This is a genomic window from Streptomyces sp. NPDC127092, assembly GCF_042722475.1.
Classification (GTDB): Bacteria; Actinomycetota; Actinomycetes; order Streptomycetales; family Streptomycetaceae; genus Streptomyces.
In genome coordinates, this window is the sequence record NZ_JBHXFE010000003.1 from 165,926 (window position 1) to 222,376 (window position 56,451).

The following is a 56,451-nucleotide window of genomic DNA, read 5'->3' on the forward strand; positions in this document are numbered from 1 at the left end:
AAGTCCCGGCGGTACGCCTTGTTCCACGCGACCTGGAGCAGGTTGAGCAGCTCCGGCTGGTCCTTCAGCGCGAAGACGCCCTCCTTCGCGGCCTTGGCCAGCACGTCGGCGCGGGCGTTCGGCGTGATCCGGCCGTCCCAGTGGGTGCGCGAGTAGTCGAAGACGACCAGGTCGGGGTTCTCGGCCTCCTCGATGCGGCGGGCGATGGCCTGGAGCGAGCCGGGCAGCATCGTGTCGTCGCTGTCGAGGAAGAGCAGGTACCTGCCCTTGGCGCGGGCCATGCCCGCGTTGCGCGCCCGGCCGAGACCGACGTTCTGCTCCAGGTGCATCGCCACGACGCGCGGGTCGGCCTTGGCGTAGTCGTCGATGATCTCGCCGCAACCGTCCGGCGAGCAGTCGTTGACGACCAGGAGTTCGTAGTCCCCGAACGACTGCTCAAGCACCGAGTCCAGACAGTCCCTCAGGAACGCCTGCACCTTGAAGGTGGGAACGATGATGCTGAACAGGGGGACTTCGGAACCGGAGGAGGAGTGCGTCTGTGTCATCTCAATACCGTGGAATCTGACGTGGGAGACAGGGGCGTGACCGCCGGGTCAGCGCTGGCTCGTGGACAGGGCGTAGCCGAGGAGCGTGCGTATGGTCTTCGACTGTCCGTGGCGCAGCGCCCCGGGAACCATTGTCAGCGCGTGCAGTCGCATGGACAGGTGCCGACGCGCGGCGCGCGCGGCCTTCGGCCAGCCGTGCGCGTCGAGGTCGTCGGCCACCTCGTGGAAGAAGCGCACGGCCTCGCCGAAGCGGGCGCCGGACACGGCCTCCGCCGAGGAGAGGCTGCCGGAGTGCCGGCGGTAGCGGAACGCGGTGGTCGGATCGACGACCAGCTTTCCGCCGCGCCGGATCAGCTCGATGATCAGCGCCAGGTCCTGGATGACCGAGAGGTCCTCCCGGAAGCTGACCTCCTTGACGGCGTCGGCACGCCAGACGATGGAGGGGAAGTAGAGCCAGTTGCCGCCGAGCAGGTTGGCGGCGAGCGACTCGCCGGAGAGCACCAGGCGCCGCCCGGTGTCCTTCGGCGCGTACAGCCGCTTCTTGACCTCGTCGCCGAGGGTCGTCGAGGGGTTGCCGTGCTCGTCGATGACCTCGACGCCCGGCTGGTAGATCGTCGCGTCGGGGAAGGCCGCGATGGCGGCGCGCATGGTCGCGACGTAGCCCGGCAGCAGCAGGTCGTCGCTGCCGAGCATGCTGAAGTGGCGGGACTCGACGAGGTCGACGCACTTGCGGAAGTTCCGGGTGATGCCCAGGTTCTGCTCGTTGCGCAGGTAGCGGACCCGGCTGTCGCCGAGGGAGGCGAACCACTCGGGTACGCCGGGCTCCTTGCCGTCGTCGACGACGGTCAGGCGCCAGTTCCCGTCGGTCTGCTCCAGCACGCTGCGCACGGCGGCCTGCATCAGGCCGGTGTCGCCGTAGTGCGGCAGCATGATGTCGAGCGGCTCGCCGTCCGCCGCGCCGTCCCTGCGGTCGGCGCCGTCCTGGTTCCGCACCGCCGTCACTTGCCCTTCCCCTTGGGGCCCAGAGCCGAACGGCGGCTGAGCGCGAGCAGCAGGATCATGCCGATCCGGCCCAGGTAGAGCGTGGCCTTCCACGGCGACTGGCTGGGCGTGCCGGTGGCGCGCGGGCGCATGGCGACGGGCACCTGCTCGACGCGGTAGCCGGCCCGGACGACGGCGATGGTGGACTCCACCGTGTCGCCCAGGTACTCCACGGGGTACCAGTGCGCGAAGACGTCGATCAGGTCGCGGTTGGAGGCGCGGAAGCCGGAGGTGACGTCGGTCAGCTTGGTCTTCGCCATCTTCGACAGCCAGAAGGCGAGCACGACCATGGCCCACTTGCGCGGACCGCGGGTCTCGTAGTCGCCCGTGCCGGCGAAGCGCGCGCCCATGCAGAGGTCGGCGCCCTTGTCCAGGCGCGCGATCAGCTCGGGCACGTTGCGCGGGTCGTGCTGGCCGTCGGCGTCGACCTGGATGGCGATGTCGTAGCCGCGGTCGTACGCGTAGCGGTAGCCGGCGCGCATCGCGCCGCCCACGCCGAGGTTGTACGGGAGCGTCATCACGGTCGCGCCCGCGGCGCGGGCCACCCGGCTGGTGTCGTCGGCCGAGCCGTCGTCGACGACGAGGACGTCGACTCCGGGAAGCGTCGCGTAGACCTCCTTGATGACGTCGGCGACGCCCTCGGCCTCGTTCCACGCGGGCATGATGATGAGTACGCGCTTGCCGTCGATCACTTGAGGCCCCCCTGCCCGGCCCGGTCGGCCGCGTCCCCGGACGCCGCGTGCTCCGCGACCTGCTTCTGCAGTTCCTGTACGTCGATGCGGAGCAGCGCGACTTCCTCCGAAAGGGTGCGGCCCTCCTCCTCGAGATGGCCCACCTCCCAGCTCAGCTGGAGGCAGACGATGAAGAGGAACGCGACACTGAGGAAGAGGAGCAGGCTCACACCCGAGCGGACGCCGACGGCGCGGGCGACCGAGTCGAGGCCGCTCGGGAAGAAGCCGAGCGGGATGATCACCAGTCCGGTGAGCACCCAGAGGAAGGCGTACTTCTCCTTGAGCTTGCGGCGGCGCAGCAGCTCGACGATGCACGCGACGAGAAAGACTCCGGTGACCGAAGTCAGCATCCACAACTTCACGCGGGGCTCCGGTCTATCGGACGACTCATGGAAACGGCCTGTCTACTTTTTCCGGGGGGAAAGGGGCGAAGGACGGCCGCGATACCGCAGCACACTGTCCGTCGCGTTGGTCACGGAGAGTGAGGGAATGGTGATCATTCCTATGAGTGCACCGAACGGTAGCGTACACGAGGGCGAAGAAGGAGCGTCATGCAGGTGACCACCGCCAGCGACCCCACGGCGTAGGCCACCTCGACCCTGGTGCGCAGCTCCAGGGGACTCAGTGTGACCGCCAGAAGAACGGCCGTTCCCACGATCCACGACACCAGCTGCTGCCGTGCCGCACCACTCGTGAGCAGCGCCTGGCCGAGCACCATCGCCATCATGTAGAGCGTCGTGCCGACCGAGAGCCACAGGAAGTCCACCGGCCCCAGGACGTCCGGCGAACCGAACAGCACCGGCAGCAGGAACGGGCCGAGCGCCACCGCGCCGACGCCGAACACCACGCCCATGCCCCCCGTGATCGCGCACGCCCGCAGCAGCAGCCGGCGGTAGCCCTGGGCGTCGCCCTCGGCCTGCGCCGTCGACAGGCCCGCGAGCAGCGAGGCCTGGAAGGCGCCGAACGCGAACAGCGGCACCCGCGCCAGCACCAGCGCCGACAACAGCGCCGCGACCAGCGCGCTGTCGTCCGTCGAGATCAGCTTGGTGCTGATCACCGCGATGTTGACGAGCACCTGAGCGAGCAGCGTCGAGCCGACGAGCAGCCCGAGGTGCTCGATGAGCTCGGGCCAGTGCGCGGTCGAACCCGGCCGCGCCCCGCGCAGCACCGGCGGCAGCGTCACGAGCACCGAGACCAGCGGCGCGACCGTCATCACCGCGGCGAACGCCACCACGGACGAGACCCCGGCCAGCGCCAGCGCCACCGAGAACACGATCCGCAGCAGCCCGTCGAGCCCCAGCTGGAGCCCGTACGACTCGAAGCGGCCCAGCCCCGCGAGCACCCCGCGGGTCACATGGGCGCAGGCCAGCGCCGCGAAGGCACCGCCGAGCGCGACCACCAGACCCCGGTCGCCGTGGAAGAAGAGGTCCGCGACCGGGCCCGCCCACACCGCCAGCGGCAGCAGCACCGCCGCGAGCAGTCCGAACGAGAGCACCGCCCCGCGCCGCAGCACGGGCAGCGCGCCGTCGCCGGCCACCACCCGGGCGGCCACCACGCGGGTGACCTCCTGCTCGACCGGGAAGAACAGACCCAGACCTATGGAGGCCACCACGGTCCACAGGACCGAGAAGCTCGCCATGTCGTCGACGGAGAGCGAGTGGCCCGCCGCCGCGAGATGGACGTAGTTCGCCCCGCCGAGCAGCGCCGTGCCGATGCCGACGAACGCGGTACCGCGCGGCAGGGCCGTGGTGATGCGGTCGAGCACCGTCACGCGCCCGACCGTCCGCCCGCAGCCGGAGCCGGGCCCGCGCCCGGAGCCATGACCTTCAGCGCCTCGGTCAGCTGCTCACGCCAGTGCGGCTGCACCGCCACGCCCGCCTCGGCCCAGCGCTCGTGCGCGAGGACGCTGAACGAGGGACGCCGGGCCGGCCGGACGAACTTCTCCGAGGTGGTCGGCCGCACCCGCTCCGGGTCCAGGCCGGTCAGCTCGAAGGCCGCCCGCGCCAGGTCGAACCAGGTCGCCGTCTCGGACGCCGTGCCGTGGTAGACGCCCGCCGGGGCCTCGCCCCGCACGGCCGCCCGGCCCAGGTCCCGCAGCTGGCGCGCGAGCGCCCGGGTCCAGGTCGGCTGGCCGCGCTGGTCGTCGACCACGTCGAGGGTCTCGCGCTGCGCCGCCAGGCCCAGCATCGTCGCCACGAAGTTCCGGCCGTGCGCCCCGTACAGCCACGCCGTACGCACCACGTAGCCGCGCTCGGGCAGCAGCTCCAGGACCGCCTCCTCGCCCGCGAGCTTGCTGCGGCCGTAGGCGTTCACCGGAGAGGTCGGGGCGTCGTGCGGGTACGGCTCGGTGGCGTCGCCCGGGAACACGTAGTCGGTCGAGACCTGGAGCAGCACCGCGCCGGTCGCGGCGCAGGCCGCGGCGAGGGCGCGCGGGCCGTCCCCGTTGATCCGGGTGGCCGCGGCCTCCTCGGTCTCGGCGCCGTCGACGTCGGTCCAGGCGGCGGCGTTGACGACCACGTCATGGCCGTCGACCGCCGCGCGGACCGCGTCGGCGTCGGTGATGTCGAGGTCGGCGCGGGTCAGCGCGGTGACCTCGGCGCCGGCCTCGGCCAGGACCTCGGCGAGGTCACGGCCGAGCATCCCGGCGGCACCGGTGATCAGCCAGCGGGTGGGGGCCTCGGCCCCGGGGGCGTCGGCGCTCATCAGGCCAGCGCCGCCTTCGCCTTCAGCGGCTCCCACCAGGCGCGGTTGTCGCGGTACCACTGGACGGTGTCGGCGAGGCCCTGCTCGAAGGTGACCTGCGGCGTGTAGCCGAGCTCCTCCTGGATCTTGGCGATCGACAGGGAGTAGCGCAGGTCGTGGCCCTTGCGGTCCTCGACGTGCTCGACCATGTCCCAGCCGGCGCCGCAGGCGTCGAGCAGCAGACCGGTGAGCTCCTTGTTGGTGACCTCGGTGCCGCCGCCGATGTGGTAGACCTCACCGGCGCGGCCGCCGCGCAGCACCATCTCGATGCCACGGCAGTGGTCCGAGACGTGCAGCCAGTCGCGGATGTTCAGGCCCTCGCCGTACAGCGGCACCTTCTTCCCGTCCAGCAGGTTCGTGGTGAACAGCGGGATCATCTTCTCGGGGAAGTGGTACTGCCCGTAGTTGTTGGAGCAGCGGGTCACCACGACGTCCATGCCGTGCGTGCGGTGGTACGACAGCGCGAGCAGGTCCGAGCCGGCCTTCGACGCCGAGTACGGGGAGTTCGGCGCGAGCGGCCAGTCCTCGGTCCAGGAACCCTCGGAGATCGAGCCGTACACCTCGTCCGTGGAGACGTGCACGAACCGGCCGACGCCGTGCCGCTTGGCCGCGTCGAGCAGCACCTGGGTGCCCAGCACGTTCGTGGTGACGAACGGCGAGGAGTCCAGGATCGAGCGGTCCACGTGGGACTCGGCGGCGAAGTGCACCACCGCGTCCTGGCCGCGCATCACGTCGTCGACCGTCGCGTAGTCGCGGATGTCGCCCTGGACGAAGGTGTAGCCGGGCTTGTCCGCCACAGGGGCGAGATTGGCCTCGTTACCCGAATAGGTGAGGTTGTCCAGGACGGTGACCTGGGCGCCCTCGCTTGAGGGCAGCTCTCCGGAGAGCAGTGCCCGCACGAACTGTGAACCGATGAACCCGGCGCCGCCGGTGACCAGAATCCTCATAAGGGCCACCATTCTATGGGCTCCGTTGCCGACACCAGTTCGCCCGGCGTTCCGTGGCCGTTCTCACGTAGGGGGTAGGGCGGCCGTGGCGGTCGGGCCCCCGGCGCTGCCGTAGGCTGCGTGCCCATGCGTGGAATTTTGCTTGCCGGTGGTACCGGCTCCCGACTGTGGCCGATCACCCGAGCCGTGTCGAAGCAGCTGATGCCGGTCTTCGACAAGCCGATGATCTATTACCCCCTCTCGACCCTCGTGATGGCCGGGATCAAGGAGATTCTGATCATCACCGGGCCGGAGGAGCGCCCGCAGTTCGAGCGCCTTCTGGGCGACGGGTCCGATTTCGGACTGGACATCCAGTTCGCGACCCAGGAGAAGCCGAACGGAATTGCCGAGGCGTTCGTCATCGGCGAGGAATTCATCGGTGACGAGCCCGTCGCCCTGATCCTCGGCGACAACATCTTCCACGGCGTCGGCCTCGGCCGTCAGCTGGCCAAGTACAGCGCGCCCGAGGGCGGTGTGGTCTTCGCCCACGCCGTCTCCGACCCCACCGCCTACGGTGTCGTCGACTTCGACGAGAACGGCGTCGCCCGCTCCATCGAGGAGAAGCCGAAGAACCCGAAGTCCCGCTACGCGGTGCCGGGCCTCTACTTCTACGACAGCCGGGTCGTCGAGATCGCCAAGGGCCTGAAGCCCAGCGACCGCGGCGAGCTGGAGATCACCGACGTCAACAAGCACTACCTCGACCGCGGCGAGCTCCAGGTCTCCGTCCTGGACCGCGGCACCGTCTGGCTGGACACCGGCACCTTCCAGTCCCTCGTGCAGGCCTCCGAGTACGTCCGCGTGGTCGAGGAGCGCCAGGGCATGAAGATCGGCTGCCTCGAAGAGGCCGCCTGGCGCGCCGGTTTCATCGACGACGCCCACCTGCGCACCCTCGCCGAGCCGCTGACCAAGAGCGGCTACGGCGACTACCTGCTCGACCTGCTGGCGTACGAAGCCGAGCAGGCCTGAGGCCCGAGAGAGGAAACGGCTCTTTCCATGAAGGTCAACCCCCTTGGTATCGAGGGCGCGTGGGAGTTCGTCCCGCAGCAGCACGGTGACGCCCGCGGCCTCTTCCTGGAGTGGTACAAGGCGGAGCGCATGGCCGAGGCGGTCGGCCACCCGCTGAACCTGAAGCAGGGCAACCTCTCGGTGTCCGCCGCCGGCGTCGTGCGCGGCATCCACTTCGCCGACGTGCCGCCCGGCCAGGCCAAGTACGTGACGTGCGTGCGCGGCGCGGTCCTCGACATCATCGTCGACGTCCGGGTCGGCTCGCCGACCTTCGGCCGCTGGGAGGCCGTGCGCCTCGACGACAAGGACCGCAAGGCCGTCTACCTCTCCGAGGGCCTCGGCCACGGCTTCTGCGCGCTGACGGACGACGCGACCGTGACGTACCTCTGCTCCGAGGGATACGCGCCGGAGCGCGAGCGCACCGTCTACCCGCTGGACCCGGAGATCGGCATCGAGTGGCCGGTCGACGGGGTGCCCGAGCTGTCCGCCAAGGACGCCGAGGGCCCGACCCTCGCGCAGGCGCGCGAGGCCGGCATCCTGCCGGTCTACGAGGAGTGCGTGGCGTTCCGCGCCTCGCTGGCGGAGCGCGGCTGACCCCGGCCGTCCCGGCCCGACTCCGACGGGCGTCTGGCGGCCCGGCTTCGACGGGCGTGCGGCGGCCCGGCGGCTCCCTCGGGGGAGCGGCCGGGCCGCCGTCCCTTTCGGGTTAGGCTGCCCGGATGACGTGGCTCATCACCGGCGGCGCCGGCTACATCGGCTCCCATGTCGTCAAGTCCATGACCGAGGCCGGTGAGCGGGTGGCCGTCCTGGACGACCTCTCCAACGGCGACCCGGCCCGCCTGCCCGCGGCCGTGCCGCTGGAGCGCGGCAGCGTCCTCGACCGGGCTTTCGTCGACCGGGTGCTGCGCGAGCACGCGGTCACCGGGATCGTCCACCTCGCCGCCAAGAAGGCCGTCGGCGAGTCCGTCGAACGCCCGCTCCTCTACTACCGCGAGAACGTCACCGGCCTCCAGGTCCTCCTCGAAGCCGCCGCCGAGGCCGGCGTCCGGTCCTTCCTCTTCTCCTCCTCCGCCTCCGTGTACGGCATGCCCGACACCGACCTGGTGACCGAGGACACCCCGTGCGCCCCGCTCAGCCCGTACGGCGAGACCAAGGTCACGGGCGAGTGGATGGTGCGCGCGGTGGGCCGCGCCCACGGCATGGCCACCGCCTGTCTGCGCTACTTCAACGTGGCGGGCACCGCCGCGCCCGAACTCGCCGACACCGGTGTCTCCAACCTGGTGCCGATGGTCTTCGAGCGGCTCGACGCCGGACGGCCGCCGCTGATCTTCGGCGACGACTACCCGACGCCCGACGGCACCTGCGTCCGCGACTACATCCACGTCGCCGACCTCGCCGACGCCCATCTCGCCGCCGCCCGCCGGCTCGCCGAGCGGGCCGCGAAGGGCGAGCACCACGACCTGACGCTCAACATCGGCCGCGGCGAGGGCGTCTCGGTACGGGAGATGATCGACCTGGTCCGCGAGGTCACCGGCCACGACGTCGAACCCGAGGTCGTCGTCCGGCGGGCCGGCGACCCGGCCAAGGTGGTCGCCTCGGCCGAACGGATCTCCGCCGAGCTGGGCTGGACCGCCCGCCACGACGTCCGTTCGATGATCGCCTCGGCCTGGGCCGCGCACACCGCGCGCCCGGTCCAGCCGGCGGAATAGACGGGCGGCGCCCGAACCGGCTCGCGTAGATTGCCTGCCGACGCGGAACCACGGCCACGGGCTTCGGGCACGGACTTCGGGCACGGGCTTCGGGCACGGGCTTCGGGCACGGACTTGAAGACGGGCCGGAACACGGGCCGCGACAAGGGCACATGAGCACGACGGCGAGCAGGACGGCGAGGACGACGCAGGTGACAGAGGCAAGGCAGTACGTGACGGAAGCCCGCAGGATCGTCGTGAAGGTCGGCTCGTCCTCGCTGACCACCGCGTCCGGCGGCCTCGACGCCGACCGCGTCGACGCCCTCGTGGACGTCCTCGCCAAGGTCCGCAGCGGCGGCGAGAAGGAGATCGTCCTGGTCTCCTCCGGCGCCATCGCCGCGGGACTCGCCCCGCTCGGCCTCACCCGCCGTCCCAAGGACCTGGCCCGCCAGCAGGCCGCCGCCAGCGTCGGCCAGGGCCTGCTCGTCGCCCGCTACACGGCCTCCTTCGCCCGGTACGGCGTACGCGTCGGCCAGGTCCTGCTCACCACCGACGACACCAGCCGCCGCGCCCACTACCGCAACGCCTACCGGACCCTCGACCAGCTCCTGGCCATGGGCGCCCTGCCGGTCGTCAACGAGAACGACACCGTGGCCACGGACGAGATCCGCTTCGGCGACAACGACCGGCTCGCCGCGCTCGTCGCCCATCTCGTCCGCGCCGACCTGCTCGTGCTCCTCTCCGACGTGGACGGGCTCTACGACGGCGACCCCTCCAAGCCCGGCACCTCGCGCATCGCCGAGGTCAGCGGACCGGACGACATCGCCCACGTCGAGATCGGCTCGGCCGGCAAGGCGGGCGTCGGCACCGGCGGCATGGTCACCAAGGTCGAGGCCGCCAGGATCGCGGCCGCCGCCGGCATCCCGGTGGTGCTCACCTCCGCCGTACGCGCCGCCGACGCCCTCGCCGGCCGCGACACCGGCACGTACTTCCACCGCACCGGCCGCCGCTCCGCCGACCGGCTGCTCTGGCTCGCCCACGCCTCCACCCCGCAGGGCCACCTCACCCTCGACGACGGCGCCGTCCGGGCCGTGGTCGAGGGCAAGAAGTCGCTGCTCGCAGCCGGTATCGCGGCCGTCCAGGGCGAGTTCACCGCCGGCGACCCGGTGGAACTGCGCGACACCGCGGGCCGCGCCGTCGCCCGTGGGCTCGTCAACTTCGACGCCAAGGAGATCCCCCGGATGCTCGGCCGCTCCACCCACGAGCTGGCCCGCGAACTCGGACCGGAGTACGAGCGCGAGGTCGTGCACCGCGACGACCTCGTCGTCATGTGAACCGAAACGGCTGAAAGTCTGGTCATCCGGTAGGGACCTTTACCAAAACCGCCCCATGCGCCGCCGCGGGCTGGTCAACTTTGTCTCGGGGGCAACGAGAGGGTGGGGAACACCAGCACGCGCAGCAGATCGCAGCACGCAGCACAGGCATCACACAGGAGGCCGCCGGTGAGACGAGCGCGCCCAGGGGCATCGCCCCGCGGGACGGCCGAACGCGCCCTGACGAGCGTCGAGGCCGGAGCCGACTTCGACGAGGAATCCTTCGACGAGTCCCCCGAGGACTCCGGGGCGGACACGGGGGCACCGGAGCGGGAGGTGTCCAAGCTCTGGCACATCACCCTCAGCGTCTCCGGCGCGGAGGCACCGCTGAAGGAGGTGCGCCGGGCCCTCGAACAGCTGGCCCACGACCACCCCTTCCTGCTGACCAGCCGCTATGCGAACGACCACGCGGAGATCCGCTACTGGGAGGAGGCCCGCGACCTCCACGACGCGGCCGCCGTCGCCCTGCGGCTGTGGGGCGAGCACCGGCAGAGCGCCAAGCTGCCGCCGTGGGAGATCGTCGGCCTCGAGGTCATCGACCGGGAGACCTACCACCAGCGGATCGCCGAAGGCTACGGCCCGCCCCCGGCCGCCCCGGTAGGCGTCCACCCCTACTGACGCCGCCGGCCCCGGCCGCTCCCGTCTGCGGCGGACGTGCGTCTGCCGCGGACGTGCGTCTGCGGACGGCGCTTCCGGCTACCGACGGCATCCTGCTGCTGTGACGGCTGCCGGGCTCCTGGGCATCCGGCTACGGACGGCTTCCGGCCTTTCGGCATGCGGTCGGCGGACGTCTCGCAGTACGGGACAGGAGCGGGATACGTGAGGGATGTCCGCAGTGGTGCCAGTACCCTGCGGGCATGACCTCGCTCATGCCCTTCGACAACATGTCCCCGGTCACCCAGACCGCCTACCGGGCCCGCGCCGCGGCCGCCGAAATCGCGCCACTCCCGCGCGCGACGAAGGACGACGCCCTGCTGGCCATGGCGGACGCCCTGGAGGTCCGCACGGCCGAGATCGTCGAGGCCAACGCCGAGGACATCGCCCGCGCCCGCGAGGCCGGCACCAGCGAGGCCATCATCGACCGGCTCACCCTCACGCCCGAGCGCGTACGGGCCATCGCCGCCGACGTCCGGCACGTCGCCGCGCTCCCCGACCCGGTCGGCGAGGTCGTCCGCGGCTCGACCCTCCCCAACGGCATCGACCTGCGCCAGATCCGCGTCCCGCTCGGCGTCGTCGGCATCATCTACGAGGCCCGGCCCAACGTCACCGTCGACGCCGCCGCCCTCTGCCTGAAGTCCGGCAACGCCGTCCTGCTGCGCGGCTCCTCCTCCGCGTACTCCTCCAACACCGCCCTCGTGAGGGTGCTGCGCGACGCCGTCGGCGGCGCCGGGCTGCCGGCCGACGCCATCCAGCTCGTCCCCGGCGAGTCCCGCGACTCCGTCCGCGAGCTGATGCGCGCCCGCGGCCTCGTCGACGTCCTCATCCCGCGCGGCGGCGCCTCGCTGATCAAGACCGTCGTCGAGGAGTCCATCGTCCCGGTCATCGAGACCGGCACCGGCAACTGCCACGTCTACGTCGACGCCCAGGCCGACCTCGACATGGCCGTGGAGGTCCTGATCAACTCCAAGGCCCACCGGGTCAGCGTCTGCAACGCCGCCGAGACCCTGCTGGTCCACCAGGACATCGCGGACGCCTTCCTGCCGCGCGCCCTGGACGCCCTGGCCGAGGCCGGCGTCACCGTCCACGCCGACGAGCGGGTCCTCGCGCGCGCCGAGGGCACCAAGGCCACCGTCGTCCCGGCCACCCCCGAGGACTGGGAGACCGAGTACCTCTCCTACGACATCGCCGCCGCCGTCGTCGACTCCCTCGACAAGGCCGTCGAGCACATCCGGCTCTGGTCCTCCGGTCACACCGAGGCCATCGTCACCACCTCCCAGGCCGCGGCACGCCGCTTCACCCAGCTGGTCGACTCGACCACCGTCGCCGTCAACGCCTCCACCCGCTTCACGGACGGCGGACAGTTCGGCTTCGGTGCCGAGATCGGCATCTCCACCCAGAAGCTGCACGCCCGGGGCCCGATGGGCCTTCCGGAGCTCACCTCCACCAAGTACATCGTGACCGGCGACGGTCACGTACGGTAACCGGCGCCCGCTCGTCGGACGCCCGATCGGGGCAGGGACAGTTTGCGCTCTCCCTGCCCAAAACCCCCTTCCCGGTCTACTCTGAACCCGTGCCGGACGACGTGGGGGGCATGCCGTTCCAGGACGGCGGGGACCCCGAGGACTCTGTCGACCGCGGCGGCGCCGACGAGGATTTCGCCACCGTGGTCTTCGACGAGGACTTCGTAAGGGCCGCCGAGATCCACGAGCCGACCGCCGTCGAGCGGCTGCTCGCCGCCGCCCAGGCCCGTGCCGAGGCCGAGGCCGCCCGGGCCCGCGCCGTCGCCGGTCTCGCCGACGAGGAGCCCTACGAGGACGGCTACGACGTCGCCCGCCACCCCGACGGCTACGACCCGGACACCGCCGACGACGACTACGGCCCCTACGGCCCCCACGGCGGCGCCCTGCGCCCCTACCGCGGCAGCGCCCGCTGGCACCGCCCCGTCGCCTGGGTCCTCGCCCTGGTCATGGGCGTCGGCATGGTCGCCCTCGCCTTCAGCGCCGTCTACCGGGGCGCCTCCGCCAACCGCCAGGACCGCATGCCTCCGCCGGCCACCACCGGCGTCGACAAGCCCCGGGCCGTCCCCTCCGCCGCCACGGCGACCTCCGCACCCCCCGTTCCCGCTGCTCCGAGCGCTCCTTAGAGAGCCCTTGGTCCGTTTGCCGCAACCGCGTCGGAATTCTTCCGAAGTTGTCGTGTACCTGGGCGTTTACCGAAGCTTCCGCCGACCTACCCTGAAGGTATGGCAGGGCGTGGCGACCCGCCTGAGGGGACTCCCGAGGGGGTCCCCGGCGGTGAGGACGAGTACCGATCCGTCGTCTTCGACGAGGCGTTCGTCCGCGCTGCCCGCCTCCAGGAGTTCTCCGCCGAGGAGCGGATGGGCGAGCACTCGCAGGCGGTCCGCTCCCGCCCGGCCTGGGACGGCCGCAGCGGCTCCCGGCAGGCCCTGCTGCTCGTCCTGCTGATCGTGCTGGCCTTCGGCACCGCCGTCTACCTGGGCGTCCGCAACCCGTACCAGGCCCCCGTCGACCAGCGGGCCGAACCCCTCCGGACCACGGTGGTCCCGCTCGCCCCGCAGGGCCCCGTGGCCGGCGGCACTCCGGACAGTCTCTTCGCCCACAGCCCCGTCGCCGAATACCGCACCGGCGCCGCCGGCATCAACCTCCCGCTCGCCGCCCGCACCACGCACTTCTCCGAGAGCCAGGTGGTCACCGCCCTCGGCATCGCCAAGGACTACCTGGCCGCCTCCTCCCTCGAACCCGACGTCCTGGCCGGACTCACCGTCCGCCCGCCCCGGCTCCTCCTCGACCCCGACCAGCTGGAGCAGTTCGACCGGAGCGTCGAGTCGTCCCAGGACGACGGCCGGCACGCCGCCGCCGGCTGGCTGATCCGCTTCGACCCGCGCGAGGTCGTCCTCGCCGACCCGTCCGTCCGCGTCCAGGGGACCCTGCGGTTCGCGGAGGTCGACACCGACCTGATCGACGTCACGACGGACCACACCTTCACCTACGCCGTCCGGCCCGCCACCTCGAGCGGCGGCCCGACGCCCCAGGCCTCGCTGTTCACCGTCCACCGCGAGCTGCACTTCCGCTTCGACCGCGAGGACCTGCGGATGCACCGCGCCGAACTGCTGACCAGCACCGTCGAGGCGGGCCCCCAGTCCTGCGACGCCGACACCGCCGGCTCGCTGCGGCCGCTCCTCGCGGGCGAGCGGGCCGGCGACCCGAGCCGCCGGGCGGTCACCGACCCGTACGCCACGGGCCGGCCCACCACCTCCTCGCTCTGCGGCGCGCTCGCGCCGAGCGCTCAGCCCTCGCTCTGACCGGGCTCCGCGCCGCCGGCATCCGGCGAGCCCTGGGACCCCGGCGATCCCTTCGCGCCGCCCTGGCCGCCGGCGGCACCGCCGAACCGGCCGAAGAGCTTCCCGCCCAGGTCGCCCGCGAGGTCACCGGCGCCGCCGGCTATGTCGCTGACCAGCTTCATCAGCGGATCCTTGCTGGTGCGCACGTGGTCCGCGTAGTGCCGCCCCGACTCGCGGAAGGAGTCGGTCACCGAGGTGTCCTTGTCCTCCGAGCGCCGCGGGTAGTGGCCGTCCATGATCCGCTGGTAGTCGCGGGTCTCGGACCACTTCTTCAGCTCCGCCGCCCGCACCGCGGTGAAGGGATGCGAGCGCGGCAGCACGTTGAGGATCTTCAGGACGGAGTCGCGCAGGTCGCCGCCCTTCTCGTACTCGTCGGCCTGGGCGAGGAACGCGTCCACGTTCATCTCGTGGAGGTGGTTGCCGCCGGCGATCTTCATCAGACCGCGCATGGAGGCCTGCAGGTCCTGACCCACGAGCAGCCCCGCCCGGTCGGCCGAGAGCTCCGACTTGCGGAACCACTCGCGGAGCGCGGTGACGATCGCCATGATCGCCACGTTCCCCAGCGGGATCCAGGCGATCTTGAGGGCCAGGCTGGTGAGGAAGAGCAGGATCGTCCGGTACACCGAGTGGCCGGACAGCGCGTGCCCCACCTCGTGCCCGACGACGGCCCGCATCTCCTCCTCGTCGAGCAGCTCCACCAGACCGGTCGTGACCACGATGATCGGCTCGTCGAGACCGATGCACATCGCGTTCGGCTTCGGGTCCTGCGTGACGTACATCGGCGGGACCTTCTCCAGGTCCAGGATGTAACAGGCGTCCCGCAGCATGTCGTTGAGATGGGAGAACTGCGCGTCGCTCACCCGCACGGAGTCGGAGAGGAACAGCAGCCGCAGACTCCGCTCGGGCAGCAGTCCGCTCAGTGCCTTGAAGACCGTGTCGAAACCGCTCAGCTTCCGCAGCGCGACCAGCGCCGAGCGGTCGGCCGGGTGCTCATAGGCCCGCGAGGAGATACCGGGGAAGCGCTTGCGCTGCCGCCCTGGCAGGTGTCCCTGGTGGTTATCGGTCATGGATACCCCCTGTTCGTACGAGTCGGTGCTCGTCCCCCTGACTCAACCCAGACTAGGCGAGGCGACTACCGTGTGCCGGAGCCTGTGGATAACTCGGGCACTGTGGACAACCGAGGAGCACGACCACCATGCCGGACATCGCGACCACCGCCGTCACGCCGCTGTTCGCCGCGGCCTCGGAGCAGGGCGCCGGCGACACGCTGCGGATCGCCCTGCTCGTCTCGATCGTCGGCGCCGCCCTCCTCGCCTGGTTCCTGCTGCGCGGCTACGGCAACGGCGGCGAGGACCCCGCGAAGACCGAGGAGACCGCGAAGAGCCCGGAGGCCGCCGGCGCACGCACCGAAAACGGCCCCGGTGACGCCAACGCCTGAGTCGGCGTGAGCGCTCCGCGACGCGCCGCATACGATGTGCGCGAAGTCTCCGCTCCCATCCCCGATCGAAGGTCCTGCCGAAGATGAGCCTCCACGCCACCGCCGCCAACCTGGTCACGCTCGCGAACGAGGGTGCCGAGCACGGCGGCAACCACGAAAGCCTCAACCCGTACGTGACGGGTGGCGGCGCCCTGCTCGCGCTCCTTCTGCTCCTGTGGATCACCACCCGCTTCAACCGGGACCGCTGAGCCGCGAGGCCGCTGATCCGGCGTTCGCCGCCGTGCCAGTAGGCTCTGCACGCATGGGAGAGCAGGAAGTGCCTACTGGCGGTCGCGGCAAGCGCCGACTCGGCGTGATGGGCGGAACGTTTGACCCGATCCACCACGGACACCTGGTGGCCGCCAGCGAGGTGGCCGCCCTGTTCCACCTCGACGAGGTCGTGTTCGTGCCGACCGGGCAGCCGTGGCAGAAGAGCCACAAGGCCGTCTCGCCGGCCGAGGACCGCTATCTCATGACGGTCATCGCCACCGCGTCCAACCCGCAGTTCTCCGTCAGCCGCATCGACATCGACCGGGGCGGCGCGACGTACACCATCGACACGCTGCGGGACCTGCGCTCCCTCAACAGCGACTCGGATCTCTTCTTCATCACCGGCGCCGACGCGCTGTCGCAGATCCTCACCTGGCGCGACGCCGAGGAGCTCTTCGCGCTCGCCCACTTCATCGGCGTCACCCGCCCGGGTCACGACCTCACCGACGACGGCCTGCCCAAGGGCGGCGTGTCGCTGGTCGAGGTCCCCGCGCTCGCCATCTCCTCCACGGACTGCCGGGCGAGGGTCGCACAGGGCGACCCGGTCTGGTATTTGGTCCCGGACGGTGTGGTGCGCTACATCGACAAGCGCCAGTTGTACCGCGGCGAGTGAGCCTCGGGGAGGGGCACCGGTGAACGATCAGCAGAACCCGTACGACCCGTACCGTCCGCAGCCGCAGATCATCGGCTACGACGCGTACGGGCAGCCGGTGTACCAGCAGCAGGTCCCGCAGCAGCACTACGACCCGTACGCGCAGCAGCAGCCTCAGCAGTACCAGCAGCACGACCAGCAGCAGGGCTATGGCTACGACCCGTACGGGCAGCAGCCCGCGCAGGCGCCCCAGCCCCACCAGCCCCAGCAGCCGCAGTACGACCCGTACGCCCAGCAGCCGTCGTACGACCACGAGCAGTACGACACCGGTCACACGCAGACCGGCCACACGCAGACGGGCCACCCGTACGACACGGGCCGGCCGTACGACACGGGTCAGCAGTACGACACGGGCCGGCAGTGGGCGGTCCGCACCGAGCCCGCGCCCGCGCCGCCGGCCCAGGCCCCCGCCCCGGCGGCACCACCCGCCCCGCCCGCCGGCGTGCCCGGGCAGCGCCCGGCACCCGAGGACGACGGGCGTGCCTACCGCACGGAGCAGTTCTCCTTCATCGAGGAGCCCGACGAGGACTCCGAGGACGTCATCGACTGGCTCAAGTTCACCGAGAGCCGGTCCGAGCGGCGCGAGGAGGCCCGCCGCCGCGGCCGCAACCGCGTCGTCGCCCTCGTCGTGGTCCTCGTGCTCGCCGCCGTCGGCGGCGTCGGCTACCTCTGGTCGGCCGGCAGACTCCCCGGCATGGGCGGCGACGGCCCCGCGCAGAACACCGCCACGGGCCCGCAGCAGCGGGACACCATCGTCGTCCACCTGCACGACACCAAGGGCGGCGGCACCTCCACCGCCCTCCTCGTCGACAACGCCACCACCAAGCAGGGCACCACCGTCCTGCTGCCCAACGCGCTCGCCGTCGCCGACGACGAAGGCGCCACCACGACCCTCGCCAAGTCCGTCGAGGACGACGGTTCCAGCGGCACCCGTGAGGCGCTCGGCAACCTCCTCGGCACGAAGATCACCGGTACCTGGCGGCTCGACACCCCGTACCTGGAGAACCTCGTCGAGCTCGTCAGCAACATCGACATCACCACCGACACCGATGTGCCCGGCGACAAGTCCGGCGCCGAGCCGCTGGTCAAGAAGGGCGAGAACCAGACCCTCAACGGGCGCGCCGCCGTCGCCTACGCCACCTACCGGGCGCCCGGCGAGGCCGAGGCCAAGCAGCTCCAGCGCTTCGGCCAGGTCATGTACGGCGTGCTGCGGAAGATCTCCGACGACCCCAAGGCCGCCACGGTCACCATCGAGACCCTGGCCCAGATCCTCGACCCGTCGCTGCCCGAGAAGGACCTCGGCGCCTCCCTCGCCAAGCTCGCCGAGCACGCCAAGGTCGGCGACTACAAGACCGCGCTGCTGCCCGTCGAGCCCGACGGCTCCCTCAGCGGCGCCACCGGCGACAGCGTCGTCAAGGACATCCTCGGCGGCAAGGTCAGCGCCCCCGAGCAGGGCGCCGCGACCCGGGTCGCGATCCGTGACGCCACCGGCGAGGACGCCACCGAGGCGGCCCGGGTGGTCCTGATCAACGGCGGCTACGCCGTGGTCGGCGGCACCAAGGCCGGCACGCAGGAGAAGTCGCAGGTCGTCTACGCGGACGACGCCCAGAAGGCGACCGCCGCCGAGGTCGCCAAGACCCTGGGGCTCCCGGCGGGATCCGTCACCAAGGGCAAGCCCAGCGGAAACGCCGAGGTCACCGTGATTCTTGGCGGGGACTACAAGATCCCCGGCGCCAAGCGGTGACCGTTCTGTAATCCTTTTCGGGCCCGTCGGTGGTACATGAGACCCTTGAGGTGTCTCTGACCGCCGACGAAAGCCTGCTTGTGACCGCCACGGACCGCTCCATCGAGCTCGTCAACGCCGCCGCCCAGGCGGCGGCCGACCGGCTCGCGCACGACATCATCGCGTACGACGTCAGCGACGTGCTGTCGATCACCGACGCCTTCCTGCTCGCCTCCGCGCCCAACGACCGCCAGGTCAAGTCGATCGTCGACGAGATCGAGGAGCGGCTCCTCAAGGATCTCGGCGCCAAGCCGGTGCGCCGCGAGGGTGACCGCGACGCCCGGTGGATCCTCCTCGACTACGTCGACATCGTGATCCACGTCCAGCACAGCGAGGAGCGGGTCTTCTACGCCTTGGAGCGGCTGTGGAAGGACTGCCCCGAGCTGCCGCTGCCCGAGGACGCCCTCAAGACCCGCGGCAAGGCCGAGGAGCACGCCCGGCTCATGGGGACCGACGGGACGGACGGTGAGCTGAGCTGACCAGCGGCAAGGGCGGCACCGGCCGCCGCATCGTGCTGTGGCGCCACGGCCAGACCTCCTGGAACCTGGAGCGCCGCTTCCAGGGCAGCACGGACATCGAGCTCACCGAGACCGGTGTCCTCCAGGCCCGCCGCGCCGCCAGGCTGCTCGCCGCCCTGAAGCCGGACGCGATCGTCGCCTCCGACCTCAAGCGCGCGTCGGCCACGGCCGCCGAGCTCTCCGCGATCACCGGTCACGCCGTCGCCCACGACTCCGCGCTGCGCGAGACGTACGCGGGGGAGTGGCAGGGTCTGACCCACGACGAGATCACCGCGCGGTACGGCGAGCAGTACGCCGCCTGGAAGCGCGGCGAGCCGGTGCGCCGCGGTGGCGGCGAGCTGGAGACCGAGGTGGCCGACCGGGCCGCCCCGGTGGTCCTGGCGCATGCGGAGAAGCTGCCCGAGAACGGCACGCTCGTCGTGGTCAGCCACGGCGGCACCATCCGCACCACCATCGGCCGGCTGCTCGACCTGGAAGCCCGCCACTGGGAGAGCCTGGGCGGTCTCTCGAACTGCTGCTGGTCCGTCCTCGGCGAGGGAGCGCGCGGCTGGCGCCTTCTGGAGCACAACGCCGGAACGCTGCCCGAGCCCGTTCTCGGCGACGACGACTGAGGCCCCGCGGCGGCTGCGCCGAGCCCCGCGGCGGCGGTCAGCCGGTCCCCCGACCGGCCCGCCCCACCCGGATTTCACTTTCCGGCAGGTCACAGGCTAAAGTTCTTCTTGTTCGCAGCGCACGGCGCGGGGAACACGAGGGGCTATAGCTCAGTTGGTAGAGCGCTTGCATGGCATGCAAGAGGTCAGGAGTTCAATTCTCCTTAGCTCCACAGTCACCGGATCCCGTCCCCAGTAGGGGGCGGGATTCGTCGTTCCGTCACCTCCCGACGTGCCGAAGCCCGCTGACCCCCTTGCGGGGCCATGGCAGAATCGGACCGCCGGAGGGGAACCGGGTCCGGGCGGGAGGGAGCGCGCATGGCCGTGGACGGTGCCGAGGAGATCGATGCCGATGCCGTCGCGGAATCCGCTCCCGGGCCACGAACCCGGCACACGTCCCGCGCCCACAGCGGGAGCTGAGTGATGGGTGCACACAGGCGGAAGTGCGACTGGTGCGGCAGCGGTACGCCCATCGTCCGGGACATGGACCCGGTCAACCCCGAGTTCCAGTACTGGTGCGAGGAGTGCGCGCGGGCGCTGATCATAAAAGGCGACCCCATCGAGACCTACCGCGAGCTCGAAGGGGAGCCGATCTACGGCCGGCTCCTCGACGAGCACTGCACCCTGAAGCGGTTCTACTCCTTCGCCACGGCCTGACGCCCGCCCACGGCGGACCGGGGCGCGACGACGTCCTCCTGCGACACGTCCGCCTGCGACAGGTCCTCCTGGGAGTCCTCCGTCCGGGATCCGTCCCGGCGAGCGTCCGCGGCCGGGTCCGCGGCCGCGTGCCCGCCCGGCCGTGAACGGCGCGCCCGCCATCGCACCAGCGCGTAACCCGCGAACACCGCGAACGCCGTCAGCGGATAGACCGCGGAGAGCAGCATCTGCCCGGCGTTCTGGTCGAGTTCGGGGCGACCCGGGTCGTGCGGCACCCACCAGAGCGCGAACGAGGCGAAGGCCAGTGCCACGGCTCCCGTCACCGTCCACGCGCGCGTGCAGCGGTCGTACAGCAGGATCAGCAGGGGCACGCACCACACCCAGTGGTGGGACCAGGAGATCGGGCTGATCATCAGGGCGGTGAACGCGGTGACGGTGACGGCCACCGCCTTGTCGCCGCGGAGCGCGGCCCGTACCGCGAGGACCATCGCCGCGCCGCCCAGGAGGGCCGCGGTGGCCGCCCACCACAGGCCCGGCGCGTCGGTGTGCATCAGCCGGGCGAGGACCCCGCTGATGGACTGGTTGGCGGTCTCCTCGGCGTGGCCGACCCGGCCGGTCTCGAACAGCGTCCCCGTCCAGAACCTCCGCGAGTCGGCCGGCAGGGCCACCGCCATCATCAGCGTCGTCCCCAGGAACACCCCGGTGGCCGTCAGTGCCGTCCGCAGCCACTGGTTCACCGTCCGGTCCCGGCGCCACAGCAGCACGCCGGCGGCGAGCAGCAGGACCACGAAGAGACCCGGGGTGAGCTTCACGGCGGTGGCGAGCCCGATGCCCAGGCCGGCCCAGCGGCTTCCCTCGCGGCGGGTCAGGTCCCAGAGCACCGCCACCGCTATGAGCAGGTTGATCTGCCCGTAGCGCAGCGTCGTCCAGACCGGCTCGCACCAGACGACGACCGCGGCGATCAGCAGTGTCCTGCGCCACAGCTCGGCGCGGCCCGCCGGGCGCGCGAGCCCGGGACGGACCAGCTGGAGCGAGAGCTGGACCAGCGCCACCACCAGGAGCAGGTTCCCCGCGGTGGTCAGCGTCCGCATCAGCGGCACGCTCACCAGGGTCAGCGGCAGGAACAGGACGGCGGCGAACGGCGGATAGGTCATCGCGAGGTTCGCCGAGGTGGCGCGCATCGCGTAGAGGTCCTCACCGGCCCGCAGCGTCTCGGCCTCGGCCCGGTAGACCATCACGTCGAGCATGTTCACGTGGGCGAGGCGTTGCGCCACCCAGAAGGCCGTGAACGACAGCAGACAGACCGCCGCGGCGGTGGCGAGGGGCCACCGGCGGGCGCGGGTCGGAGGGAGCGCGGAGACGGACACAGTCGGCGACCCTACCCAAAGCTCCGCACGGCTCCGGAGAAACGGATTTGGAGAACCGTCGGACCGCCGGTTACTGTTCTGTTCGTCGCCGCGACGCAAGCCGGAGCGGTGACGAGCAGCAAGGGGCTATAGCTCAGTTGGTAGAGCGCTTGCATGGCATGCAAGAGGTCAGGAGTTCAATTCTCCTTAGCTCCACAGAAGGGAAGCGGGTCGTCCGGAAGGATCGGCTCGCACCGCTTCTGCGGTACTCTGTTCCCTCGCAAGGGGCTATAGCTCAGTTGGTAGAGCGCTTGCATGGCATGCAAGAGGTCAGGAGTTCAATTCTCCTTAGCTCCACAGATGAGAAGCGGGTCATCCGGATCGGATGGCCCGCTTCGTCGTGTGCCACTCCCCGGAACGCCGGTGCGGCCCGCTCGGGCCCTGCGGTACCCTGACGCCATGCGTGCCGTACGCCTTCTGCTTAGCGAGCCGCGCTGATCAGTCCCGACGGATGAAGATCCGGTCGGCATCGGCGCGGCGTCCCCTCCTGTGCGAGGGGATTTTTCATTTCGTGGCAGTGCTGGCAGTGGGCAGAGACGATCGATGGAGCTTCAAGGACCATGACCGAGATCAACACGGCTGCCGAGACGGCGGCCCCGCATCGCTACACGGCGGCCCTGGCCGCCGACATCGAGGCACGCTGGCAGGACGCCTGGGACGCCGAGGGCACCTACGAGGCCCCGAACCCCAGCGGTGACCTGGCCGGGGACGCGGCCGTGGCGGCCCGCCCCAAGAAGTTCATCATGGACATGTTCCCGTACCCGTCCGGTGCGGGCCTGCACGTCGGCCACCCCCTGGGCTACATCGCCACCGACGTCTTCGCCCGCCACGCGCGCATGTCGGGCCACAACGTGCTGCACACCCTGGGCTTCGACGCCTTCGGCCTGCCGGCCGAGCAGTACGCGGTGCAGACCGGCACGCACCCGCGCGTGTCCACCGAGGCCAACATGGAGAACATGAAGGCCCAGCTGCGCCGGCTGGGCCTGGGCCACGACAAGCGCCGGTCGTTCGCCACGATCGACCCGGAGTACTACAAGTGGACCCAGTGGATCTTCCTGCAGATCTTCAACTCCTGGTACGACGCCGACGCCAAGAAGGCCCGCCCGATCGCCGAGCTGGTCGAGCAGTTCGAGAGCGGCGCCCGTGAGATCCCCGGCTCCACGCGCGCGTGGAGCGAGCTGAGCGCCGTCGAGCGCGCCGACGTCCTGGGCGAGTACCGCCTGGCGTACGCCTCCGACGCCCCGGTCAACTGGTGCCCCGGCCTGGGCACCGTCCTGGCCAACGAGGAGGTCACCGCCGACGGCCGCTCCGAGCGCGGCAACTTCCCCGTCTTCAAGGCCAAGCTGCGCCAGTGGAACATGCGCATCACCGCCTACGCGAACCGCCTGCTGGACGACCTGGACGGCCTGGACTGGCCCGAGGCCATCAAGCTGCAGCAGCGCAACTGGATCGGCCGCTCCGAGGGCGCCCGCGTCGACTTCCAGGTCGGCGACACCGGCGCCATCACCGTCTTCACCACCCGCCAGGACACCCTGTTCGGCGCCACCTACATGGTGCTGGCCCCGGAGCACGACCTGGTCGAGAAGATCGTCCCGGCCGCCTGGCCCGAGGGCACCCACGACGTGTGGACCGGCGGACACGCCACCCCCGCCGAGGCCGTCGACGCCTACCGCAAGCAGGCCGCCGCCAAGTCCGACGTCGAGCGGCAGGCCGAGGCCAAGGACAAGACCGGTGTCTTCACCGGCGCGTACGCGACCAACCCGGTCAGCGGCGAGCAGGTCCCGGTCTTCATCGCCGACTACGTCCTGATGGGCTACGGCACCGGCGCGATCATGGCCGTCCCGGCGCACGACGCCCGCGACTTCGCCTTCGCGCGCGCCTTCGAGCTGCCCATGCGCTGCGTCGTGGAGCCGAGCGACGACCGCGGCACCGACCCGTCCACCTGGGACGACGCCTTCGGCTCGTACGAGGCGAAGCTGATCAACTCCGCCAACGACGAGATCTCCCTGGACGGCCTGGGCGTCGTCGAGGCCAAGGCGAAGATCACCTCCTGGCTGGCCGACCGCGGCATCGGCGAGGGCACCGTCAACTTCCGTCTGCGCGATTGGCTGTTCAGCCGCCAGCGCTACTGGGGCGAGCCCTTCCCGATCGTCTACGACGAGGACGGCGTCGCCCACTCGCTGCCCGAGTCCATGCTGCCGCTGGAGCTGCCGGAGGTCGACGACTACTCGCCGCGCACCTTCGACCCGGACGACGCGGACACCCAGCCGGAGACCCCGCTGTCCCGCAACGAGGACTGGGTCAACGTCACGCTGGACCTGGGCGACGGCCCCAAGAAGTACCGCCGCGAGACCAACACCATGCCCAACTGGGCCGGTTCCTGCTGGTACGAGCTGCGCTACCTGGACCCGCACAACGACGAGAAGCTGGTCGACCCGGCCATCGAGCAGTACTGGATGGGCCCGCGCGAGGGCATGCCCACCGGTGGCGTCGACCTGTACGTCGGCGGCGCCGAGCACGCCGTGCTGCACCTGCTGTACGCCCGCTTCTGGTCCAAGATCCTGTTCGACCTGGGCCACGTCTCCTCCGCGGAGCCGTTCCACAAGCTGTACAACCAGGGCATGATCCAGGCCTTCGTCTACCGGGACTCCCGCGGCATCGCCGTGCCGGCCGCCGAGGTCGAGGAGCGCGACGGCGGCTACTACTACGAGGGCGAGAAGGTCAGCCGCGTCCTGGGCAAGATGGGCAAGTCCCTGAAGAACGCGGTCACGCCGGACGAGATCTGCACCGAGTACGGTGCCGACACCCTGCGCCTGTACGAGATGGCCATGGGCCCGCTGGACGTCTCCCGCCCGTGGGACACCCGCGCCGTCGTCGGCCAGTACCGACTGCTGCAGCGGCTGTGGCGCAACATCGTCGACGAGGCGACCGGCGAGGTCACGGTCGTCGACGAGCCGGCCGACGAGGACACGCTGCGTGCCCTGAACAAGGCCATCGACGGGGTCGCCCAGGACATGGTCGCGATGCGCTTCAACACCGCCATCGCCAAGATCACCGAGCTGAACAACCACCTGACCAAGAGCGGCGGCGCGGTGTCCCGCCCGGTCGCCGAGCAGCTGGTGCTGCTGGTCGCGCCGCTGGCCCCGCACATCGCCGAGGAGCTGTGGCACCGCCTGGGCCACACCGACTCGGTCGTCCACCAGGACTTCCCGGTCGCCGACCCGGCCTACGTCGTGGACGAGACCGTGACCTGCGTCGTGCAGATCAAGGGCAAGGTCAAGGCGCGCCTGGAGGTCTCCCCGTCGATCAGCGACGCGGACCTGGAGGCGCTGGCGCTGGGTGACGCGAACGTGGTGGCCGCGCTGGGCGGCGCGCAGATCCGCAAGGTGATCGTCCGCGCGCCGAAGCTGGTGAACATCGTCGCCGGCTGACGACCGACCTCCCGGGGCACAGCCCGCCTGACGGCGCGCTACCCCTAGGGGGAGGCTAGGGGCAGGTTGAGGGTTCGAATGGAACCGTCGGCCTGCCCCTTCCGTTTACCGTGGAAGAACCACAACCGCGGCCGGAGGGGCGAGCTACATGGAAGCCTTGATCACGATCTTGGCGCTGCTCTTCGTCGCCTTCGTGGCGCTGGGGGTCTATGCCACGGTGAAGGTGGCCAAGGCGGCCAAGCGCGGCGTCGACCGCACCATCGACCATGCGCGACGCACGGTCGAGGACACCACGCTGCGGGCCAAGAGCTTCGGCCAGACCGGCGTCGCGGGCGAGCTGGCCCAGCTGAGGCTCTCGCTGCGCACCTCGATGCGCGCCACCCAGGACGCGCTCCACGCGGGCGCGGCCGAGGACGCCTCGCTGAGGGAGTCCCTGGACCTCTTCCACCGGCTGAGCGCGCACGGCCGAGAGCTCGACGAAGACCTCAAGAGGCTGGAGCGCGAACCCGACCGGGCCCATGTCGCGGCCCAGCTGCCGGAGCTGCGCCGGCGCACCGAGCAGATCACCCACTCCGCCGACGCGCTGCGTTTCGCGGCGCGCGACCGGGCCCGCCAATTCGCCGAGGACGACCTGTCCTCGCTCAGCGCCCAGATCGACATGGAGGCGGGCGCGCTGCGGCACTGGATGCGTGCGGACGGTGTCGATGACGGCGACGAGCGCCAAGGCGCGGCCGGCACGGGCGGCTCCGGGCAGGGATGGCCGGCGGCCGGGGCTCCGGCGGCGGGTGCCGGGCAGGGGCAGACATGGCCGGGCGCAGAGGCGGGCCCGTCCGTCGGACCGCAGGCGATCAACGCGCCCGACCCGCGCGGCACGGCCTACCCGTGGGAGAAGTCGACGCGGCCGGAGACCACGACCTGAGGGCCGGCTGGACCCGTGGCTGTGGATGTGGCCGGAGTGTTGGAGGTGTGCCGGGCGGCGTTCCGCTTGAGGCGCCGGGTATCGCCCGGGTGGTCTCGGGGGCCCGGGCTGCCGTGCGGCGGCCCCGGCGGGTAACCTCCCGCTCATGTCCCGGCATGTCGCGATCGTCACCGATTCCACGGCCTACCTGCCACCCCAGACGATGGAGCGGCACGCCATCACGGCCGTTCCGCTCACCGTGGTCATCGGCGACCGCGCGTTGGAGGAAGGGACGGAGATCTCGGCCCGCTCGCTCGCGGAAGCCCTGCAGAAGCGACGCCTGGTGACCACCAGCCGACCCGCTCCCGAAGTCTTCGCCGCCACCTACCGCGCCGCCGCGGAGGCGGGCGCCGACGGCATCGTCTCGCTGCACCTCTCCGGCGAGATCTCCGGTACCTACGACGCCGCCGTGCTCGCCGCCAAGGACGCCCCGGTGCCCGTACGGGTCGTCGACACCCGGATGGTGGGCATGGCCCTCGGCTTCTGCGCCCAGGCGGCGGCCGAGGTCGCGGACGCGGGCGGCTCGCTCGACGAGGCCGTCGCGGCCGCCGAGAAGCGCGCCGCGAGCACCTCGGCCTTCTTCTACGTCGACACGCTTGACTATCTGCGCCGCGGGGGCCGCATCGGCACCGCTCAGGCGCTTCTCGGGTCCGCGCTGGCCGTGAAGCCGTTGCTCGAACTCGAGGGCGGCCGGATCGAGCTGCGCGAGAAGGTGCGCACGGCGTCCAAGGCGATCGCACGGCTGGAGGAGATCGCGGTCGAGCGGGCCGGTGCCGGTCCCGTCGACGTCGCCGTGCACCACCTCTCCGCGGCCGACCGGGCCGCCGTTCTCGCCGAGCGGCTGCGCGAACGTCTGCCGGCCGTCGAGGACCTCCAGGTCACCGAGGTCGGTGCGGTCATCGGCGCCCACACCGGTCCGGGGCTTCTCGCGGTGGTCGTGTCCCCTCGCTGACACGTGCCGATGCCGGCAGGGGCACGTGCCATCCCTCGTGAGGGTGACGGAGTTTTCCACAACTGGTCGGTTGTCCACGGGAATCGGGTGGCCTCGGCGGATGGTACGTGGTCGGCCTACCGTCGATGTCATGACTCTTCGCACACACATCGCATCAGGTCGTAGTGGACCGACCAGTGGGCCGGGCCGGCTTCCGGGTTCGGACGGAAGGTCCCGGTCGAGGGGCGCGGCCGCCCGGATCCATCGCAGGCGGGCAGCCGGCGCGCTCGCGGCACCGACGGCGGTACGCCGGCGGGGCGAGGCGCTGTTCCCGTCCGCGGCCCCGTCGCCTGCACCGGGACCGGCACAGGGCCCCTCGGTCTCCGCGGGCTCCCCGGTCTTGTCGGGCCCGCCGCAGGGGCCCGAGCCGCCCGAGCCGCCCGCGCCGCCATCGCGGTCGGCAGGGCCGCAGACAGAGCCGCATCCGGGGCCACCGCCGGGGGCGGTGTCGGGCGAGCGGGGGCGGGCCGGGCCCGAACCGCCCGTGCGGCGCGGGGAGATGGTCCGGCTCGCGCTGCGCGACCGGCTGCCGCTGTGGGTCCAGTCGCGGTGCGGGCTCGAGCGACGGTCGCTGGCCGCTCTCGCCGTGGTCCTTGCCGTGGCAGCGGGTGGCGCGGGGGCTTACTTCTGGGCGGGGCGGCCGGAGCAGGTGAGGGCGCCCGAGGTGGTCGCGGCGGCCCGGCCGCTGCCCGGGACGGCGGCGGCGTTCCCGGAAGCTGCGGCGACTTCGCCGACGGCTCCGGGGACGGGTGCGCTTCCTGACCCGATCGCCGGCGCGAGCACGAGCGGGAGCGTGAGGGCGAGCGCGGGTGCGGGTGCGGTCGTCGTGGTCGACGTCGGCGGCAAGGTGCGCCGGCCGGGAGTGTTCACCCTTCCCGCCGGTTCCCGGGTCACCGACGCCTTACGCGCGGCGGGCGGCATCCGCCCGGGCACGGACCTGACCGGCCTGAACCGGGCGCGGGTCCTCGTGGACGGGGAGCAGGTCGTCGTCGGGCTTCCCGTTCCCGCGACCGCCGGCGCGCTCGTGGGCGCCGCGGGCGCTGCGGGCGCTGTGGGTTCCGCGCCCGGGCCGCCGAGCCCGGCCAACCCGCTGAGCCTCAACGCGGCGACCGTCGAGCAGCTCGACGCCCTGCCCGGTGTCGGCCCGGTGCTCGCCCGGCACATCGTGGAACACCGTGTCGAGCACGGGGGTTTCCGGTCGGTGGCCGAGCTGCGGGACGTCAACGGGATCGGCGCGCGCAGGTTCGCGGACCTCGAGCCTCTGGTCCGGCCATGAGCGGGGAAATCCGTCCGGCGCCCTGGGACGAGGGTCCGGCCGATCTGCGGCTCGTGCCGCCGGCCCTCGCCGCCTGGGGCGGGGCGGCGCTCGCGGTGGGCGTCGCCGGCTGGTGGACGGTCGGAGGTGTCCTGCTGTGTCTGGCGGGCGCGGCGCTGCTTCTGGTCCCGGCCGCCCGGCGCGGACTGCGGGTGACCGCCTTCGCGGGTGTGCTGCTGTGCGCGGCGGCCGGGGCTGCGTCCGCCGGGTTCCACGCGGCGGATCTGCACCGGGGGCCGGTGCCCGAACTCGCCCGGGAGAACGGCCGGGTGGTGGCGGAGGTGGTGGTCACGTCCGACCCGAGGGTCACTCCGCCCAGGGTGCGCGGAAGCCGGGCGGCGCCGGTGTCCGTGGTCGTGGAGGGCGAGGTGACGACGGTCGAGGAGTGGGACGGCGCGGTGCACCGGACCAGGGCGCCGGTGCTGCTCGTGGTGCCGGCGGGGGAGGAGCGCGAGGCCTGGCTGCGGCTGCTGCCGTCGACCCGGCTGCGCGTGTCGGGCAGGCTCGCCGTCCCGACACGTTCCGGAGACCCGTTCGCCGCGGTGCTGCGGGCGGACGGCTCGGGGAAGCCGCGGATCACCGGGCCGCCGAGCGCGCTCCAGCGCACGGCGGGCGGACTGCGCGCCGGGCTGCGGCAGGCCACGGAGGGTCTCGCGCCCGATGCCCGGGCGTTGCTGCCGGGCCTGGTCGTCGGTGACACCTCCAGGATCGAGCCCGACCTCAAGGAGGCCTTCGAGGCCACGGATCTGACCCATCTCCTGGCTGTCTCAGGTTCCAATCTCACCCTCGTCCTGCTACTTCTCATCGGCAGACCCGGCACCGCGCAGCTGTCCGAGCGAGGCGGGCTCGCTCCACGCCTCGGTATTCCGCTGCGAGCGACGGCGTTCGCCGGGGGAGCGCTGACGCTGGCCTTCGTGGTGGTGTGCCGGCCCGATCCGAGCGTGCTGCGCGCGGCGGCCTGCGGACTCGTCACCCTGCTCGCCGTCGCGACCGGACGGCGGCGCTCGCTCATCCCGGCGCTCGCCGCCGTGGTGCTGGTCCTGGTGCTCTACGACCCCTGGTTGGCGCGGAGTTACGGCTTCCTGCTGTCGGTGCTGGCCACGGGAGCGCTGCTCACGGTTGCCCCGCGCTGGAGCGAGGCGCTGCGGCGGCGGAGGGTGCCGGGCAGGATCGCGGAGGCGCTGGCGGCGACGCTTGCGGCGCAGGCCGTGTGCGCGCCGGTCGTGGCGGTCTTCGCGGCGCGGGTGAGCCTGGTCGCGGTGCCGGCGAATCTCCTGGCGGAGCCGGCGGTGGCCCCGGCCACCGTGCTCGGGTTCCTCACGCTGGCCCTGGCGGCCGTCTGGCCGGGAGCGGCAGAGGCGGTGGCCTGGCTCGCCGGGCTGCCGGCCGGGTGGATCGCGAGGGTGGCCCGGACCGGGGCGGCGCTGCCCGGCGCGGAGACGTCCTGGCCGGGCGGCTGGTGGGGCGGGCTGCTGCTCGCGCTGCTGACCGGGCTCGTGCTCCTGGCTGTCCGGGGCCTGCCGTGGCGGCGGTGGATCGGGGTGGCCTGTGCGGCACTGCTGCTCCTGGCGGTGGTGCGGCCGCCGCCGCTGGTCCGGCTGGTGTCCGGATGGCCGCCGCCGGGATGGGTGTTCGCGATGTGCCAGGTCGGTCAGGGGGACGCGATCGTGCTCGCGGCCGGTGGTGACACGGCCGTCGTGGTGGACGCGGGACCCGATCCGGCGCCGGTGGACCGGTGCCTACGGGACCTCGGGGTGCGCCGGATTCCGCTCCTGGTGCTCACCCACTTCCACGCGGACCATGTCGCCGGGCTGCCGGGGGTTCTGCGAGGACGGGCGGTCGGGGCGATCCAGACGACCGGGCTCGAAGAGCCGCAGGGGCAGGCGGAGTTCGTGCGGCGGACGGCGCGTGCGGCCGGGGTTCCCCTGGTGCGGGCCGGGGCGGGCGAGCGGCGCAGGCTGGGCCCGCTGGAGTGGTGGGTGCTGTGGCCGCGGGCCGGTCCGGGCGGCGCGGGCCGGCCGGAGGGCTCGGCGGCTGCCGGGCAGCCGGGAGAACCGGGAGAGGTGAGGGAGCTGGAGGAGTCGAGGGAGCTGGGGGAAACAGGGGAGTCGGGGGACTCGGATGGGTTGGGGGACTCGGGTGGGTCTGGGGAGCCGGGTGGGTCGGGGGACTCGGGCGGGTCTGGGGAGGCTGGGGTCAACGATGCCAGCGTGACCTTGTTCGTGCGGGCTGCCGGCGGGGTGAGTGTGCTGCTGCTCGGCGATCTCGAACCTCCGGGCCAGCAGGCGCTGTTGCGGGCGTACCCGGCGCTGCCGCCCGTGGACGTGCTCAAGGTCGCCCACCATGGCTCGGCCCATCAGGACCCGAGGCTGATACGGGCGGTGCGGCCGAGGCTCGCGCTGGTGTCGGCCGGCCGGGACAACCCGTACGGGCATCCTTCGCCGCGGACGGTGCGGGCGCTCAGGGCGGGCGGGGCGCGGGTGCTGAGCACGGACCGGGACGGGGCGATCGCGGTCAGCGGTGCGGGCGCCGGGCTGACGGCGCACACCTCCGCGGTCGGCACCGGCTGAGGGCTCGCCTAAAGAAACCGTTGTAAAGGAGTCTTTCTAAAGATATGTTTTCATCATGACGGAGCAGCCTCGCAGCATCCAGCTCAACGACCCCCGCGCCCTGCGCGCCTACGCCCATCCGACGCGGATGACCCTGGTGGGTCTGCTCCGGAGCGAAGGGCCCTTCACGGCCACACGGGCGGCCGAGCTGACCGGAGAGTCCGTCGCCAGCTGCTCGTACCACCTGCGGATACTCGCCAAGTACGGGCTGGTGGAGCAGGCGCCCGGCGGCAAGGGGCGGGAGAAGCCCTGGCAGGCGACGGCGCGGTACACCGAGTGGCCGGGCCACAGTGAGGACCCGGCCGTCGCCGAGGCGGCGGACGCGCTGAGCGGAGCCGCGATCCAGCTCTACTTCCAGCGGGTCCTCCGGGCCGTGGAGAACCGGCGCACCCTGCCCAGGGAGTGGCAGGAGGCCGAACAGTTCGGCGACTCGTTGCTCTACCTCACCCCCGAGGAGCTCGCGGATCTCGGGCGGCGGATGGAGGAGCTGCTGCGGCCCTACGAGGACCGCGACACCGATGCGGCCCGGCGGCCCGAGGGCGCCCGGCCGGTCAGCGTCCTGAGGATCGCCTACCTGCAGCGGGAGAACCCCGACAGCGACGAGGAGGAGTGACCCATGGCGATCGCCGCACGCATACCCGCGCTGCTGCGCGAGCGGTCCTTCCGGCGGTACTGGACCGGGCAGACCGTCTCGCTCGTCGGCGACCAGATCTCGCTGATGGCGCTGCCGCTCGCCGCCGTGCTCGTCCTGGGCGCCGACGCGGCCGAGATGGGCTGGCTCAAGACGGCCGAGCTGCTGCCCGCGCTGCTGCTCAACCTGCCGCTCGGGGCCTGGGCCGATCGCCAGGCCCACCGCCGGCGCGCGATGATCGCGGCCGACATCGGCAGGGCGGTGCTGCTGCTGACCCTGCCCGTCGCCCATCTGCTCGGCATGCTGACGCTCGGTCAGCTGTACGCGGTGGCCTTCGGGGTGGGAGCGCTGAGCGTGCTGTTCGAGGCGTGCAACACCACGCTGTTCGTGGCGCTGGTGCCCACCGAGCGGTATGTGCAGGCGAACTCGCTGGTCAACGGCAGTCGTTCGACGGCCTGGCTGGCGGGTCCTGGGATCGGCGGGGTCCTGGTTCAGGTGCTCACGGCGCCGTTCGCGCTGCTGGCGGACGCGCTCACGTACCTGGTCTCGGCCGGTTACCTGGCCAGGATCCGCCCGGTCGAGCCGCCTCCCGCGCCCGTCGGGAAGGGGCACTTCACCGAAGGGCTGCGCTGGGTGCTGCGCGACCCCTCGATGCGCGCGCTGTTCGCCGCGTCGGGCACGGTGCAGTTCTTCAACTACATGTTCCACACCCTCTTCGTCCTCTACGCGACCACCGAGCTCGGCCTGAGCGCGGGCCTGCTGGGCGCGCTGCTCGCGGCCGGGGCCGTCGGCGGGCTGATCGGGGCGGCGCTCAGCGGGGCGGTCGTCAGGCGGATCGGCATCGGACCTTCGCTCGTCACCGGCTTCGTGGGCTTCACCCTGCCCCTGCTCCTCATACCGGCCGCGAGCGGTCCGCTGCCGCTCGTCGTCGGCCTGCTCTTCCTCGCCGAGTTCCTGTCCTGCGTCGGCGTGATGATGGCCGACGTCGCCGGCGGATCGTTCCAGATGGCCTGGATACCCGACGCCGTCCGGTCGCGGGTGATGGGCGCCTACCGGATGCTCAACCACGGTTTCCGTCCGGTCGGCGCGCTCGTCGGCGGGCTGCTCGGCACGGCGCTGGGGCTGCGCCCCACGCTCTGGATCGCGACCGTGGGCGCGCTGTTCGCGGTGCTGTGGCTGCTGCCCTCGCCGGTGCCGCGCCTCCGGAAGCTGCCGGAGCGGGCGCCGGTAGCCGAGCCCGTGTGAGCGTCGTCGAGCGGTGGTCACCGGAATCTTTAATTCGGACCTCCGGTAACACTTCCGCTGTTTGCCTCGAACAGCGCAACAGTGATCGAATGTGTATTCGTTGAAACGGAAACGTGAGCGGTTTGTCCGGGGGTATGTGCGGTGTTCGGTCTGTTCGGCAAGCGTGGTGCGGGGACCTCTCGGGGCGGTCCGTTCGCGGGGATCGCGCTGCCCGCGTCGGCGGGCGTCCTGAGCTGCCGGGTCCTCGACCCCGTCGACGAGCCGGTGCGCCAGGCCGAGTTCACGCTCTCCGACGCGGTCGGCCGCAAGGTCCTCGCCGGTGAGACCGACCCGTACGGCACGGTCCTCGCGACCGTGCCGGCCGGGGAGTACCGGCTCGCGGTCACGGCCGAGGGCTACACCCCGTACCACGGCAACGCCGTCGTCGAGGAGAGCGGTCACGCGGGCCTGGGCGACGTGCGGCTCCAGGTCGCACCCCAGCAGGCCCTGCCCGAGCCGGGTGACTGGGAGATCGACCCCACGCACTCGCAGATCGGCTTCACCGCGCGGCACATCGGCCTCGCGCGGATCCACGGCCGGTTCAACAGCTTCGCGGGCGCGGTCCGGATCGCCGAGCGCATGGAGCACTCGGCCATGCACGTCGTCATCGACGCCGCCTCCATCGACACCGGCGTCCGGATGCGCGACGACCACCTGCGCTCCGGCGACTTCCTCGACGTCGGCGCGTACCCGACGATGGAGTTCTACAGCGAGCGCTTCGTCCACAGGGGCGGCAGCCGCTGGGCCGTCACCGGCGCGCTCACCCTGCACGGCGTCAGCCGTACGGTCACCCTCGACACCCAGTACCTGGGCCTCGGGAACGGGCTGCAGGGCGAGACCCGCGGCGCCTGCCGGGCGACCACCGAGCTGCACCGCGAGGACTTCACCCTCACCTGGCAGACGCTGCTCGCCCGCGGCATCGCGGCGGTCGGCTCCAGCATCACCATCGACCTGGACGTCCAGATCGTCCCCAAGGCCGCACCGGCGGCCTGAGCCGGCCCTACGGGGCCTCCAGCCAGCCCTCGTACTCGGCGGCCAGCGCGTCGAGCGCCGCCGGGTCGAGACGGCCCTCCGGGTCCTCGACCACCACCAGCCACTGGGCGTCCTCGGCGTCGTCCTCGCCCGCCAGGGCGTCCCGGACCAGCTGGGGCTCCTCGGCGACGCCGAAGCGGTCGGGCAGCTCCTCGGCGACCTCCTCGGCCGCGTCGCGGTCGGGCAGGACCAGTACGTGTCTCACATCGCTCACGTGCACATTCTCGACGACGCCCGGCTGTCGGTGGCGCGTGGGATGCTGGAGCGCGATGGCCACCAAGAAGTCTTCCCCCGACGACCTCCTCGCCCCCGTCACGCTCGCGGTGGGCCAGGAGGACCTGCTGCTCGACCGCGCGGTGCGCGAGGTGGTGGCGGCCGCGCGGGCCGCCGACGCCGACACGGACGTGCGCGACCTCGCCCCCGAACAGCTGCAGCCCGGCGCGCTCGCCGAGCTGACCAGCCCCTCCCTCTTCGCCGAGCGCAAGGTCCTGGTGATGCGGAACGCACAGGACCTGCCGGCGGAGACGATCAAGGAGATCAAGGCGTATCTCGACGCGCCGGCCGAGGAGATCACCCTCGTGGTGCTGCACGCGGGCGGCGCCAAGGGCAAGGGGCTCCTCGACGCGGCCCGCAAGGCGGGCGCGCGGGAGGTGGCCTGCCCGAAGACGACGAAGCCGGCGGAGCGGCTGACGTTCGTGCGGCAGGAGTTCCGGTCGCTCGGCCGTTCGGCCACGCCCGAGGCCTGCCAGGCGCTCGTGGACGCGATCGGCAGCGACCTGCGGGAGCTGGCCTCCGCCGTGGCGCAGCTCACCTCGGATGTCGACGGCACCATCGACGAGGCGGTCGTCGGGCGCTATTACACGGGCCGCGCCGAGGCCTCGTCCTTCACCGTCGCGGACCGCGCCGTCGAGGGACGCGCGGCGGAGGCCCTGGAGGCCCTGCGCTGGTCCCTGTCGACCGGTGTCGCGCCTGTCCTCATCACCAGCGCGCTCGCCCAGGGCGTCCGGGCGATCGGCAAGCTCTCCTCGGCCCGCGGCGGCCGCCCCGCCGACCTCGCCCGCGAGCTGGGCATGCCCCCCTGGAAGATCGACCGGGTGCGCCAGCAGATGCGCGGCTGGACCCCGGACGGCGTCTCCCTCGCCCTGCGCGCGGTCGCCGAGGCCGACGCCGGCGTCAAGGGCGGCGGCGACGATCCCGAGTACGCCCTGGAGAAGGCCGTCGTCACCGTCGCCCGCGCGGCCCGCATGCGACGCGGCTGACACCCGCCGGCAGTCCGCCGCCCGACGCCCGCCCCGCCGTACCGACGGCAAAGGCGCCCCGCCGCCCCCGCCCGTACCGACGGCGAAGGCCCCGTCGCCTCCTGGGGAAGGAGGGCGGCGGGGCCTTCGTCGTACAGCTGGTGTGGCCCGTACACGCGTGGCGAACGCGTCTCGCGTACGGAGCCGGGGTGGCCGGCCGGGAGCGGTTAGAGGGCCCGCTGGGTCCCGTACGGCCTGGTCACATCAGAGCTCAGCCCTGGAGGGAGGCAACCTTGGTGGCCAGCGCCGACTTCTTGTTGGCGGCGGCGTTCTTGTGGATGACACCCTTCGAGACAGCCTTGTCGAGCTGACGCGAAGCGGCACGAGCGGCCACGGTGGCCTTCTCGAGGTCGCCGGCGGCGACAGCCTCGCGGGCCTTGCGGATCGCGGTCTTGAGCGACGACTTGACGGCCTTGTTGCGAAGGCGCGCCTTCTCGTTGGTCTTGTTCCGCTTGATCTGGGACTTGATGTTCGCCACGAAAAGAGCCTTTACAGGTTCGATGTTTCTTCAGGATGTGCCGCGCAGCTGAGAGGGCACACGAGACACAGCCGTCCACGATATCAGCCGCCCTCCACGCCGCCCAAACCGACCGAGGTCCCGCGGTCATGGGACGATGGAGCCTACGTATCCGTTCTGAACATCGCCCGAGACGAGAACCCTGCGTGCCCGCGACTCCTACCAACGTGCCCGAGCCGAGCCGTACCGACCCGGCTCTGATCCGCAATTTCTGCATCATCGCGCACATCGACCACGGCAAGTCGACGCTTGCCGACCGGATGCTCCAGCTGACCGGTGTGGTCGACCAGCGGCAGATGCGCGCCCAGTACCTCGACCGGATGGACATCGAGCGTGAGCGCGGCATCACGATCAAGTCCCAGGCCGTCCGTCTGCCCTGGGCCCCGACCGAGGGGTCGGAGCAGGGGCGTACGCACATCCTGAACATGATCGACACCCCGGGGCACGTCGACTTCACCTACGAGGTCTCGCGTTCGCTCGCCGCCTGCGAGGGCACGATCCTGCTGGTGGACGCCGCCCAGGGCATCGAGGCGCAGACGCTGGCCAACCTCTACCTGGCGATGGAGAACGACCTCACCATCGTCCCCGTGCTCAACAAGATCGACCTCCCGGCCGCCCAGCCGGAGAAGTTCGCCGAGGAGCTGGCGAACCTCATCGGCTGCCAGCCGGAGGACGTCCTCAAGGTCTCCGCGAAGACCGGCATGGGCGTCGAGGCGCTCCTCGACCGCGTCGTCCGGGACATCCCGGCCCCGGTGGGCGTCGCCGACGCCCCGGCGCGCGCGATGATCTTCGACTCGGTCTACGACTCGTACCGCGGTGTCGTGACGTACGTCCGTGTCGTCGACGGCCAGCTCAACAAGCGCGAGCGCATCCGCATGATGTCGACCGGCGCCACCCACGAGCTCCTGGAGATCGGCACCAACTCGCCGGAGATGCTGCCGGCCGACGGCCTCGGCGTCGGCGAGGTGGGCTACCTCATCACCGGTGTGAAGGACGTCCGGCAGTCCAAGGTCGGTGACACCATCACCTCCCAGTCCAAGGGCGCCCAGGAGGCGCTCGGCGGCTACAAGGACCCGAAGCCGATGGTCTTCTCCGGTCTGTACCCGCTGGACGGCTCCGACTACCCGGAGCTGCGCGACGCGCTCGACAAGCTCCAGCTGAACGACGCCGCGCTGGTCTACGAGCCGGAGACCTCCGCCGCGCTCGGCTTCGGCTTCCGCGTCGGCTTCCTCGGCCTGCTCCACCTGGACGTGATCCGCGAGCGCCTGGAGCGCGAGTTCGGCCTCGACCTGATCGCCACCGCCCCCAACGTGGTCTACCGCGTGGTCATGGAGGACGGCAGCGAGCACACGGTCACCAACCCGAGCGAGTTCCCCGAGGGCAAGATCAGCGAGGTGTACGAGCCGGTCGTGCGCGCCACGATCCTCGCGCCCACCGAGTTCATCGGCTCGATCATGGAGCTGTGCCAGAACCGGCGCGGCACCCTCCTCGGCATGGACTACCTCTCCGAGGACCGGGTCGAGATCCGCTACACCCTCCCGCTGGCCGAGATCGTCTTCGACTTCTTCGACCAGCTGAAGTCCAAGACCCGCGGCTACGCCTCGCTCGACTACGAGCCCACCGGCGAGCAGTCCTCCAGCCTGGTCAAGGTCGACATCCTGCTGCACGGCGACAAGGTGGACGCCTTCTCGGCGATCACCCACAAGGACGCCGCCTACGCCTACGGCGTGCGGCTGGTCGCCAAGCTGCGCGAGCTCATCCCGCGGCAGGCCTTCGAGGTGCCCATCCAGGCCGCCATCGGCTCCCGGGTCATCGCCCGCGAGACCATCCGCGCCATCCGCAAGGACGTCCTCGCCAAGTGCTACGGCGGTGACATCTCCCGTAAGCGGAAGCTGCTGGAGAAGCAGAAGGAAGGCAAGAAGCGGATGAAGATGGTCGGTTCGGTGGAGGTGCCGCAGGAGGCCTTCATCGCCGTCCTGTCGAGTGACGAATCCTCCGCCAAGGGCAAGAAGTAGGCACACGGAAAGGCCCCCGTACCGACGGTACGGGGGCCTGTTTCGTTATATGCAAGCTCTTACGCGCCAGTCTCCGGCGCTCTACTCTGAACCCGCCGCAGGTTACTCGCCAGTTAGTTACGCGTTACGCATCGCCCCCACCGCTTTGCCCGATCGCCCCGCCTGACCGCACCGCCGCCGCCCGGAGGACGTCGTGAGCGACACACAGACCCTGATCGAGAACCGGCCGCCGTCCGTGGCGGCGCTCTTCCTTGAGCGCGTCGAGCGGACCCCGGACGCCGAGGCCTACCGCTACCCGGTACCCGCCGCCTCCGGCCAGGGTCCCGACGACTGGAAGTCGCTCAGCTGGGCACAGGCCGCCGAGCGGGTCCACGCCATCGCCGCCGGACTCATCGACCTCGGCGTCGAGCCCGAGGAGCGGGTCGCCCTCGCCTCCGCCACCCGGGTCGAATGGATCCTCGCCGACCTCGGCGTCATGTGCGCCGGCGCCGCCGTCACCACGGTCTACCCGCAGACCAACGCCGAGGAGTCGGCCTTCATCCTCTCCGACTCCGCCTCGCGCGTGCTGATCGCGGAGAACGCCGACCAGCTCGCCAAGGCCGTCGAGCGCCGCGCCGACCTCCCGGAGCTCCACCACGTCGTGGTCATCGACCCCGAGGGCGCCGACACCTCCGACGAGTGGGTGCTCACGCTCGCCGAGCTGGAGGCACGCGGCAAGGCGTACCTGGAGAAGCACCCCGAGGTCGTCAAGGAGCGCGTCGCCGCGATCACCTCCGACCAGCTCGCCACCCTCATCTACACCTCCGGCACCACCGGCCGCCCCAAGGGCGTGCGGCTGCGGCACGACAGCTGGTCGTACATGGCCAAGGCCATCGCCGCCACCGGCCTCGTCACCCAGGACGACGTCCAGTACCTGTGGCTGCCGCTCGCCCACGTCTTCGGCAAGGTGCTCACCTCCGGCCAGATCGAGGTCGGCCACGTCACCGCCGTCGACGGCCGCATCGACAAGATCATCGTCAATCTGCCGGTCGTGCAGCCCACCTACATGGCCGCCGTCCCGCGCATCTTCGAGAAGGTCTACAACGGCGTGGCCGCCAAGGCCCGCGAGGGCGGCGGCGCCAAGTACAAGATCTTCCAGTGGGCGGCGGAGGTCGCCCGCGAGTACGCCAAGGTCACCCAGGACAACTTCCGCCGCACCGGCACCGCCTCCGCGCCCTTCGGCCTCACCGCCAAGCACAAGGTCGCCGACGCGCTCGTCTACAAGAAGCTCCGTGAGGCCTTCGGCGGCCGGCTGCGCGCCGCCGTCTCCGGCTCCGTCGCCCTCGCTCCCGAGATCGGCTACTTCTTCTCCGGCGCCGGCATCCACATCCTGGAGGGCTACGGCCTGACGGAGTCCTCCGCCGCCTCCTTCGTCAACCCGGGCGAGGCGTACCGCACCGGCACCGTCGGCAAGCCGCTGCCCGGCACCGAGGTCCGCATCGCCGACGACGGCGAGATCCTGCTCCGCAGCCCCGGCATCATGGAGGGCTACCACGGCCTCCCGGAGAAGACCGCCGAGGTCCTGGAGTCCGACGGCTGGTTCCACACCGGCGACATCGGCGAGCTGTCCGCCGACGGCTACCTGCGGATCACCGACCGCAAGAAGGACCTGTTCAAGACCTCCGGCGGCAAGTACATCGCCCCGACGGAGATCGAGGGCCAGTTCAAGGCCGTCTGCCCGTTCGTCTCGAACATCGTGGTGCTCGGCGCCGACCGGAACTACTGCTCCGCCCTCATCGCCCTCGACGAGCCGTCCATCCTGAGCTGGGCCGCCGAGCACGACCTCGCCGGCAAGTCCTACGCGGAGGTCGTCGCCGCCCCGCAGACCGAGAAGCTGATCGAGGGCTACGTCTCCCGCCTCAACGAGGGCCTGCAGCGCTGGCAGACGATCAAGAAGTTCCGCCTGCTGCCGCGCGACCTCGACGTCGAGCACGGCGAGCTCACGCCGAGCCTGAAGATGAAGCGGCCGGTCGTCGAGCGGACCTACCAGCACCTGATCGACGAGATGTACGAGGGAGCGCGGGAGGCCTGACCTGCGGATACCGCGTTCGGCGCGGAGTTTTCCACAGGCTCGCCGGCACTGTCGGGCAGTACGGGACAATGGCTTCATGCCTTCCGTACTGCCCGATGGTGAGCCCATGCCCGAGGACGGAGCGCTGCCCGCGAGCGCCCTGCGAGGGGCCGGGGAGCGTCCGCTCGGGTTCTACCTGCACGTGCCGTACTGCGCCACGCGGTGCGGTTACTGCGACTTCAACACGTACACCGCGAGCGAGCTGCGCGGTGCCGGAGGCGTGCTCGCCTCCCGGGAGAACTATGCGGGGCAGGTCGCGGAGGAGATACGACTCGCCCGCAAGGTGCTCGGCGACGACCCGCGGCCGGTGCGGACCGTCTTCGTCGGCGGCGGCACGCCCACGCTGCTCGACGCGGCGGACCTGGTGTCGATGCTGTCCGTCGTCCGGGACGAGTTCGGGCTCGCCGACGACGCCGAGGTGACGACCGAGGCCAACCCGGAGTCGGTCGGCCCCGCGTATCTGGAGGAGCTGCGGGCCGGCGGCTTCAACCGGATCTCGTTCGGCATGCAGAGCGCCCGGCAGCACGTGCTGAAGATCCTCGACCGCAGCCACACCCCGGGCCGCCCCGAGGCGTGCGTCGCGGAGGCGCGGGCGGCGGGCTTCGAGCACGTGAACCTGGACCTGATCTACGGCACGCCCGGCGAGTCCGACGAGGACTGGCGGGCGTCGCTTGAGGCGGCGCTCGGCGCCGGACCCGACCACATCAGCGCCTACGCGCTGATCGTGGAGGAGGGCACCCAGCTGGCCCGGCGCATCCGCCGCGGCGAGATACCGATGACCGACGACGACGTCCACGCCGACCGGTACCTGATGGCGGAGGAGACGCTGTCCGGGGCGGGCTTCGAGTGGTACGAGGTGTCCAACTGGGCCACCTCGGAGGCCGGCCGCTGCCTCCACAACGAGCTGTACTGGCGCGGCGCCGACTGGTGGGGCGCCGGACCCGGCGCGCACAGTCACGTGGGCGGGGTCCGCTGGTGGAACGTCAAGCATCCCGGCGCGTACGCCGCGGCGCTGGGCGAGGGACGGTCACCGGGAGCCGGACGCGAGGTCCTGTCGGACGAGGACCGGCGGGTGGAGCGGGTCCTGCTGGAGCTGCGGCTGCGGGAGGGCGTCGAGCTGGGGCTGCTGAAGCCGGCGGGCCTGGCCGCCTCCCGGAAGGCCCTGGACGACGGACTCCTCGCCCCCGGCCCGTACGCCGAGGGCCAGGCGGTCCTGACCCTGCGGGGCCGCCTCCTGGCCGACGCCGTCGTCCGGGACCTGGTGGACTAGAACGCGGCTCCCGCGTCCCGCCACGCGGGCACGCGTCCCGCAGGTCTGCGCCCGCCCGCCGGGCCTGCGCCGTGTCCTACCGCCGTGTGGGCATTCGTCCCGCTGGGGCGGGACGGGTGGGCACACGGGACGGCGCCCTTGGCGGGCGCCTCCGCCCTCTGCACCTGCCCGCACCACCAGGGCGCAGCGCCCTACGGGTGACCGTCCACGCGCGGGGGCCTGGGCCCGGCAAGGGGCGCCGTCCCGTTGTGCCCACCCGTCCCGCCCCGCGGGACGAAGGCCCACAACGGGGAGGGGCGCCGCACGGGCGGGTGGGGAACGCCCTGCGGGGTGTGGTCCGCGACGGGTGCTGCCCCCGGGGGCTACGGGGCCGTTACGAAGTCGATCAGTTCTTCCACGCGGCCCAGGAGTTCCGGTTCCAGGTCCTTGTAGGAGGTCACCTTCGACAGGATGTGCTGCCAGGCGGCGCCCGTGTTCTCCGGCCAGCCGAGGGCGCGGCAGACGCCGGTCTTCCAGTCCTGGCCGCGGGGGACGGCGGGCCAGGCGGGGATGCCGAGGGAGGCCGGCTTCACGGCCTGCCAGACGTCGATGTAGGGGTGGCCGACGACCAGGACGTCGGGCGAGGTGACCTGCGCGGCGATCCGGGACTCCTTGGAGCCCGGCACCAGGTGGTCGACCAGGACGCCCAGCCGGGCGTCCGGCCCCGGGGCGAACTCGGCCACGATCGCCGGGAGGTCGTCCACGCCCTCCAGGTACTCCACCACCACGCCCTCGATGCGCAGGTCGTCGCCCCAGACCCGTTCCACCAGCTCCGCGTCGTGCCGGCCCTCCACGTAGATGCGGCCCGCCCGGGCGACCCGGGCCCGGGCGCCCGGGACGGCGATCGAGCCCGAGGCGGTACGGGCGGGGCGAGCCGGTGCCGGGCGGGACGGGCGGACCAGGGTGACCGTGCGGCCCTCCAGGAGGAAGCCGCGCGGTTCCATCGGGAAGACCCGGTGCTTGCCGAAGCGGTCCTCCAGGGTCACCGTGCCCGCCTCGCAGCGGATCACCGCCCCGCAGAAGCCCGTCGTCACCTCCTCGACCACCAGGTCACGGTCCGCCGGGACCTCCGGAACGGGCGCCGAACGCTTCCACGGCGGCGTCAGGTCGGGGTTGTAGCTCCGCATGGGCTCGATTCTGTCCGGTGAGGCGGCGGAAGCGCAGTCGAGGGGGCGTCAGATCCCGGGCCTCGTCGCGCATTCGGGCGACGCTACGACACCTCGAAGCGGCGTGCCAGCTCATCCCGCTGGCGCCGCACGAAGTCCGCGTCCACCACCGCGCCGTGCCCCGGCACGTACACCGCGTCCTCGCCGCCCAGGGACAGCAGACGGTCGAGGGCGGCCGGCCAGCGCGACGGGATCGCGTCCGGGCCTGCCTGGGGCTCGCCTGACTCCTCCACCAGGTCCCCGCAGAAGACGATCTCGCGCTCCCCGGACACCAGCAGGGCCAGATCGTGACCCGTGTGGCCCGGGCCGACGTTCGCGAGGAGGACCTGGCGACCGCCCAGGTCGAGGGTCCACTCGCCGGTCACGGTGTGCCGCGGCGCCACCAGGACCTCGGCGGCCTCCGCCGCGGCCCGCTCGTCCACCCCGTGCCGTACCGCGTCCCCGCGCAGCGCCTCGCGGTCCCGCAGCAGCAGCGTGTCCATGCCCACCGCCCCGAAGACCTCGGCGCCGGCGAACACCGCCGTGCCCAGCACGTGGTCGAAATGGGGGTGACTCAGTGCGACATGCGTCACCCTCCGGCCACCCGTGAGCGCCGCCACCTGCGACCGCAGCTCGGCGCCCTGCGCGAGCGTGGCGCCCGTGTCGTACAGGAGGACCGCGTCCCGCCCGATGACCAGGCCCGACGTGGCGTCCCAGCCCGCCAGCCGGCACCTCCCCACGCCGTCCCCGAGCCGTTCCCATCCGTACGCTTCCCAGTCCAGGTCCATGGCGTGACGCTAACCGCTCCGAGCCCGCCTCCTTGCCAGGAGCGACGTGGGCCGCCGTACACTGGCCGGGGGATTCCTGGCACTCGAACAGGGCGAGTGCCAAAACCGGAGCAACCGGAACCGGATCGACAGCTGGAGGTGCGCGCGATGCTCAGCGAACGCAGGCTCGAGGTGCTGCGCGCCATCGTCCAGGACTACGTCGGGACGGAGGAGCCGGTCGGCTCGAAGGCGCTCACCGAGCGGCACAAGCTGGGTGTCTCGCCCGCCACCGTCCGCAACGACATGGCGGTCCTCGAGGAGGAGGGCTACATCGCCCAGCCCCACACCAGCGCCGGACGCATCCCCACCGACAAGGGCTACCGGCTGTTCGTCGACCGGCTGGCCGGCGTCAAGCCCCTGTCGACGCCCGAGCGGCGGGCGATCCACAACTTCCTCGACGGAGCGGTCGACCTCGACGACGTCGTCGGCCGCACGGTCCGGCTGCTCGCGCAGCTGACCCGGCAGGTCGCCGTCGTGCAGTACCCCTCGCTGACCCGTTCGACGGTCAGGCACGTGGAACTGCTGTCGCTGGCGCCCGCCCGGCTGATGCTGGTGCTGATCACCGACACCGGCCGGGTCGAGCAGCGGGTCATCGACTGCCCGGCGCCCTTCGGCGAGACCTCCCTCGCCGATCTGCGGGCCCGGCTCAACAGCCGCGTCGTCGGCCGCCGCTTCGCGGACGTGCCGCAGCTGGTGCAGGACCTGCCCGAGTCCTTCGAGGACATCGAGGACCGCGGCACGGTCTCGACCGTGCTCGCGACCCTGCTCGAAACCCTGGTGGAGGAGCAGGAGGAGCGGCTCATGATCGGCGGAACCGCCAATCTGACCCGCTTCGGACACGACTTCCCCCTCACGATCAGGCCCGTCCTGGAGGCTCTCGAGGAGCACGTGGTGCTCCTGAAGCTGCTCGGCGAGGCCAAGGAATCCGGCATGACCGTACGCATCGGGCACGAGAACGGCCACGAGGGCCTGACCTCCACGTCCGTCGTCTCGGTCGGCTACGGTTCCGGCGGCGAGGCAGTCGCCAAACTCGGCGTGGTCGGACCGACCCGCATGGACTACCCCGGAACGATGGGAGCGGTACGCGCAGTGGCACGTTACGTCGGACAGATCCTGGCGGAGTCGTAAGTGGCCACGGACTATTACGCCGTACTCGGCGTACGCCGAGACGCGTCCCAGGACGAGATCAAGAAGGCCTTCCGCCGGCTCGCCCGCGAGCTTCACCCGGACGTGAACCCGGACCCGAAGACGCAGGAGCGGTTCAAGGAGATCAACGCCGCGTACGAGGTGTTGTCGGACCCGCAGAAGAAGCAGGTCTACGACCTCGGCGGCGACCCGCTCTCCTCGTCCGGCGGCGGCGGGGCCGGTGGCTTCGGCGCGGGCGGCTTCGGCAACTTCTCGGACATCATGGACGCCTTCTTCGGTACGGCGTCCCAGCGCGGCCCGCGCTCGCGCACCCGGCGCGGCCAGGACGCGATGATCCGCCTGGAGGTCACCCTCGACGAGGCCGCCTTCGGCACCACCAAGGACATCCAGGTCGACACGGCCGTCGTCTGCACCACCTGCTCCGGAGAGGGCGCCGCGCCCGGCACCTCCGCGCAGACCTGTGACATGTGCCGCGGCCGCGGTGAGGTCTCCCAGGTCACGCGGTCCTTCCTCGGCCAGGTCATGACCTCCCGTCCCTGCCCGCAGTGCCAGGGCTTCGGCACCGTCGTCCCGACCCCGTGCCCCGAGTGCGCGGGCGACGGCCGGGTCCGTTCCCGCCGCACGCTCACGGTCAAGATCCCGGCCGGCGTCGACAACGGCACCCGGATCCAGCTGGCCGGCGAGGGCGAGGTCGGCCCGGGCGGCGGCCCGGCCGGCGACCTGTACGTCGAGATCCACGAGACCCCGCACGAGGTCTTCCAGCGGCGCGGCGACGACCTGCACTGCACGGTCACGCTCCCGATGACGGCGGCCGCCCTCGGCACGAAGGTGCAGCTCCAGACCCTCGACGGTCTGGAGGACGTCGACATCCGTCCGGGCACCCAGTCCGGCCAGTCGATCCCGCTGCACGGCCGCGGCGTCACCCACCTCCGCGGCAACGGCCGCGGCGACCTGATCGTCCACGTCGAGGTCCAGACCCCGACGAAGCTCGACCCGGAGCAGGAGCGCCTGCTGCGCGAGCTGTCGAAGCTCCGCGGCGAGGAGCGCCCGCAGGGGCAGTTCCAGCCGGGGCAGCAGGGGCTGTTCTCGCGGTTGAAGGACGCGTTCAACGGGCGGTAGTCGCGCTGCCGGGGGTCCGGGGTCGCCCCCGGGCCGGCACAGTCAGCCGGGGCAGCAGGGGCTGTTCTCGCGGTTGAAGGACGCGTTCAACGGGCGCTGAGCCGGGCACGTGAGCGACGGGCGTCCCGCACTGGTGCGGGGCGCCCGTCGTGTTTCGGCCCGGCCGTCGCGGCATGACACGATGCCTGCATGTCCACCGCACTGAACGATCTCTCGCGTTTTCCGATCGTGCAGGCCCCCATGGCGGGTGGCGCCTCCTGTCCCGAGCTCGTCGGTGCCGTGTGCGAGGCCGGGGCGCTCGGGTTCCTGGCCGGCGGGTACAAGACCGCCGGCGGGCTCTACCAGGAGATCAAGCAGGTCCGCGGACTCACCGCGCGGCCCTTCGGGGTCAACCTCTTCATGCCGCCGGGCGGGCTGCCCGCCGACCGGGCCGCCGTCGAGGTGTACGGACACCAGCTGGCCGGCGAGGCCGGCTGGTACGAGACCCCGCTCGGCGATCCCGACCAGGGCCGGGACGACGCGTACGACGCCAAGCTGGCGATCCTGCTCGACGACCCCGTCCCCGTCGTCTCCTTCACCTTCGGCTGCCCCGACCGTGACGCGCTCGACGCCTTCGCCCGGGCCGGTACGTTCACGATCGTCACCGTCACCTCCGTCGAGGAGGCCCGGACCGCCGAGCGGGCCGGCGCGGACGCCGTCTGCGTGCAGGGCGTCGAGGCGGGCGGGCACCAGGGCACCCACCGCGACGACCCGGCCGCCGGGCCCGGCGACGCCGGCGGCGGCCGGGGGCTGCTCACCCTGCTCACCGAGGTCCGCGAGCACGTCCGGCTGCCGATCGTCGCGACCGGCGGGATCATGCGCGGTCGGCAGATAGCCGCCGCCCTCGCGGCGGGCGCCGATGCCGCCCAGCTGGGCACCGCGTTCCTGGTCTGCCCCGAGTCGGGCGCGCATCCGCTGCACAAGCGGGCCATGACCGACCCGCTGTTCACCCACACCGAGCTCACCCGGGCCTTCTCCGGGCGGCCGGCGCGCGGTCTGGTGAACCGTTTCCTGCGCGAGCACGGGCCGTACGCCCCCGCCGCCTACCCCGAGGTCCACCACCTCACCGCCCCGCTGCGCAAGGCCGCCGCGACCGCCGGGGACCCGCAGGGCATGGCCCTGTGGGCCGGGCAGGGCCACCGTCTCGCCCGCGAGCTGCCGGCCGGCCGGCTCGTCGAGGTGCTGGCCGCCGAGCTCACCACCGCGCTCAACGATCTCGTCCAGAGGAACCAGACATGACCGCTCCCGTCTTCGTCGTCGACACCGTCCCCGCCCCCGGAGGCTTCCTCCTCGACGGGCCCGAGGGCCGGCACGCCGTGTCCGTGAAGCGGCTGCGCGCCGGGGAGGAGCTGGTGCTCACTGACGGCCGGGGCGGCTGGGCCGAGTGCGTGGTCACCGCCGCCGAGGGCAAGGACCAGCTGACGGTCGAGGTCACCGCCGTCCACGAGGAGCCCGAGCCCGCGCCCCGCGTCACCGTCGTCCAGGCCCTCCCCAAGGGGGACCGCGGCGAGCTGGCCGTCGAGACCATGACGGAGACGGGCGTCGACGGGATCGTGCCGTGGGCCGCGTCGCGCTGCATCACCCAGTGGAAGGGCGACCGCGGTCTGAAGGCCCTCGGGAAGTGGCGGGCGACCGCCCGCGAGGCGGGCAAGCAGTCGCGCCGCACCCGCTTCCCCGAGGTCGCGGAGCTCATGACGGGCAAGCAGGTCGCCGCGTTCCTCGCGGAGGCCGACTTCGCCGCCGTCCTGCACGAGGACCGCGACCACCCGAGCGGCGCCCTGGCGACCGCCGAACTGCCCGCGACGGGCTCGATCGTCCTCGTCGTCGGGCCCGAAGGCGGCGTCTCGCCGGAGGAGTTGGCGCTGTTCGAGGAGGCCGGCGCCAGGCCGTACCGCCTCGGGCCGAGCGTTCTGCGCACCTCCACGGCGGGTACGGCGGCCGCGGCGCTCGTCCTCGGGCGGACCGGCCGCTGGTCGTGAGCGACGCCGGCCGGACGTGGCCGGGACGGTGGTCCTGAGCGCTGTCCGACCGCACCGATAGCATGCGCGTGTACTGATGATCGACGGAGGCGAGGAGGCCCGGGCCATGGCCGGAGAGCCGCAGAGCGACTGCCTGTTCTGCAAGATCGCGGAGGGGGAGGTCCCGGCGACGATCGTGCGCGCGACGGAGACGACCGTCGCGTTCCGCGACATCAACCCGCAGGCGCCGACGCACGTCCTCGTCATCCCGCGCCTGCACTACCCGGACGCCGCCTCCCTCGCCGCCGCCGCGCCGACCGTGGCCGCCGACATACTGCGTGAGGCCGGCGAGGTCGCGGCGCAGGAGAAGGTCGACGGCAGCGGGTTCCGGATCGTGTTCAACACGGGCACCGGCGCCGGTCAGACCGTCTTCCACGCCCACGCGCACGTTCTCGGCGGCCGTGGCCTCAACTGGCCGCCCGGGTAACCCGGACGGACCGGACGGAGTCAGAACCCTTGTCCGTACGCGAACTGGTCGTCCTCGGCACGGCCAGCCAGGTCCCGACCCGGCACCGCAACCACAACGGCTATCTGCTGCGCTGGGACGGCCACGGCATCCTCTTCGACCCCGGTGAGGGCACCCAGCGGCAGATGCTCAGGGCCGGGGTCGCGGCGCACGACCTGAACCGGATCTGCGTCACGCACTTCCACGGCGACCACTCGCTCGGCCTGGCCGGGGTGATCCAGCGGATCAACCTCGACCAGGTGCCGCACCAGGTCACCGCGCACTACCCGGCGAGCGGGCAGCGTTTCTTCGAGCGGCTGCGGTACGCGACGGCCTACCGCGAGACGGTGAAGCTGACCGAGGCGCCGGTGGCGGCCGACGGGCCGCTGGCCGTCACCGGCGCGTTCACGCTCGACGCGCGCCGGCTGTCCCACCCCGTGGAGTCGTACGGCTACCGGCTGACCGAGCCCGACGGGCGCCGCCTCCTGCCCGAGCGGCTGGCCGCGCACGGCATCGCGGGCCCCGACGTGGGCCGGCTCCAGCGGGAGGGCGCCCTGAACGGCGTCACGCTGGAGGACGTGAGCGAGGTGCGGCGCGGGCAGCGGTTCGCGTTCGTCATGGACACCCGGCTGTGCGACGGGGTGTACGCGCTCGCCGAGGGCGCGGACATGCTCGTCATCGAGTCGACCTTCCTCGACGAGGACGTCCAGCTCGCCGTGGACCACGGACACCTGACGGCCGGCCAGGCCGCGGCCGTGGCCCGGGACGCGGGCGTGCGGCACCTCGTCCTGACGCACTTCTCGCAGCGGTACGCGGACCCGGAGGAGTTCGAGCGGCAGGCGCGGGCCGCCGGGTTCGAGGGGGAACTGAGCATCGCGCAGGACCTGATGAGGGTCCCCGTACCGAAGAGATAGCCCCCGACAGCCTCCCGACAGCCTCCCGTACCCCACGCACAGACAGACCGAGAACCATGCCTGTACCCAAGGCCGAACTTCACCTCCACATCGAAGGCACCCTCGAACCCGAGCTGGCCTTCGCGCTCGCCGCGCGCAACGGCGTGACGCTGCCGTACGCCGACACGGCGGCGCTGCGCGAGGCCTACCGCTTCAGCGACCTGCAGTCCTTCCTGGACCTGTACTACGGCGTGCTGGCGGTGCTGCGCACCGCGGACGACTTCACGGAACTCGCCGACGCGTACCTGGCGCGCGCGGCGCGACAGGGCGTGCGGCACGCCGAGATCTTCTTCGACCCGCAGGCGCACATCGCGCGGGGCGTCCCGATGGGCGTGGTCGTGGAGGGGCTCGGCGCGGCGCTCGACCGCGCGGAGGAACGGCACGGGATCTCCACCCGGCTCATCATGTGCTTCCTGCGCGACGAGCCGGCCGAGTCGGCGATGGCCACGCTGGACGCCGCGAAGCCGTATCTCGACCGCATCACCGGGGTCGGCCTGGACTCCGCGGAGGTCGGGCATCCGCCGGCGAAGTTCCGCGAGGTGTACGCGGAGGCCGCGCGGCTCGGTCTGCGGCGGGTCGCCCACGCGGGCGAGGAAGGCCCGGCGGAGTACATCCGCGAGGCGCTCGACGTGCTGGGCGTCGAGCGCGTCGACCACGGCCTGCGCTGCCTGGAGGACCCGTCGCTGGTCGAGCGCCTGGTCCGCGAGCGGGTGCCGCTGACGCTGTGTCCGTTGTCGAACGTGCGGCTGCGGGCGGTCGACGTGCTCGAGTCGCACCCGCTGCGGTCGATGCTGGAGGCCGGGCTCGTGGCGACGGTCAACTCCGACGATCCGGCGTACTTCGGCGGTTACGCGGGCGACAACTTCGACGCGGTGCGGGAGGCGTTGGGGCTCGGCCCCGAGGACCTGAGGACGCTCGCCCGGAACTCGTTCCTGGCGTCCTTCCTGGAGGACGACGAGGCGCGGCGGGAGCGGTACCTGGCGGAGGTCGAGGCGTACGAGTTCGGCGCGGGCGGAGCGTAGGCGCGGGCCGAGCGCAGGCGGGGCGCCTGCGGCGGGCCATTCCCCACCCCGCCCCTTCCCGAACCGGGGCTCCGCCCCGGACCCCCCCGCGCCTCAAGCGCCGGCGGGGCTGGATGTGGCCCGCGGGCCCCGCGCCTCCGTCGGCGGGCCGGATGGGCGTCGTTACGCGCGGTCCGTCGGGCGGGCCAGGTGGAAGGTGGACTTCGGGCGGCGGTCGGGGGCGGGGACCGGGATCGGGGTGATCTCCTGTTCCGGGGCGCCGATCTGGGGCACCAGGGCGCTCGGCGGGGTCGTCGCGGCGAGGACCGCGGCGGGTGCGCCGCCGCGGCGGCGGACGGAGCCGGGGACCAGCGGGCGGCCGGAGGCGTGGCGGGCGACGGCGGTCATGGGTACGGCGACCAGGAGGAGCAGGGCGCAGAGGACCGCGCCCATGCCCGGGTAGCCGGCCGCCTCCGACAGGACGCTGCCGGTGACCGGGCCGCAGGCCACGCCCAGCGAGGAGGCCGAGCCGACCAGGACGGCCCAGCGGCCGCGCGGGTCGAGCGAGGCGGCGAGGCCGAGGAGGTAGGAGAGCACGACCGGGTAGACCGCGTTCCACGCGATCTCGCCGGTCGCGAAGGACACCGGTCCCTCGGCGGCCGAGCTCAGCAGCACGCAGCCCGCGATCAGCGCCGTGCCCGCGCCGATCGGCACCGCCCGGCCGAGCCGTGCGCCCAGGGCGCCCGCCCCGATGACGCCGAGCAGCCCGGCGCCGAGCGCCACGGCGAACACCATCCCGAGCGCGACCTCGGACAGGCCCGCCTGCGTCAGGCCGATCCGGCCGCTGACGCCCCACAGCGCGTTCTGGGCCATGGACCAGCACAGGATGGCGGCGGCCAGGACGGTTCCGGCGCCGCGGTGGGGGAGCGGCGCGTCGTCGGCGGTCCGGGCGTGCGCGGAGGATCGTGTGCCGTCCGGCAGCCACCTCGTCGACGGTGCCACCACGACGGCCACGGCCGCGATCGCCGCGAACGGCAGCGCGTGGCCGCCGCCCAGGTGCGGCAGGGTCAGGTAGAGCGCTCCGGCCGTCGCCGAGACCGACAGCAGGCCGAGGGCCGAGGCGCGGTGGGGGTCCGGGCGGCCCGCGATGCCCGCCGCTGCCACCGCCGTCGCCGTGCCGGAGCCGAAGCCGCCGACGACCGCGCCCGCGACGACGAGGGGGACGAGGCCGGTCGCCGCGGCCGTGCCGTAGCCGAGGATCATGAGCGCGAGGCCGAGGCGGGCGGCCCGGCGGGGGCCGGTCCGCTCGACGCGTGCGGCCAGCGTGAAGCCCGCCGAGGCAGAGCCGAGGAGCAGGATCGAGCCGATCAGACCGGCTGTGGAGGGACCGAGGCCGAGACCGGCGGACAGCCGTCCGACGACCGTGGGCAGCAGGTACGGGGCGACGTAACCGGCCGTGAAGAGGGCGACGAGAGCGACGAGCGCCCCCAGGGCACGCGGGCGGCGCGACGGCATGGGCGTTCCAGGAACTGAACGGGGAAATGAGACGGCGCCCGGTGATCCACGGGGTCGCGGCACCATGTGTATCAAGCATCCGAGTGGGCGGAGAAGGTGTTTGTCCCCTGATTCCCCCGATTCGGTCTGTGATATGGGTCACGATCGGTTTGGGGCGGGATTCTGCGGGTATTACGTGGCGATCTCGTTGCGTCAGGCCCGTCTCACCGCCCCCTTCGGGCACACTGTCCGGATCAGCACCACGTGCCGATCCGCCGCACCACGACCGGGGAGCCTGCCGTGACCGAACGCGACACCGACGTCGACCCCCTGGTGTGCCTGCGCGAGCCCACCGACCCCGAGTGCGACGTCTTCCTCACCGGCACCGTCTTCCTCGACATCATCTTCACCGGCCTCGACTCCGCCCCCGTGCGCGGGACCGAGTCCTGGGCCCGCGGCATGGGCTCCAGCCCCGGCGGCGTCGCCAACATGGCCACCGCCCTCGCCCGCCTCGGCCTGCGCACCTCGCTCGCCGCCGCGTTCGGCGACGACCACTACGGCGAGTACTGCTGGGACGCCCTCGAACAGGGCGAGGGGATCGACCTCTCGCTCTCGCGGACCGTGCCGGGCTGGCACTCGCCCGTGACCGTCTCGATGGCCTACGAGGGCGAGCGCACCATGGTGTCGCACGGTCACGCCGCCCCGCCCCTCGACGGCGCCCTGCCCGCCTACCCGCCGCACGCCCGCGCCGCCGTCGCCTCCTTGGTGCCCGGGCGCAGCGAGGAGTGGGTCGCCAGGGCGGCCCGCGGCGGCGCCAAGGTCTTCGCCGACGTCGGCTGGGACGACACCGGGCGCTGGGACCTCGCCGGGCTCGCCGACCTCCAGCACTGCGAGGCCTTCCTGCCCAACGCCGCCGAGGCGATGCGGTACACCCGCACCGACTGCCCCCGCGCCGCCGCCCGCGCGCTCGCCGACAAGGTGCGGTACGCCGTCGTCACGCTCGGTTCCGAGGGCGCCTACGCCGTCGACGGCGCCACCGGCGAGACCGCCGAGGTGCCCGCCATCCAGGTCTCCGCCCTCGATCCCACCGGGGCCGGCGACGTCTTCGTCGCCGGATTCGTCACCGGCACGCTCGCCGGCTGGCCGCTCGCCGACCGGCTCGCCTTCGCCGGACTCACCGCCGCGCTCTCCGTGCAGGAGTTCGGCGGCTCGCTGTCCGCGCCGACCTGGGGCGAGATCGCCGCCTGGTGGCAGCACGTCCAGGGCCACGAGTGCCAGGATCCGGCCGCCCTGCGCGACCGCTACGCCTTCCTTGAGCGGCTGCTCCGGGACCGCCCGGCCCGCCCCTGGCCGCTGCGGCGCGCGGTCCCGACGATCGGCTTCCGGCCCGCGCCCGCCACCTGACCGGGAGGCCGGCGCCCGCCGCCCGGCCGGGAGGCCCCGGGCCCTTCCCGGTAAAAGGCTTCGGCGATGTCCGGGGCGAGTCGTAGGCTTGGTACCCGAGAGGTTGTCGAGCAGCGAGAACCCTGCAACAGGAGGTATGTGCAGGCCACAGTGCCGGCCCATGACTCAGACACCCACAGCCCACGCCCTTGCGCCGGGGCAGGCACGCGCCCAGTTCACGGTCCCCGCCAAGCACCCGATGGTCATGGTGCTCGGTTCCGGCGACTCCCTGCTGCGCGTGATCGAGGACGCGTTCCCGTCGACGGACATCCACGTACGGGGAAACGAGATCAGCGCGGTCGGTGACGCGCGGGAAGTCGCCGTCATCCAGCGCCTGTTCGACGAGATGATGCTGGTGCTCCGCACCGGTCAGCCGATGACGGAGGATGCCGTGGAACGTTCGATCGCGATGCTGCGTGAGGAGAACGAGGAAGCGGCGGTCGAGACGCCCTCCGAGGTGCTCACCCAGAACATCCTCTCCAGCCGCGGCCGGACCATCCGCCCCAAGACGCTGAACCAGAAGCGCTACGTCGACGCCATCGACAAGCACACGATCGTCTTCGGCATCGGCCCCGCCGGCACCGGCAAGACGTATCTGGCCATGGCCAAGGCGGTCCAGGCCCTGCAGTCCAAGCAGGTCACCCGGATCATCCTGACCCGGCCGGCCGTCGAGGCGGGCGAGCGGCTCGGCTTCCTGCCCGGCACGCTCTACGAGAAGATCGACCCGTATCTGCGTCCGCTCTACGACGCGCTGCACGACATGCTCGACCCCGACTCGATCCCCAAGCTCATGGCGAACGGGACGATCGAGGTCGCGCCGCTCGCGTACATGCGCGGCCGGACGCTCAACGACGCGTTCATCATCCTCGACGAGGCGCAGAACACGAACCCCGAGCAGATGAAGATGTTCCTCACCCGCCTCGGCTTCGACTCGAAGATCGTCATCACCGGTGACATCACCCAGGTCGACCTCCCCGGCGGCACGAAGAGCGGTCTCCGTCAGGTCCGGGAGATCCTGGACGGGGTCCAGGACGTGCACTTCTCCCTGCTCACGTCGCAGGATGTCGTACGGCACAAGCTCGTCGGCCGTATCGTCGACGCGTACGAGAAGTACGACAGCCGCAACGACGGCCGTCGCGAGAGCCGCAACGGGAAGTAGAAGCAACCGCACATGTCGATCGACGTCAACAACGAGTCCGGCACCGAGGTCGACGAGCAGGCGATCCTCGACATCGCCCGCTACGCGCTCGCGCGCATGCGCATCCACCCGCTCTCCGAGCTCTCGGTGATCGTCGTGGACGCGGAGGCGATGGAGCAGCTCCACATCCAGTGGATGGACCTGCCGGGCCCCACCGACGTCATGTCCTTCCCGATGGACGAGCTGCGCCCGCCGTCGAAGGACGACGAGGAGCCCCCGCAGGGGCTCCTCGGCGACATCGTGCTCTGCCCCGAGGTCGCCAAGAAGCAGGGCGAGGACGCCCCGACGCGGCACTCCATGGACGAGGAGCTCCAGCTCCTCACCGTCCACGGAGTGCTGCACCTGCTCGGCTACGACCACGAGGAGCCGGACGAGAAGGCCGAGATGTTCGGCCTCCAGGCCGCCATCGTGGACGGCTGGCGCGCGGAGCAGGGCCTGACCGGCCCGTCGCCGGCGCCGACCGTCTCCTGACCCCCGGCCGGTCATGAGCGCACAACTGATCCTGGGGGCCGTCGCCCTCGTCATCGTCGCCTGGCTCGCCGCCTGCGCCGAGGCGGGCATCGCCCGCGTCTCCGCCTTCCGCGCCGCCGAGGCCCTGCGGTCCGGGCGGCGCGGCGCCGAGAAACTGACGCAGGTCGCCTCCGACCCGACCCGCTACCTCAACGTGGCGCTGCTCGTCCGCGTCGCCTGCGAGATGGCGGCCGGCGTCCTCGTCACGTACGCCTGCCTGGAGGAGTTCTCCGAGACCTGGCAGGCGCTGCTCGTCGCGATCGTCGTGATGGTGCTCGTCTCGTACGTCGCCGTCGGCGTCTCGCCGCGCACCATCGGACGCCAGCACCCGCTGAACACGGCGACCGCCGCCGCGTACGTGCTGCTGCCGCTGGCCCGGGTCATGGGCCCGATCCCGCAGCTCCTCATCCTCATCGGCAACGCGCTGACGCCCGGCAAGGGCTTCCGCAAGGGCCCGTTCGCGTCCGAGGCCGAGCTGCGGGCCATGGTCGACCTCGCCGAGCAGGAGTCGCTGATCGAGGACGAGGAGCGCCGCATGGTGCACTCGGTCTTCGAGCTCGGCGACACCCTGGTGCGCGAGGTGATGGTGCCGCGCACCGACCTCGTCTGCATCGAGCGCTACAAGACCGTCCGTCAGGCCCTCACCCTGGCCCTGCGCTCCGGCTTCTCGCGCATCCCGGTCACCGGCGAGAACGAGGACGACATCGTCGGCATCGTGTATCTGAAGGACCTGGTCCGCAAGACGCACATCAACCGGGACGCCGAGGCGGACGTGGTCTCCACGACCATGCGTCCGGCGGCCTTCGTGCCCGACACCAAGAACGCGGGCGACCTGCTGCGCGAGATGCAGCAGGAACGCAACCACGTCGCCGTCGTCATCGACGAGTACGGCGGCACGGCCGGCATCGTCACCATCGAGGACATCCTCGAGGAGATCGTCGGCGAGATCACCGACGAGTACGACCGGGAGCTGCCGCCCGTCGAGGAACTCGGCGAGGACCGCTACCGGGTCACCGCCCGCCTCGACATCGGCGACCTCGGCGAGCTCTACGGCTTCGGCCCCGACGAGTACGACGACGAGGACGTGGAGACCGTCGGCGGACTGCTCGCCAAGGCCCTCGGCCGGGTGCCGATCGCCGGCGCCAACGCCGTCGTCGAGCTGCCCGACGGGCGGAGCCTGCGACTGACCGCCGAGTCCCCGGCCGGCCGCCGGAACAAGATCGTGACGGTGCTCGTCGAACCGCTCGGCAAGACCGGCGAGGAGGAGGCAGAGAGGTGACGCCCGACCAGCTGCGCGCGTTCTGCCTGGACTTCAACGACGCGACGGAGGAGTTCCCGTTCGGCCCGGACGTCTCGGTGTTCAAGGTCGCCGGAAAGATGTTCGCGCTGTCGTGGCTGGACGCCGAGCCGCTGAGCGTCAACCTCAAGTGCGACCCGGAGGACGCCGTACGACTCCGCGAGGAGTACCCCGCGATCGCGCCCGGCTACCACATGAACAAGCGGCACTGGAACACCGTGACCGTGCCGGAGCTCCCGGACCGGATGGTCCGGGAGCTCGTCGAGGACTCGTACGACCTCGTCGTCGCCGGCCTGCCGAAGGCGGTACGGCTCCGTCTCGACCGGCCGTAGCTCACCCGGCGGCTGTCCGGCGGACCCGCAGGCCGAGCGCGACCAGGGCGGCCGTCGCCAGGACGATCGCCGCGTCAAGCGCCAGCACCGTGCGCACGCCGCCGTACAGGCTGTCGCCGGTCGTGGCGAGGACGCCGAGCAGCGGGATGCCGACGGTGAGGCCGACCTGCTGCGTCGTGGTCACCAGACCGGTGGCCAGCCCCTGCTCCTCGTCCGGTACGCCGGAGGTGACGGTCACGCCGTACGAGATGATCGCGGCCAGGTGGCACATGGAGGCCAGCGAGACCACGACCGTCGCCAGGACGGCGCCGGAGTCCGAGCCGACGGCCAGCAGCCCGGCGGTCAGCGCGCCCTGGCCGGTGAGGCCGAGGACCAGGGTGCGGCGGGCGCCGATCCGGCCGATCACCCTGGCGGCGAAGGAGCCGGCGAGGATCGACAG

54 protein-coding genes and 3 tRNA genes (2 of these 57 only partly in view) are annotated in these 56,451 nt (G+C 72.0%); 42 read left to right on the forward strand and 15 right to left on the reverse strand.

The features are described 5' to 3' along the window. From ACFWJO_RS03815 to rfbB, 7 genes are all read right to left on the reverse strand, one after another. Positions 1-545: the beginning of a CDP-glycerol glycerophosphotransferase family protein gene (locus ACFWJO_RS03815; protein ID WP_386863221.1), read on the reverse strand. 1,726 nt of this gene lie to the left of the window's left edge; the window shows 545 of its 2,271 coding nt (coding positions 1-545); its start codon is at positions 543-545; its stop codon lies off the left edge, out of view. 48 nt (positions 546-593) lie between these two features. After that, complete coding sequence (locus ACFWJO_RS03820) at positions 594-1,547, reverse strand: glycosyltransferase family 2 protein (protein WP_386863222.1); 954 nt, start codon at positions 1,545-1,547, stop codon at positions 594-596. Then, complete coding sequence (locus tag ACFWJO_RS03825; RefSeq protein ID WP_384416662.1) at positions 1,544-2,278, reverse strand: glycosyltransferase family 2 protein; 735 nt, start codon at positions 2,276-2,278, stop codon at positions 1,544-1,546. Before ACFWJO_RS03825 ends, ACFWJO_RS03820 begins: the two co-directional genes overlap by 4 nt. After that, positions 2,275-2,667: a DUF2304 domain-containing protein gene (locus tag ACFWJO_RS03830; protein WP_384416665.1), complete on the reverse strand. Its 393-nt coding sequence runs from the start codon at positions 2,665-2,667 to the stop codon at positions 2,275-2,277. Before ACFWJO_RS03830 ends, ACFWJO_RS03825 begins: the two co-directional genes overlap by 4 nt. A 152-nt stretch (positions 2,668-2,819) precedes the next feature. Next, positions 2,820-4,088: a hypothetical protein gene (locus ACFWJO_RS03835; protein WP_386863223.1), complete on the reverse strand. Its 1,269-nt coding sequence runs from the start codon at positions 4,086-4,088 to the stop codon at positions 2,820-2,822. Next, positions 4,085-5,020, reverse strand: a complete 936-nt coding sequence (gene rfbD, locus ACFWJO_RS03840) for a dTDP-4-dehydrorhamnose reductase (RefSeq protein ID WP_386863224.1) — start codon at positions 5,018-5,020, stop codon at positions 4,085-4,087. Before rfbD ends, ACFWJO_RS03835 begins: the two co-directional genes overlap by 4 nt. After that, the gene (gene rfbB, locus ACFWJO_RS03845) at positions 5,020-6,006 is read right to left on the reverse strand and encodes a dTDP-glucose 4,6-dehydratase (protein WP_384416675.1); all 987 of its coding nucleotides are present in this window, start codon (positions 6,004-6,006) and stop codon (positions 5,020-5,022) included. Before rfbB ends, rfbD begins: the two co-directional genes overlap by 1 nt. A gap of 126 nt (positions 6,007-6,132) precedes the next feature. Between rfbB and rfbA the strand changes: the two genes are divergently transcribed. The 8 genes from rfbA to ACFWJO_RS03885 all read left to right on the forward strand — a co-directional run bounded on the left by rfbA (position 6,133) and on the right by ACFWJO_RS03885 (position 14,093). Then, positions 6,133-7,011: a glucose-1-phosphate thymidylyltransferase RfbA gene (gene rfbA / locus ACFWJO_RS03850; protein ID WP_384416678.1), complete on the forward strand. Its 879-nt coding sequence runs from the start codon at positions 6,133-6,135 to the stop codon at positions 7,009-7,011. A 27-nt stretch (positions 7,012-7,038) separates the two neighbouring features. Further along, on the forward strand, positions 7,039-7,644 hold the full coding sequence (gene rfbC / locus ACFWJO_RS03855; protein ID WP_386863225.1) for a dTDP-4-dehydrorhamnose 3,5-epimerase: 606 nt from the start codon (positions 7,039-7,041) through the stop codon (positions 7,642-7,644). A gap of 125 nt (positions 7,645-7,769) precedes the next feature. Further along, a complete protein-coding gene (gene galE / locus ACFWJO_RS03860; RefSeq protein WP_386863226.1) occupies positions 7,770-8,759 on the forward strand; it encodes a UDP-glucose 4-epimerase GalE in 990 nt (329 codons plus the stop codon). A 191-nt stretch (positions 8,760-8,950) separates the two neighbouring features. Next, complete coding sequence (proB, locus tag ACFWJO_RS03865; protein ID WP_384416686.1) at positions 8,951-10,072, forward strand: glutamate 5-kinase; 1,122 nt, start codon at positions 8,951-8,953, stop codon at positions 10,070-10,072. A gap of 168 nt (positions 10,073-10,240) precedes the next feature. Then, on the forward strand, positions 10,241-10,729 hold the full coding sequence (locus ACFWJO_RS03870) for a hypothetical protein (RefSeq protein WP_386863227.1): 489 nt from the start codon (positions 10,241-10,243) through the stop codon (positions 10,727-10,729). 239 nt (positions 10,730-10,968) lie between these two features. After that, positions 10,969-12,252 (forward strand): glutamate-5-semialdehyde dehydrogenase, encoded by a 1,284-nt coding sequence (locus ACFWJO_RS03875; protein WP_384416692.1) that lies wholly within the window; start codon positions 10,969-10,971, stop codon positions 12,250-12,252. 89 nt (positions 12,253-12,341) lie between these two features. Beyond that, positions 12,342-12,914, forward strand: a complete 573-nt coding sequence (locus ACFWJO_RS03880) for a hypothetical protein (protein WP_386863228.1) — start codon at positions 12,342-12,344, stop codon at positions 12,912-12,914. 99 nt (positions 12,915-13,013) lie between these two features. Beyond that, on the forward strand, positions 13,014-14,093 hold the full coding sequence (locus ACFWJO_RS03885) for a hypothetical protein (RefSeq protein ID WP_386863229.1): 1,080 nt from the start codon (positions 13,014-13,016) through the stop codon (positions 14,091-14,093). On the opposite strand, the gene ACFWJO_RS03890 is transcribed toward ACFWJO_RS03885, so the two are convergent. After that, positions 14,078-15,199 carry a M48 family metallopeptidase gene (locus ACFWJO_RS03890; protein WP_386863230.1) on the reverse strand — a complete coding sequence of 374 codons (1,122 nt, stop codon included), beginning with the start codon at positions 15,197-15,199 and terminating at the stop codon, positions 14,078-14,080. The two genes, ACFWJO_RS03885 and ACFWJO_RS03890, sit on opposite strands and share 16 nt — an antisense overlap. Before the next feature lie 128 nt (positions 15,200-15,327). Here ACFWJO_RS03890 and ACFWJO_RS03895 point away from each other — a divergent pair, with 128 nt between their 5' ends. From ACFWJO_RS03895 to ACFWJO_RS03930, 8 genes are all read left to right on the forward strand, one after another. Next, the gene (locus ACFWJO_RS03895; RefSeq protein ID WP_386863327.1) at positions 15,328-15,570 is read left to right on the forward strand and encodes a hypothetical protein; all 243 of its coding nucleotides are present in this window, start codon (positions 15,328-15,330) and stop codon (positions 15,568-15,570) included. A gap of 83 nt (positions 15,571-15,653) precedes the next feature. Next, positions 15,654-15,818, forward strand: a complete 165-nt coding sequence (locus ACFWJO_RS03900) for a hypothetical protein (RefSeq protein WP_384416701.1) — start codon at positions 15,654-15,656, stop codon at positions 15,816-15,818. 53 nt (positions 15,819-15,871) lie between these two features. Then, the gene (nadD, locus tag ACFWJO_RS03905) at positions 15,872-16,492 is read left to right on the forward strand and encodes a nicotinate-nucleotide adenylyltransferase (protein ID WP_128979797.1); all 621 of its coding nucleotides are present in this window, start codon (positions 15,872-15,874) and stop codon (positions 16,490-16,492) included. 19 nt (positions 16,493-16,511) lie between these two features. Continuing rightward, positions 16,512-18,275 (forward strand): LCP family protein, encoded by a 1,764-nt coding sequence (locus ACFWJO_RS03910; RefSeq protein ID WP_386863231.1) that lies wholly within the window; start codon positions 16,512-16,514, stop codon positions 18,273-18,275. Between the two features lie 80 nt (positions 18,276-18,355). After that, positions 18,356-18,793 (forward strand): ribosome silencing factor, encoded by a 438-nt coding sequence (rsfS, locus tag ACFWJO_RS03915; RefSeq protein ID WP_384416825.1) that lies wholly within the window; start codon positions 18,356-18,358, stop codon positions 18,791-18,793. Further along, positions 18,790-19,443 carry a histidine phosphatase family protein gene (locus ACFWJO_RS03920; protein ID WP_386863320.1) on the forward strand — a complete coding sequence of 218 codons (654 nt, stop codon included), beginning with the start codon at positions 18,790-18,792 and terminating at the stop codon, positions 19,441-19,443. The genes rsfS and ACFWJO_RS03920 overlap by 4 nt, the downstream gene beginning before the upstream one ends. Before the next feature lie 139 nt (positions 19,444-19,582). Continuing rightward, positions 19,583-19,655 (forward strand) — tRNA-Ala (locus ACFWJO_RS03925). Positions 19,656-19,905: 250 nt separating this feature from the next. Then, positions 19,906-20,139, forward strand: a complete 234-nt coding sequence (locus ACFWJO_RS03930) for a hypothetical protein (protein ID WP_005317760.1) — start codon at positions 19,906-19,908, stop codon at positions 20,137-20,139. Here ACFWJO_RS03930 and ACFWJO_RS03935 read toward each other — a convergent pair. After that, positions 20,118-21,506 (reverse strand): glycosyltransferase 87 family protein, encoded by a 1,389-nt coding sequence (locus ACFWJO_RS03935; RefSeq protein ID WP_386863232.1) that lies wholly within the window; start codon positions 21,504-21,506, stop codon positions 20,118-20,120. The two genes, ACFWJO_RS03930 and ACFWJO_RS03935, sit on opposite strands and share 22 nt — an antisense overlap. 122 nt (positions 21,507-21,628) lie before the next feature. On the opposite strand from ACFWJO_RS03935, the gene ACFWJO_RS03940 reads away from it, so the two are divergent. The 10 genes from ACFWJO_RS03940 (at position 21,629) to ACFWJO_RS03985 (ending at position 33,757) form a co-directional block, all read left to right on the forward strand. Further along, a tRNA-Ala gene (locus ACFWJO_RS03940) sits at positions 21,629-21,701 on the forward strand. A gap of 68 nt (positions 21,702-21,769) precedes the next feature. Next, positions 21,770-21,842 (forward strand) — tRNA-Ala (locus tag ACFWJO_RS03945). 263 nt (positions 21,843-22,105) lie between these two features. Continuing rightward, positions 22,106-24,976 carry a leucine--tRNA ligase gene (leuS, locus tag ACFWJO_RS03950; protein ID WP_386863233.1) on the forward strand — a complete coding sequence of 957 codons (2,871 nt, stop codon included), beginning with the start codon at positions 22,106-22,108 and terminating at the stop codon, positions 24,974-24,976. Between the two features lie 148 nt (positions 24,977-25,124). After that, positions 25,125-25,895, forward strand: a complete 771-nt coding sequence (locus tag ACFWJO_RS03955; RefSeq protein WP_386863234.1) for a hypothetical protein — start codon at positions 25,125-25,127, stop codon at positions 25,893-25,895. Positions 25,896-26,040: 145 nt separating this feature from the next. Further along, positions 26,041-26,886 carry a DegV family protein gene (locus ACFWJO_RS03960; RefSeq protein WP_386863235.1) on the forward strand — a complete coding sequence of 282 codons (846 nt, stop codon included), beginning with the start codon at positions 26,041-26,043 and terminating at the stop codon, positions 26,884-26,886. Between the two features lie 523 nt (positions 26,887-27,409). Next, positions 27,410-28,201: a helix-hairpin-helix domain-containing protein gene (locus tag ACFWJO_RS03965; protein WP_386863236.1), complete on the forward strand. Its 792-nt coding sequence runs from the start codon at positions 27,410-27,412 to the stop codon at positions 28,199-28,201. Continuing rightward, entirely contained in the window at positions 28,198-30,810 is a 2,613-nt protein-coding gene (locus ACFWJO_RS03970; protein WP_386863237.1) for a ComEC/Rec2 family competence protein, read from the forward strand. Before ACFWJO_RS03965 ends, ACFWJO_RS03970 begins: the two co-directional genes overlap by 4 nt. 55 nt (positions 30,811-30,865) lie before the next feature. Further along, complete coding sequence (locus ACFWJO_RS03975; RefSeq protein WP_386863238.1) at positions 30,866-31,462, forward strand: winged helix-turn-helix domain-containing protein; 597 nt, start codon at positions 30,866-30,868, stop codon at positions 31,460-31,462. 3 nt (positions 31,463-31,465) lie between these two features. Continuing rightward, entirely contained in the window at positions 31,466-32,725 is a 1,260-nt protein-coding gene (locus tag ACFWJO_RS03980; RefSeq protein ID WP_386863239.1) for an MFS transporter, read from the forward strand. A gap of 141 nt (positions 32,726-32,866) precedes the next feature. Then, positions 32,867-33,757 carry a YceI family protein gene (locus ACFWJO_RS03985; RefSeq protein WP_386863240.1) on the forward strand — a complete coding sequence of 297 codons (891 nt, stop codon included), beginning with the start codon at positions 32,867-32,869 and terminating at the stop codon, positions 33,755-33,757. Positions 33,758-33,764: 7 nt separating this feature from the next. Here ACFWJO_RS03985 and ACFWJO_RS03990 read toward each other — a convergent pair whose 3' ends face one another. Then, the gene (locus ACFWJO_RS03990; protein WP_384416733.1) at positions 33,765-34,010 is read right to left on the reverse strand and encodes a hypothetical protein; all 246 of its coding nucleotides are present in this window, start codon (positions 34,008-34,010) and stop codon (positions 33,765-33,767) included. 55 nt (positions 34,011-34,065) lie between these two features. On the opposite strand from ACFWJO_RS03990, the gene holA reads away from it, so the two are divergent. Further along, positions 34,066-35,055 carry a DNA polymerase III subunit delta gene (gene holA, locus ACFWJO_RS03995; RefSeq protein WP_386863241.1) on the forward strand — a complete coding sequence of 330 codons (990 nt, stop codon included), beginning with the start codon at positions 34,066-34,068 and terminating at the stop codon, positions 35,053-35,055. Between the two features lie 250 nt (positions 35,056-35,305). Here the strand turns inward: holA and rpsT are convergent, their stop codons facing one another. Beyond that, positions 35,306-35,572 carry a 30S ribosomal protein S20 gene (gene rpsT / locus ACFWJO_RS04000; protein WP_030211082.1) on the reverse strand — a complete coding sequence of 89 codons (267 nt, stop codon included), beginning with the start codon at positions 35,570-35,572 and terminating at the stop codon, positions 35,306-35,308. Between the two features lie 185 nt (positions 35,573-35,757). On the opposite strand from rpsT, the gene lepA reads away from it, so the two are divergent. The 3 genes from lepA (at position 35,758) to hemW (ending at position 41,006) form a co-directional block, all read left to right on the forward strand. Then, on the forward strand, positions 35,758-37,626 hold the full coding sequence (gene lepA / locus ACFWJO_RS04005; RefSeq protein WP_386863242.1) for a translation elongation factor 4: 1,869 nt from the start codon (positions 35,758-35,760) through the stop codon (positions 37,624-37,626). 193 nt (positions 37,627-37,819) lie between these two features. After that, positions 37,820-39,697 (forward strand): AMP-dependent synthetase/ligase, encoded by a 1,878-nt coding sequence (locus ACFWJO_RS04010; RefSeq protein WP_386863243.1) that lies wholly within the window; start codon positions 37,820-37,822, stop codon positions 39,695-39,697. Positions 39,698-39,773: 76 nt separating this feature from the next. Next, positions 39,774-41,006, forward strand: a complete 1,233-nt coding sequence (gene hemW / locus ACFWJO_RS04015) for a radical SAM family heme chaperone HemW (RefSeq protein ID WP_386863244.1) — start codon at positions 39,774-39,776, stop codon at positions 41,004-41,006. A gap of 362 nt (positions 41,007-41,368) precedes the next feature. Here the strand turns inward: hemW and ACFWJO_RS04020 are convergent, their stop codons facing one another. Both ACFWJO_RS04020 and ACFWJO_RS04025 read right to left on the reverse strand, forming a co-directional pair. Continuing rightward, entirely contained in the window at positions 41,369-42,172 is an 804-nt protein-coding gene (locus ACFWJO_RS04020) for a DUF3097 domain-containing protein (protein ID WP_386863245.1), read from the reverse strand. A gap of 83 nt (positions 42,173-42,255) precedes the next feature. Next, positions 42,256-42,978 (reverse strand): MBL fold metallo-hydrolase, encoded by a 723-nt coding sequence (locus ACFWJO_RS04025; RefSeq protein WP_386863246.1) that lies wholly within the window; start codon positions 42,976-42,978, stop codon positions 42,256-42,258. 147 nt (positions 42,979-43,125) lie between these two features. On the opposite strand from ACFWJO_RS04025, the gene hrcA reads away from it, so the two are divergent. The 7 genes from hrcA (at position 43,126) to ACFWJO_RS04060 (ending at position 49,759) form a co-directional block, all read left to right on the forward strand. Next, positions 43,126-44,145, forward strand: a complete 1,020-nt coding sequence (gene hrcA, locus ACFWJO_RS04030; RefSeq protein ID WP_386863247.1) for a heat-inducible transcriptional repressor HrcA — start codon at positions 43,126-43,128, stop codon at positions 44,143-44,145. Beyond that, positions 44,146-45,282 carry a molecular chaperone DnaJ gene (dnaJ, locus tag ACFWJO_RS04035; protein WP_386863248.1) on the forward strand — a complete coding sequence of 379 codons (1,137 nt, stop codon included), beginning with the start codon at positions 44,146-44,148 and terminating at the stop codon, positions 45,280-45,282. It begins immediately after the preceding gene. A 189-nt stretch (positions 45,283-45,471) separates the two neighbouring features. After that, a complete protein-coding gene (locus tag ACFWJO_RS04040; protein WP_386863249.1) occupies positions 45,472-46,560 on the forward strand; it encodes a nitronate monooxygenase in 1,089 nt (362 codons plus the stop codon). Then, positions 46,557-47,300 (forward strand): 16S rRNA (uracil(1498)-N(3))-methyltransferase, encoded by a 744-nt coding sequence (locus ACFWJO_RS04045; protein WP_386863250.1) that lies wholly within the window; start codon positions 46,557-46,559, stop codon positions 47,298-47,300. The genes ACFWJO_RS04040 and ACFWJO_RS04045 overlap by 4 nt, the downstream gene beginning before the upstream one ends. 106 nt (positions 47,301-47,406) lie before the next feature. Beyond that, positions 47,407-47,766 (forward strand): histidine triad nucleotide-binding protein, encoded by a 360-nt coding sequence (locus tag ACFWJO_RS04050; protein ID WP_386863321.1) that lies wholly within the window; start codon positions 47,407-47,409, stop codon positions 47,764-47,766. 29 nt (positions 47,767-47,795) lie between these two features. Then, positions 47,796-48,698, forward strand: a complete 903-nt coding sequence (locus ACFWJO_RS04055; protein WP_386863251.1) for a ribonuclease Z — start codon at positions 47,796-47,798, stop codon at positions 48,696-48,698. Positions 48,699-48,754: 56 nt separating this feature from the next. Next, positions 48,755-49,759: an adenosine deaminase gene (locus ACFWJO_RS04060; protein WP_386863252.1), complete on the forward strand. Its 1,005-nt coding sequence runs from the start codon at positions 48,755-48,757 to the stop codon at positions 49,757-49,759. A gap of 162 nt (positions 49,760-49,921) precedes the next feature. Here ACFWJO_RS04060 and ACFWJO_RS04065 read toward each other — a convergent pair whose 3' ends face one another. After that, positions 49,922-51,253 carry an MFS transporter gene (locus ACFWJO_RS04065; protein WP_386863253.1) on the reverse strand — a complete coding sequence of 444 codons (1,332 nt, stop codon included), beginning with the start codon at positions 51,251-51,253 and terminating at the stop codon, positions 49,922-49,924. 279 nt (positions 51,254-51,532) lie between these two features. Between ACFWJO_RS04065 and ACFWJO_RS04070 the strand changes: the two genes are divergently transcribed. The 5 genes from ACFWJO_RS04070 to ACFWJO_RS04090 all read left to right on the forward strand — a co-directional run bounded on the left by ACFWJO_RS04070 (position 51,533) and on the right by ACFWJO_RS04090 (position 56,012). Next, positions 51,533-52,636 (forward strand): carbohydrate kinase family protein, encoded by a 1,104-nt coding sequence (locus ACFWJO_RS04070; protein ID WP_386863254.1) that lies wholly within the window; start codon positions 51,533-51,535, stop codon positions 52,634-52,636. A gap of 160 nt (positions 52,637-52,796) precedes the next feature. Beyond that, complete coding sequence (locus ACFWJO_RS04075; protein WP_386863255.1) at positions 52,797-53,834, forward strand: PhoH family protein; 1,038 nt, start codon at positions 52,797-52,799, stop codon at positions 53,832-53,834. 12 nt (positions 53,835-53,846) lie between these two features. Beyond that, positions 53,847-54,344: an rRNA maturation RNase YbeY gene (ybeY, locus tag ACFWJO_RS04080; protein WP_356067895.1), complete on the forward strand. Its 498-nt coding sequence runs from the start codon at positions 53,847-53,849 to the stop codon at positions 54,342-54,344. Positions 54,345-54,357: 13 nt separating this feature from the next. Then, positions 54,358-55,662 carry a hemolysin family protein gene (locus ACFWJO_RS04085; RefSeq protein ID WP_386863256.1) on the forward strand — a complete coding sequence of 435 codons (1,305 nt, stop codon included), beginning with the start codon at positions 54,358-54,360 and terminating at the stop codon, positions 55,660-55,662. Beyond that, positions 55,659-56,012, forward strand: a complete 354-nt coding sequence (locus ACFWJO_RS04090; RefSeq protein ID WP_386863257.1) for an MmcQ/YjbR family DNA-binding protein — start codon at positions 55,659-55,661, stop codon at positions 56,010-56,012. The genes ACFWJO_RS04085 and ACFWJO_RS04090 overlap by 4 nt, the downstream gene beginning before the upstream one ends. A 1-nt stretch (position 56,013) precedes the next feature. Here the strand turns inward: ACFWJO_RS04090 and ACFWJO_RS04095 are convergent, their stop codons facing one another. After that, positions 56,014-56,451, reverse strand: the end of a protein-coding gene (locus ACFWJO_RS04095; protein ID WP_386863258.1) for an MFS transporter. Its footprint extends 1,014 nt past the window's final position; the window shows 438 of its 1,452 coding nt (coding positions 1,015-1,452); the start codon falls outside the window, past its right edge; its stop codon occupies positions 56,014-56,016.

Excerpts from the sequence above, each read along its gene's own strand:
- ACFWJO_RS03830 (WP_384416665.1), bottom strand. The coding sequence starts at position 2,667 with ATGCTGACTTCGGTCACCGGAGTCTTTCTCGTCGCGTGCATCGTCGAG.
- rfbD (WP_386863224.1), bottom strand. The coding sequence starts at position 5,020 with ATGAGCGCCGACGCCCCCGGGGCCGAGGCCCCCACCCGCTGGCTGATC.
- rfbB (WP_384416675.1), bottom strand. The coding sequence starts at position 6,006 with ATGAGGATTCTGGTCACCGGCGGCGCCGGGTTCATCGGTTCACAGTTC.
- rfbA (WP_384416678.1), top strand. The coding sequence starts at position 6,133 with ATGCGTGGAATTTTGCTTGCCGGTGGTACCGGCTCCCGACTGTGGCCG.
- rfbC (WP_386863225.1), top strand. The coding sequence starts at position 7,039 with ATGAAGGTCAACCCCCTTGGTATCGAGGGCGCGTGGGAGTTCGTCCCG.
- galE (WP_386863226.1), top strand. The coding sequence starts at position 7,770 with ATGACGTGGCTCATCACCGGCGGCGCCGGCTACATCGGCTCCCATGTC.
- ACFWJO_RS03875 (WP_384416692.1), top strand. The coding sequence starts at position 10,969 with ATGACCTCGCTCATGCCCTTCGACAACATGTCCCCGGTCACCCAGACC.
- ACFWJO_RS03885 (WP_386863229.1), top strand. The coding sequence starts at position 13,014 with ATGGCAGGGCGTGGCGACCCGCCTGAGGGGACTCCCGAGGGGGTCCCC.
- ACFWJO_RS03890 (WP_386863230.1), bottom strand. The coding sequence starts at position 15,199 with ATGACCGATAACCACCAGGGACACCTGCCAGGGCGGCAGCGCAAGCGC.
- ACFWJO_RS03895 (WP_386863327.1), top strand. The coding sequence starts at position 15,328 with ATGCCGGACATCGCGACCACCGCCGTCACGCCGCTGTTCGCCGCGGCC.
- ACFWJO_RS03900 (WP_384416701.1), top strand. The coding sequence starts at position 15,654 with ATGAGCCTCCACGCCACCGCCGCCAACCTGGTCACGCTCGCGAACGAG.
- nadD (WP_128979797.1), top strand. The coding sequence starts at position 15,872 with ATGGGAGAGCAGGAAGTGCCTACTGGCGGTCGCGGCAAGCGCCGACTC.
- ACFWJO_RS03930 (WP_005317760.1), top strand. The coding sequence starts at position 19,906 with ATGGGTGCACACAGGCGGAAGTGCGACTGGTGCGGCAGCGGTACGCCC.
- leuS (WP_386863233.1), top strand. The coding sequence starts at position 22,106 with ATGACCGAGATCAACACGGCTGCCGAGACGGCGGCCCCGCATCGCTAC.
- ACFWJO_RS03955 (WP_386863234.1), top strand. The coding sequence starts at position 25,125 with ATGGAAGCCTTGATCACGATCTTGGCGCTGCTCTTCGTCGCCTTCGTG.
- ACFWJO_RS03960 (WP_386863235.1), top strand. The coding sequence starts at position 26,041 with ATGTCCCGGCATGTCGCGATCGTCACCGATTCCACGGCCTACCTGCCA.
- ACFWJO_RS03970 (WP_386863237.1), top strand. The coding sequence starts at position 28,198 with ATGAGCGGGGAAATCCGTCCGGCGCCCTGGGACGAGGGTCCGGCCGAT.
- ACFWJO_RS03975 (WP_386863238.1), top strand. The coding sequence starts at position 30,866 with ATGACGGAGCAGCCTCGCAGCATCCAGCTCAACGACCCCCGCGCCCTG.
- ACFWJO_RS03980 (WP_386863239.1), top strand. The coding sequence starts at position 31,466 with ATGGCGATCGCCGCACGCATACCCGCGCTGCTGCGCGAGCGGTCCTTC.
- holA (WP_386863241.1), top strand. The coding sequence starts at position 34,066 with ATGGCCACCAAGAAGTCTTCCCCCGACGACCTCCTCGCCCCCGTCACG.
- hemW (WP_386863244.1), top strand. The coding sequence starts at position 39,774 with ATGCCTTCCGTACTGCCCGATGGTGAGCCCATGCCCGAGGACGGAGCG.
- ACFWJO_RS04020 (WP_386863245.1), bottom strand. The coding sequence starts at position 42,172 with ATGCGGAGCTACAACCCCGACCTGACGCCGCCGTGGAAGCGTTCGGCG.
- ACFWJO_RS04025 (WP_386863246.1), bottom strand. The coding sequence starts at position 42,978 with ATGGACCTGGACTGGGAAGCGTACGGATGGGAACGGCTCGGGGACGGC.
- hrcA (WP_386863247.1), top strand. The coding sequence starts at position 43,126 with ATGCTCAGCGAACGCAGGCTCGAGGTGCTGCGCGCCATCGTCCAGGAC.
- ACFWJO_RS04040 (WP_386863249.1), top strand. The coding sequence starts at position 45,472 with ATGTCCACCGCACTGAACGATCTCTCGCGTTTTCCGATCGTGCAGGCC.
- ACFWJO_RS04045 (WP_386863250.1), top strand. The coding sequence starts at position 46,557 with ATGACCGCTCCCGTCTTCGTCGTCGACACCGTCCCCGCCCCCGGAGGC.
- ACFWJO_RS04050 (WP_386863321.1), top strand. The coding sequence starts at position 47,407 with ATGGCCGGAGAGCCGCAGAGCGACTGCCTGTTCTGCAAGATCGCGGAG.
- ACFWJO_RS04060 (WP_386863252.1), top strand. The coding sequence starts at position 48,755 with ATGCCTGTACCCAAGGCCGAACTTCACCTCCACATCGAAGGCACCCTC.
- ACFWJO_RS04065 (WP_386863253.1), bottom strand. The coding sequence starts at position 51,253 with ATGCCGTCGCGCCGCCCGCGTGCCCTGGGGGCGCTCGTCGCTCTCGTC.
- ACFWJO_RS04075 (WP_386863255.1), top strand. The coding sequence starts at position 52,797 with ATGACTCAGACACCCACAGCCCACGCCCTTGCGCCGGGGCAGGCACGC.
- ybeY (WP_356067895.1), top strand. The coding sequence starts at position 53,847 with ATGTCGATCGACGTCAACAACGAGTCCGGCACCGAGGTCGACGAGCAG.
- ACFWJO_RS04085 (WP_386863256.1), top strand. The coding sequence starts at position 54,358 with ATGAGCGCACAACTGATCCTGGGGGCCGTCGCCCTCGTCATCGTCGCC.